We start from the raw sequence: 42,015 nt of genomic DNA on the forward strand, positions 1-42,015 counted from the left end.
CCCTGAATCATACCGGTAGCTATCGGAACAGGGTGACGAAAGGATCTTATGACAGGAAACGGAAAAAAATATTAACTTGATTCTGCAAAAAAAAAGATACACCAAAATTGTCATTTTTGAATAACAGGCGGAAATGAAAATATGAGTTGATAAAATATTGGAAGTTAGAAGCCTGCAGTTTTCAAGTGCAGGCTTCAAAGAAATCCCCATGTGTGCTATATGGAGGATTTAACTTCCTTTGGGAAGCAGTCTTTTCTGCTTTTGTTGTTTCATGGCTTTGGTTACAGCTTCAAAAATATCTTTCTTTAGTCGTTTGTACTGTCTTGAAAAATGCACTACATCGTTCAAAATATTTTTATGTTCCTGCCTGTAAACTTTTCCTTCTTTAGGTTCATCTATATCCTCTACCAGGCGCTGAAGCCTGTTAATATGATCATTTACCCGGGATATCAGTTCGCTTAGATCTTTTCGGGAGAGTTCCAGTTGTTGTATCAGTTCTTTCACTAAAGAGAACAGTTGCGACTCAATGATCGGCATGGTATATTCCTTAAGCATATCTTCAAAAAACCGGTGTTCGTCTCTTATAAAGTTAAGTTCAGATTTCCACTGCAGTGATGAGAAATGCATTTCATCTGGTGTTTTCCATTCAATATACCTGTAATGGTGGGCTTTGTTTTCCATAGCACAGTAAATTAGTAATTGATTAATTTTCTTTACTTGTTTTTCTAAGATTATTCCCTGTATAGGCCATCATCTCCAATTTAAACTTCTCAAATTTCTCATTGAACATCTTAATTCTTTGTCCGAGTTTAATATGTTCATCGTGATAAAAAACTTCGCAGCTTATATCCTCACATTCGCGTATTCCTTCAATGTCGTATCTATGATTGTGCACTTCCCTAACCAGTTCAATATTAGTTTTTTTGTACTCCTGCAGGTCATTGTAGAAAATCTGAAGTTTTTCATACAGGTTGAGCACATTCTTGCGGAAAATATCTGCTGTCAGAAATATGGTAAAGAAAAATATTTCTTCAGAAATAAAAGACAGGCTGTTTTTCCAACTGCTATTTTCCTTTAACAGCCTGTCGATATCCTTTTCATTAGCTGAAAAACTTTTGGAAGTATTTCGGTTCATAATTTCCTGTATTTAAGATATTAAGGTAAAGAATATTTCCTTTTTATTCATGACAAATGTCAGATTAAAACGTTTCTGTTCACTTAAAATCAAAAAGAATTAAGAGTTTTTAGGTTATATTAAAAATTAACTGAAAATAATTTTTTATCATGTGTTGAGAATCAAAAAATGATATACATTTGATCCCTCAAACAATTAATAATTCATTTAAAATGAAAAAATCTTTTTTGACTTTTGCTGCAATCGCATTAGTATTTAGTTTTACTTCCTGTAAAGAAACTACTACTGAAACCACTGAAGAAAGTGCAGTAGAAGTTATCGAGACTCCAGAGACTTCAATTGAAGCTGAGGAAGTTGAGGTTGAAGAAATTGCTGATACTACAAGCACCGGTGGTACTGTAGTAGAAGACATTATCGATACTACTTCTGTAGAATAATTTATTGTTCTTAAGAAACGGCATCTCCGGATGCGGAAAGAGGATCCGTGGCTTAGGCCACGGATTTTTTTATATCTCTACGTTAACCACCTGATTGAGGTGAGGGATTTCAGCTCTCCATCCATACCTGTCCCTGATCTTTACCCTTAGATAATCTGATGCTCCTTTTTCTCCATGGATGAGAAAGATTCGTTGCGGAGAGTTTTTAATTTCATCAAGCCATTCCAGCAAGCCTTCCTGATCTGCATGTGCAGAAAGACTATTAATACTTTTAACGGCAGCCTTTAACCGGTAGTACTTCCCAAATATTTTCACCTCACTTAGTCCTTCCTGGATTTGTCTGCCTCGTGTACCTTCAGCCTGATATCCCGCCAGTAAAATGGTGGTGGAGGGATTTTCAATAAAAAATCTCAAATAGGTCAGAACTCTTCCGCCGGTGACCATTCCGCTTCCGGCAATAACTACCTTTGGCTGCGGATCTTCTATTGTTTTCCAGGTGTCTCTGTAATTTGTGATAATCCTGAACCTTTTTTTCATCTCACGAAATTCTTCATGAGATAATTTATGCCAGGACATGAATCTGCTAAATGTCTTTAGGACCTCATTTCCCATAGGGCTGTCGATATAGACAGGAATGGGAGGGATCTTATTTTCTTTATGTAATTTGTAAATTTCATACATAAGGGTCTGCAGCCTCTCTACTGCGAAACTGGGAATGATGAGGATACCCTGTTGCTCCAGAGTACTTTCAATAGCCTGTTTCAGGATCTTATCTGTTTCCTCCTGGGGATGTAACCTGTCTCCATAGGTGCTTTCAAGAAATAAATAATCAGCTCGTTCTGGCTTTTGTGGTGGCTTGAGCAGGCTGTCATTCTTCTGGCCAATATCACCTGAAAAAATAAAGTTTTTTTTCCCAATTTTCAATTCAATATATGTAGAACCCAGGATATGGCCGTTGGGAATCAATCTATATTTTATCTGCTCACTGAAGGTAATCCATTCCAGGGGCTTCACGGTGCTGAAAAGCTTGAGCGTCTTGGCTACGTCATCTTCATTGTAAAGGGGAAGTGCAGGATCATGTACAGAAAAATGTTCTGAATTAGCTCTTTCAGCATCTTCCTGCTGGATCTTGGCACTATCGGTCAAAATGATCCCGGCAATGGCCAAAGTAGGGGAAGTACCTCTTATTTCTCCTTTAAAACCCTCCTTGACGAGGCGGGGCAATGCTCCTGTGTGATCGAGATGCCCGTGAGTTAGTAATACAAGATCAATCTTAGCCGGGGGAAATGGAAATTTTTGCCAGTTAAGTTCTCTTAGCTCCTTAAGACCCTGGAACATTCCGCAGTCTATTAAAATATTCTTTCCAAAAACCTCAAGCAGAAATTTTGAACCCGTAACCGTTCCTGCGGCACCTAAAAAATGAATTTTAGCTTCTTCACTCATGAGATTTTTTATGAGGATCACATAGCTCCCGCATTTCGAAAAGAATTCGTTTTTTTCGACTTGCTGAAATTTCAAGTTGGTCAAGAAGAAAATTGTCATCGATCAATTCCCTGCATAATACGATATCCCTGCTTAGCAGGAATTGCTTTTCTCTTTGAGAAAGTAAGCCAGATACTGTGATAGGGTATAGACCCAGATGATCAATTCTTTCTTTTAAGCTATTTCCTTTGGGATAATCCCAACTTAAAAGCTTTAAATTCATACAACGACTGTAGGCAAGAGCATCTTCTGTAAACCTTGTATTGGTCACTACCCATCCTTCATGAAATGTAGTATCATCTCCTCCATTTAACCGGTGATAATTCTTAACATCTTCAAATCGGGAATGAATATATAATGGAATTTTGACATTACAGTTTCTGCCCTGTTCACTATGGAATTTACATTCCATTAAATTTTTCTTTCCTTCTTTAATAGCCATTACATCTATTTCATGGGTTACACATGCTCCATGGACAATTTTGCCCACCTCTACTTCATATCCCATATGTTTCATAATAGCTCCTATAAATTTTTCAAAAGGGAACCCTGTAGGTCCCAATTCGAATATTGCCCTTTTTAATTTGTACCTCGAAGCGGTTAGCCCATCCTGTGACTTTAGGAGTTTGTAAGCCCGCTTATAAATTTCTTTAGTGGTCATGTTCTCGTGAAGTTCCTTTCCAAGAGTTTTTAAAATATCCTGGATCACTGGCTCTCCTGCTCCTGACCTTCTAAGGGAGTTTGCCACCTTTTCTTTTGAAAAGATTGACTTCTCTCCCGATGCGGTTATAATTTTCATTTTAAAGGTTTCAGTTCTTCTTTATCTGAGGATGATGTAAAACTAAAACAGGTACTTTTGAAAAATGTGCAAGATTCCGGTATAATGGATTCAGCAGCATATTTTCAATCAGTGAATGTTTCTTATTTACAAAAGCAATAATGTCGCTGCCCCGACTTTCAGAGAAAGAATAGATGCCCATGGGAACACTTAAATATTCCAGATAGTGAAATGAATGTTTTACTTCTGCCAACTTCTCCTGTAGCTGTTTGCGGTTGTAATGCTGATATTGGTTCAAACCACCTTCTTCAGAGATGTGGAGGATTCTGATTGCTGAACCAAATTTCCTTGCAAGGCCAACTAAAAATTCAAGATCTACACTTGTGAGTTCTATTTTGAAACTATTAGCCAGTACTATTTCCTTCGGAGGTTTAAAACCGGCATGTGCAGGAATGGCCAGAATAGGACATTTTTCTATTTCCTCCATTACATTTAAGGTATTACTGCCATACACTACTTCTTTCGCACCGGTACGTCCCTGGGTACCAATAGATATTAAATAAGGCTTTTGCTTTTTTAATTCTTTTTTTATGGCATCAACAAGTAATAAATTATGAGTAGTTGTTTTGAACTGATGTTCTTTTCCGGCTTCTTCCTGAAGTGATTCTTTCAATTCTTCCAGTTCATCCTCCACCTCTTTTTTTGCCTTTTCAAGACTTTGCTGGCCCGGTTGTGCTGCTAACATACTTTTTTCATAATATTCAAATACCTTATAAGCATGTAGGAGTGTAAATTTCACCTTCTCATCCCGAAACATATCGATTGTATAGGAAATCGCATTGAAAGAGTTTTGGGAAAAGTCAGTGGGTAATAGAATATTTTTCATGCTACTTCTTTTTGGGTGAAGGCATTACCAGGAATGGAACTTTCACATTAAAGCCTATTTCATTTACTACAGGCATGAATAAAAGGTTTTCAAAGAATGATCTTTTATTATTTATCATGGCCAGCATATCCACTTCGTTCTCATCCTGGAAATCGAATATTGCCCGTGTTACACTTTTTTCTGTAATACTGTAAAAGTGGTGGGCATTATTTTTAAATGCTCTGCCCAATGCTCTTTTCCTGTTAGTTTGTTCGGGAGAGAGGTCTACTCCGAAATAAACGTGCAGGATGTGAATAGTAGAGGCGTGAAGATCTGCAATTTCCCTCATAACTTTAAGTAATTTGGGAATTTCGGCCTCATAATCTGTAGGGAACAGGATTTGTTTAGGTGCTTTATACTCATATTCCGATGGAATAGCCAATAGAGGACAGCGGGTTTTTTTAATGGCATGTACAGTATGGGTTCCAAAGAGGATTTCCTGGGCTCCCGTAGCTCCTTTTGTGCCCATTACCACCAGGTCAATTTCCTTTTCTGCCACGAGGTCCTTAATTTCATCGGTCAATAAATTAAAAGATGAAATCTTTTTAAAACTATGCTTCTCATTTTTAAAGTTTCTTTTAATCCGGCGCAGGACCCTCTCAAGACCCTGCATGGATTTATTGCTGTAGATCTCAGTAAGTGTGGGTTGAGATGCACTATAAACCAGATACTCGTTATCATATAGAACCGGAGTATAGGTGTTGAGCAGGTAAAACTCACATTCCTCTTTTTCCAATAGCTGTACTGCATATTTTATTGCGTTATAGGCATTTTCTGAAAAGTCTGTTGGTAAGAGAATTTTTTTCATGGCAGAAAGTTTTATGATCTATGGAAATTTTGAAGCACGAGGAAGGGGATTGGTGGATGTAGTCCAATTTTATCAATGGTGGATTTATAAAGGAGGTTTTCAAGGTAACTATGACGGGAATTTACCAGGATGAGCAGGTCTATATCTAATTCTGATATCATTTTTTCCATGGCTTCAGTCTTTTCCAGGAGCTCTTCATGATGGAACTCCACTTTAATCTCATATAACTGATCTAAAATGGCATCCTTATTATCTTTCTGTCTAAAGGTTTCTTTTGGAGACTTGGAAACATAAAGCATATGGACTTCAGCGCAAAAGGATCGTGCAATTCCTCCAACAAGTTTGAGTTCACGTCGTTGATATGGTAATAGGTAATTGGTGGGAAATAAAATGCGGTGTGGATCAGAAAAGTCATAGTTTTCAGGTATACTCAGGACCGGACATTGTACATATTTTATGATTTGCAGCGTATTACTTCCAAAGGTGAGCTTCCTATCGTTGGTAAGTCCGCGGGTGGAGGTTACTATGAGATCTGCATTTTCTTTTTCGGCCAGATCATTTACCTCGTCAATCAGGAGACCAAATGCAGATATTGTATAGTACTTATGTTTTGGATTTGGAAAGAGATCCAGAATGCGGGATTTCAATTTTTCCAGTTCCCGGTCTGCCTTCTTTTTTACGCTTTCCTTATATTCTTCAAGGAATTCTCTGGTAATGGTTGCTTCAGTATTAAAAACCTCATCGGCATAGGCATGTAAGATATAAAGCTCACTTTTTTCATACTTAAATAATTCAGAAGCATATTTCAGAGCATTGAATGCATTCTCTGAAAAATCTGTAGGGATAATTATTTTTCTCATTACCTGGATTTTACTCTTAAATTTAGACGAAAATACCTGAGCAAACAATGATACTTGTCATTTTCTTAAGAAGGAAGAGGGATGAATTTCACCCCTCTTTTCTCACCTTTTTTCTTAGGAAACCTGTATTTGTTTAGCCTTTTTAGGTTGCATATTTTCACGCTTTTTCAGCTTTAATTTTAAAACTCCGTCCTCGTATCTTGCATTTATATCCTTGTCATCATCTACATTTTCGGGTATGCTTATCGATCTGCTAAAGGAGTTGTAGCTGAACTCTTTACTGACATAACCTTCTTTTTCTTCTTCTTTTTTATCCTCTTTTTCTGCCGATACAGTGAGGATACCTTCCTCAAGAGTGATTTTAAAGTCTTCTTTATTTAAACCGGGAGCAGCAAGTTCAACTTCAAACTCTTTATCTTTTTCCTTGATATTCATTGCCGGATTAAGATCGAAATCCCCGTTATTTTCAAATAAATTATTTAGCATTCCCCTGCGATCAAAGAAATCTCTGAAGAATGGATCATTTTGAAAGGCATTACTCAACCTGGGAGTCCTGCGCCTGTTTGCTTTAATCAATGACATAGCTGTAATTTTTTAATTAATTATTGTATTAAATTAAATATCAGCTTTTTATGCTGTCATGATAAATGTCATAAAGCATTTAAATTAAGAATAATTTAATACTCGCGCCTCAGTGAATATTATGAAGTTTCTTTGGATCAAGAATTTTTATATTCCGACCTATGATATCGATAATTCCCTGATTCTTAAGAGCGGATAAACTTCTTATAAAACTTTCTGTAGAAATCCCTGCAACACTTGCCATATCACTTCGGGATATCTTGAGTACGTGTTGGGCACCGGTGTTTGTCTTTTTTACAAACTCAAGAAGGGTACTTGCTGTTTTTTTAAGGACTGAGCCATAGGCCATTTCCAGCAGGTGAGTACGAAGAATATCGAGGTGGGTTGAAAGTAACTCTGCATATTCCAGCATGAGCTCCTGGTTTTGCTCCAGCATATGAACAAATTCTTCATGGGAAATCCTGAAAAGAATACTTCGCTCCAGGGCGGTAGCGTTCTCGGGATAGGTAGAAGAAGATTTAAAACTATAGAATCCTGAAAAATCCCCTTTTTGACCAATACCTGTTATCAATTCCTTGCCATATTCATCAAGTCTGAAGGTTTTAAGCAGTCCAAATTCAAGCAGATATATATTCGAAGCATTACGTCCTTCTAAAAAGATCTCTTCATTTTTTTCGGCTTCAAGTTGTTCCCCATAAGTACGAAAATGCTCTTTAAGGATTTCAAGTTGGATTTCGCTGTATTGCTTTTTGCGGTCCTTTTTATTCGGTAGAAGTTTATCTCTTTTCTCCAGCCGCTTTTCAATAGCAAGGATAAGATCTTCTTCATTAAACGGTTTGGTTATATAATCATCTGCTCCCAGGTTCATTCCTTTACGTACATCACCGGGATTGGATTTTGCAGAAAGAAATATGAAAGGAATGTTACAGGTTTTCCGGTTGTTTTGAAGCCCTTTATAAACATCATATCCATCCAGGTCTGGCATCATAATGTCTGAAACTATAATATCCGGGATTTCATGAAAGGCTTTTTTTAATCCACATTTTCCATCGTAAGAGGAAAGAACTCTATACCCGGAGAGTTCTAATAGCTCTTTGGTGTTCTCAGAAAGTACAAGATCATCTTCGATTAGGAGAACTGTTTTTTCCATAATACTGAGAATAAGGAGGGTACAACTTAATCAATCAGGAATTTCGTCAAGAAGTCCTGCCTCATAAAGATACGTTAGAATTTCATTTTTGGGAAATATTTAGGTCCTAAAGAAGTAGGTTTTTAGTCCTTGGTTGGTTATCTTTAAAAGAGGATTTTTCCCGGACATAAGCCTCCGGAAATATTTAATTATGAAATCACTTACATGCCAATGTTGCGGACTGCCCTTTTCTCCTAAAATGAGAGGGACCAATAGGGATAAAAGCCCAAATTCCGATTATTGTCTGGATTGTTTCAGGGATGGGGAATTTCGGGATCATCATCTTACCATTCAGGATATGGAAAAAAAATTACTCGATATGGCCCGTCACCATGATGAGATAAGCATTGAAGAAGCACACCAGACAATTAAAATCCTGCCTGATCTTAAACGATGGAAGATGACCCATATTTTATAGTATTTTTAACTGCCATCACGTATATCTGCTTTTAACTCCCTTTCCATTCGGATTATTTCTTTTTATCTTTGAAAGGCTCAAAAAAATGAGCGTTCATTAACTAAAACAATTTTATATGAAAGATCTAACAAAATTTCTTGCAGTTCTGGTGACAATCCTTTTGGTTAGCTGTGGTGACGAGAAAAAAGAACAGGAAACAATAACCATAGGGGAAGAGGGCTCCCTGGAGAGAGTCGAAACAAGTGACAATGTTGAGGCTACCGGAAGTAATAACCAAAGCGGAGAAGCAGTGCAACGTTCAGAAGAAGGTGTGGTTCAGGTGAACCTGACCGGAGACGACATGATGAAATTTAACCTTAACGAAATTCGGGTTAAAGCAGGCGAAACCGTGCGACTAACCTTGAAGCATGTAGGGCAGCTTCCTGAAAATGCAATGGGTCATAATTTTGTTCTTTTACAGCAGGGGACAGATGTTGCAAATTTTGCCCAGCAGGCAGCTACGGCCAGTGGTAATGATTATATTCCTGAGGGAACAAATGAAGTCATTGTACATACAGAGATGATTGGAGGTGGAGAGGAGACCTCTATTGAATTTACAGCTCCCGAGGCGGGAACTTATGATTTCATTTGTAGTTTTCCCGGACATTACGTTCAAATGCGTGGAAAATTCATTGTTGAATAATATAATCTGATATTTTAGAAGAAGCTGTCTTACGGGCAGCTTTTTCTTTTTTAATCCATTTGAGTTTCCTCCCTAGCTTTTATTCTTGCCTGTTTTTTAAAGTAACCTCTCAATAAAATATTGTGCTGCAGGGCTTCCATGTTTTCGTCAAATTTCCTGGTAGCTTCTTCGATGTTCTTTAAAGTCGCATCAAGTTGCTCCACTGCACCGGGATTGTTTAAAATATAATCAAGCGCTCCTTCACCCTGCCTTATGTCATAGGAAAACTGCTGCAGGTTTGTTGTAACATCACTTATTTGCAAGGCAGAAATTTCCAGATTGGATATGATCCCCTCAATTTGTCTGGCAGCAATAGTATCGCTAAGCAGTACCCCTGCAACGCTTTCTTTGTAGCTCACTTCATCTAAAATTACATTAACACGGTTTACCATTCGCGAAATTGTGGAGGTGCTCTGTCGCAGCCCCTCTATACTTTGTTTAAAATTATTGGCCATCTCCTCATCCTTTATTAAAACCCCAATGGTGCCTTTTCCCTCATTTATGCTATTGGTGATCTTAAGTAGATCGGCGGTTAAAAGCGCGGCATTTTCATTAGTCGTACTTAAAGTAGTAAGCATATCTGCAGTGGCAATTTTACTAATGGAGGCTATAGTATCTCCGGGTTGTAAAGGTTTTGAAGCAAGACTGTCATTTTCTCCGGGCAGTAGATTAACGATCATGCTGCCTACCAGCCCATCGGAACTTATGGTAGCGAGGGAATTTTTCCGGACGAGTTTCATAGTGCGGTCATCGATCCTCATACTTACTGCTATGCTCGTGTCGTTAAGGATCCTGATGTTCTGCACGGTCCCGACATTAACCCCGGCAAAGCGAACATTATTCCCGCGTTGTAAACCATTTACATCTTTAAAAACCGAGGTAATGACACTGCTGTCCCCGAATAAATTTTGACGGTTTCCTATAAAATATACCGCTGCCACAAAAATGGCTATTCCCAGGATCACAAAGATCCCTAATTTCAGGTTTTGTGGATTTGAATTTTTCATCCTATTTTATTTAAAGAAGGCCTGTATTTTTGGGTCTTCAGAAGTTGATAGTTCTTTAAAAGTTCCTTCTGCATAGTTGGTTCCTTCCAGTAGCAGGATCATCCGGTCTGAGATCACCCGCGCACAGTCTACGTCATGCGTTATGATAAGTGACGAGGTCTTGTATTTCTTCTGAATGTTCTTCATCAATTGAATGATCTCTTTTGCAGTGATGGGATCCAATCCTGTGGTAGGTTCGTCATACAAGATGATCTTTGGTTTAAGTATGAGTGCCCTCGCTAAGGCAATTCTGCGCTGCATCCCTCCCGAAAGTTCTTCGGGCATAAGATCGATTGTTTTCGTGAGCCCTACACTTTCTAATGCTTCAAGTACCAGTTCGTCTGTATTCTCTATGTTCATTCTTTTAGTATGACGGCGCAGGGGAAATTCAAGATTTTCTCTTACCGTCATGGAATCATACAATGCGCTACCCTGGAAAAGAAAACCAATCTCTGCCCGGAGTTCATCCATTTCGGTGCGTTCAAGTCTGGAAATATCCTTACCTAGTACCTCTATTCTTCCACTATCAGGTTCCATTAATCCCACAAGACATTTGATCATTACAGATTTTCCCGAACCTGATTTTCCCATTAAAACCAGGTTCTCATTTTCGAACATTTCAAGATTAAAATTGTTCAACACCACCTCATCTCCAAATTGCTTCTGCAGGTTTTCGATCTTAATTACTGGTTTTCCTTTCTCAAAGGAGGAGTATGTATTTTCATCCTTCATGTTATCCGTAAATAAGTTCGGTTAAAAAAACAGCTATAAAGTCAATAATGAAAAGTAGCATACTGGTATATACTACAGCCGAATTGGCGGCACGACCTACCCCGGCAGTTCCTTTACTGCTGTTATAACCCTTAAAGCATCCCACCAGTCCAATAGCAAAACCAAAGAAAAAGGATTTACCTGTGGCCGGCAGTAGATCCCGAAAGCCAAGGGCATCAAATACCTGATTGAAATACAGAAGGAAAGACACCTGTCCCTTAATATTTTCGACAAGGGCCGAGCCTATGAGAGCAACAAAATCCCCGAATATAATGAGAAGGGGAAGCATAAGCGTGGCGGCCAGGATACGGGTTACCACGAGGAACTTAAAAGGATTGGTGCCCGAGACTTCCATGGCATCAATTTGCTCCGTTACTTTCATGGACCCAAGTTCAGCACCTATGCTGGACCCAATACGTCCTGCACAGATAAGGGCAATGATCACCGGTCCTATTTCTCTTACGATAGAAATGCTTATCATAGAAGGTATCCACGAGGAAGCTCCAAATTCTTCTAAAGTAGGTCGGGATTGTAAGGTAAAAACGAGCCCCAGAATGAATCCTGTAATTCCTACCAGTAAGAGAGATTTATTACCCATTTGATAGCACTGTCGCAAAAACTCTCTGAACTCGAAAGGCCGGCTGAATAACTGTTTAAAAAATCTTCCGGCGAAGCGTGACAGGGAACCTATTTCCGTAAAAAAGGATTTCACATTGGTGGCCATGGGAAAATTTTCAGCCATACTTAAAATTTTCTTTTTAAAGCTACTGGAGATGAATGGAATTAACTATGATATCTCTCAGGTTTGTGCCAGAACACACACACACAATCCCGATCCCATACATTGTAGTTCAAATTTATTTTAAATAAGAGGATAATAGTTATGTAAGTTAAGGATTTTCATATTTGAAAACCACAGGAAAGTGACGTATGTCATTAATAACCAATATTTATAGCAGTAAATTGAAGGAGATTTAAAAAGTTGTTTATGGAAATTACAGATAGAAGTAATTACTCCTTCCTTGATCTCTCTACTGCTGTATGGGACAGGATATTTATGGTTGCTCCTCTTGTTGTAGTTGGTACCCGGGAAGGATTACAATACGACATGGCTCCAAAGCATATGGCTTTTCCTGTTGGGTTTGAAAATTATTTCGGTTTTGTCTGTACTCCCGAACACAGTACCTATCAGAATATCCGAAGAACAGGTGAATTCACTGTAAGTTTTCCACTTCCCGAAGATATAGTACCGGTTTCAATTAGTGCTACATCACGGGAAGAACTTATTTCCAAATACCGGGATGTGGTAAGTAGTCTTCCTGTGGCACGTGCAGAATCTCTGGATGTTCCCGTGCTTCGTGATGCCTATCTCATTTTTGAATGTTCGCTTTTTAAAATAATTGACGGGTTTGGTGAGAACAGCATCATTACCGGAGAGATCACAGCGGCGTATGTAAAAAAAGAATACCGACGGGTTTCAGATAGTGATGCCCAGGAACAGTTGAATGAATATAACCTTCTTGCCTTTATTGCTCCAGACAGGTTTGCGAGAGTAAGTAATACCCACAGGTTTCCTTTTCCTGAAGACTTTAGAAAATGACACTTTCCACACATATGGCCAAAGAGATGCGGAAACAGGTGGAGTCGCAAACAGGACAAATGAAGGAATTTCTCCGGGAGCTGGTCATGATGGAATCTCCCTCCCAAGACCTGCAGGCCCTGGATGGAATAATGAATTTCCTTGAATCAGAATTTAAAAAGCTCAACTATTACACGTTACGGGTACCGGGAAAAGAGACAGGGGGATATTTGTACGCACGGCCGCAAAACCGAAAAAAGAATATTCCCTTACAATTATTAATAGGGCATTGCGATACCGTATGGGAAATTAATAGTATTGAGAGAATGCCCCTTCATGAAGAAAAGGAAAAATTTATGGGACCGGGGATATATGACATGAAAGCCGGGCTTACTCAGATATTTTTTTCTCTGCGGTGTCTGGAAAACATGGAACTTCGCCCGGAGGTGCTGCCGGTGGTATTGATCAATACAGATGAGGAAATAGGGAGCCGGGAATCCACACCTGCTATAGCCCGGTTAGCCGCAATTGCAAATCGGGCCTTTATTCTGGAACCTCCGCTTGGACTGGAGGGGAGATTAAAAACGGCAAGAAAAGGAATTGGTAAATTTACTTTAAAGGTGCAGGGACGGGCGGCTCATGCCGGTCTTGACCCCGAAAAAGGTGTTAATGCCATAGTAGAGTTGTCAAATCAGGTTCAAAAACTTTTTGAAATGAACGATCCCGAAAAGGGAATAACAATTAACGTCGGAAAGATCTCAGGAGGAACTTCAGCCAATGTAGTAGCTTCTGAAAGCAGTGCTGTTGTTGATGTGCGGGTATACAATAAGAAAGATGCTGATTATATTTCTCAAAAAATATTTTCTCTGAAGCCTTTACATAAGGAGGTGAACATGAAAATTGAAGGAGGAATAAGCCGAATTCCCATGGAAAAAACTAAAAGAAATCAGGAACTATGGAGGCGGGCAAAAGCCGGAGGTAAACTGCTCGACCTGGACCTACAGGAGGCTACTGCCGGTGGGGGATCTGATGGTAATACCACCAGCCTCTATACAGCAACTCTTGATGGATTGGGAACAACCGGGGATGGTGCCCATGCACATCACGAATTCATATTCACAGAAAGTCTTGCTGAACGAACATCGCTGCTCACACTACTCCTGATGGAGAAGCCTTTAAATATCTAAACCTGAAGCCATGGATCACAGATACATTTTTACCGCACTAACAAGGACTTCCGATCTTGCAGAGAAGGAATTCCAGATCAAAAAACTGCAAAAGGAGAAGTGGGCTACGGGAGATTATGTTGTCTGCAAAATAATCGATGTGGGTACAAATGAAGCCAAACTTGAGCTGACAAATGGAAGATTGCGTGGAGTGATGGATGGTGATACCCTGGTAGGGGTTCTGGGAATACGTCATGCTACTTTGGAGGCAACAGGTACCTGGAAAGAGGTGGAAGAGGATGGAATGTTACATGTGTTGAGCTGGGGAGGCTTGTTAGGAAAACTTACCTCAAAATCTGTTTTTCTTCCAAAATTCATGGAGATCAAGTACCTGGGTCATGCCTGCAGGGACGGGAAAAAGCTTACGATGGATGACTTTATTAAACCTGTAGCACATACCAAATTTGAAACTCCTGTAATATTGTTTATAGGCACTTCCATGTCTTCAGGTAAAACCACCAGTGCCCGTATAGTGACCAGCATTCTTAAAGCCGCAGGATTTAAAGTTATGGGAGGAAAAATCACCGGCACGGGCAGGCTCAAGGATATTCTGGCAGTAAAGGATGTAGGGGCCGATGCTGTTATTGATTTTGTAGATGCAGGCCTGCCATCTTCAATTTGTCCTCCCGAAGAATATACAGAAAAACTTGAGTATATATTAGACAGAATAAGTGCCGAAGCTCCAGATGTGGCGGTGATTGAAATTGGGGCCTCTCCGTTAGAACCTTATAACGGAGAGATAGCTTATCTGGGAATAAAAGATCAGGTGAAATGTGTGATCCTAAATGCGTCAGATCCTTATGCAGTAATGGGAATTATGGATGCCTTTAATGTAAAGCCGGATATAGTTACCGGGATCTCATCCAATACACTTGGCGGAAGGGAACTGGTAGAAAAACTTTGTGGCGTTCCCGCTTTGAACCTTCTGGATGTAGAAAGCATACCGAGGGTAAAGAGTATTCTTAGACAACGATTAGGAAAAGACATTTAAGCAAATTTTACGGTACCGGTTGAGCCTATTGGAAAACTAATCTGTAAATTAGAGAGAACGTCACATTAAACTAATATACCAGCAATGATCATTACTCTTACAGCCAATCCGGCCATTGACATATATTCAAAAACAGAAAAGTTGGAGCCTAATGAAAAGCTCAGGTGTGAGAAACCACTCATTGACCCCGGTGGTGGTGGAGTTAATGTTTCCCGAGTGATCAAGAGGTTGGGTGGTGAATCTACAGCAGTGTATACCAAAGGAGGACATACAGGCAAATTATTTTCTGACCTGCTAAAGAAAGAAGGAGTAAAAGAGGATCCTGTAAAGGTTGCGAATGACCTGCGACAGAACTTTGCCATAACCGAAATCTCTACCGGGAATCTTTACCGCTTTGGATTTCCTGGAGTTGAACTTCAGGAAGGGGACTATGAATCTTTGCTGGAAAAAGTAGATGAATGTGAAAAAGGTTCCTTTCTCGTCGCCAGCGGAAGCCTTCCACCCGACGCTCCGGCCGATTTCTATGCGCAGGCAGCGGCAAGAGCCAACAAGTGCGGCCTCAAATTTATTCTCGATACCTCCGGAAAATCATATAAAGGAGTGCTGGAAGAAGGTGCTTACCTTTTAAAACCCAATAAAAATGAACTTAAGGATATTACCGGGGAATCAGCAGAAACAAGGGAACAACAAAAAAGTGTACTGCTGAATATCCTGGACAAGTATCCTGTTGAAATTATTGTCCTCTCTTTAGGAGGGGAAGGTGCTTTGCTGGCTACAAAAGGAAAGGTGTTGCATTATCCTGCGCCACAGGTGGAGCATGTGAGTTCTATAGGTGCAGGGGATAGCATGGTTGCAGGGATGGTGTACAGCCTTTCAAAGGGTGAGCCTGTCGAAAAAGCCATTTTATTCGGGCTGGCATGTGGTAGCGCTACTATTAAATCTCCCGGAACAGAATTGCTCCAAAAGAAGGATGTTGAGATGCTTTATCAACAGCTGCTTGAGCAAACCTCGGGAGAGGGAAAAATGATCTGAAACCTAATCTGGTGGAATCCTGAGGTAAACCGTATCTAAATCAGCAACTATGAGCAAAGGCGAAGAGCAGGAGCTTAAAAGCACAGAAGCTTACCGGAAGGAGGTAGAAGAGGTTGCCCATGATCTGAATTCAAGTTTAAAAGACGGCCTTACCAACGAGGAAGCAGATGAAAGATTAAAGCAGTACGGAAGAAATAAATTAAAAGAGTCTGAAGAAAGAAGTATCTGGGATCTTATCCTGTCTCAGGTCAACAATCCCGTGATTTACCTGCTCTTCGCTGCTGCTGCTTTGGCGTTGATTTTTGGTGACATTCCTGAAGGTGTTGCTATTTTCATTGTACTGCTGGTCAACACTGGTATTGGGTTCTGGATGGAGTTCCAGGCCCAAAAATCCATGCAGGCCCTTAAGAAACTGGATAAGATAAGAGCTACTGTGATCAGGAATGCTGAAGAAAAGGAGATCGATGCCGAAGAAATCGTTCCCGGAGACCTCATTAGCATTGAAGCAGGGGACCTTATTCCGGCAGATTCCCGTATAGTGGAGGCTGTCGAACTCACGGTCGATGAATCCCCATTGACAGGCGAATCTGTTCCGGTAGAGAAGACGTCGGAAGTCATAAAGGAGGAATTGCAGGTTGCCGATCGCACAAACACCTTATACAAAGGTACTGCTGTAACGGCAGGTACTGCAACCGCTCTGGTCTTTGCCACCGGAATGGATACGCAGGTGGGAAATATTTCTTCCCTGGTTGAGGAACAGGAGCAGGAAGAAACTCCGCTTAACCAAAAACTCAACAGACTCACCAGGAAACTTATTTACGTGATCCTTGCAATGGCGGCCGCCTTTTTCTTCTTTGGCTGGCTCGCAGGTAAAGAAGTTTATCAACTGGTTCAAACCTCCATTGCCTGGGCCATTGCTGCCATTCCCGAAGGTTTACCCATTGTTGCCAGTATCGCCCTGGCCCGCGGAATGGTACGTTTAGCAAAAAAGAATGTCCTCATCAAAAGCCTCAGTGCTGTAGAAACTTTAGGAGAGACCACAGTGATCTTTACAGATAAGACAGGAACCCTCACCAAAAATGAACTCACCGTGCACAGTTTCTTTTTTCCGCACGATCAGCTACTAAAAGTTGACTGGCATGACAATAAGCCCCAACTGGAAGAGGAACTGCAGCAGACTACTGAAAATAATTTTAAGGAGTTAATAAAAATTGCTGTACTGGCTAATGATGCTTCTCTGGAAGAACCGGAGACGGCCATTTCCGGAGATAATGGTAAAGCCAAAGACCCAAAAGGAAAGGCAAAAGGAGACCCTTTGGAAATTGCGCTGTTGGATTTTGTTAGCAGGTACGATAGGAAATTATTTGATCAACTACAGGAGTTACAGCGGGAACTACACGATCCTTTTGATTCTGAATCTATGGTGATGGGTACCATTTACCGGGAAAATGGGGGTCTCTATGTAGCGGGGAAAGGATCTACAAATGCCATTTTAGAGCGCTCAGAAAAGATCCTTAAAGATGGGGAACCGGTAAAACTAACTCAGGAGGAAAAAGAAAAGTGGAAGAAGAGGAATAATAAAATGGCAGAGGACGGGCTGCGAGTGTTGGGCTTTGCTTACAAAACAACAAAGGATCTGCCAACGGGAGAAGAGGCTGAAGATTTTCTCCATGAGATGATCTTTGTAGGGCTGTTGGGATTTCTTGATCCGCCCCGTAAAGAGGTGAGTGAAGCGATTGAGACCTGTAAAGCTGCAGGTATCAAGGTGGTGATGGTGACCGGTGACCATCCCGGAACTGCCAAAAATGTAGGACGGGAAGTAAATATTCTATCAGAGGAAGACCATGAGGTGCCGGCTCTACACGGCAAAGATCTCAATGAGGAACTCGAGAAAGAGAACAAGGAAAGAGTAACTGATATTTCCATTTTTTCACGTGTAGATCCCGGGCAAAAGCTTAGTCTGATAAAGCATTTTCAGGACCTCGGTGAAATAGTGGGCATGACCGGCGACGGGGTGAATGATGCCCCGGCTCTCAAGAAGGCGAATATCGGAATTGCCATGGGAAAACGGGGCACCCAGGTAGCCCAGGAAGTTGCAGATGTGGTGCTTAAGGATGACTCCTTCGAGTCTATTGTTAAAGCTGTGGAACAGGGACGCATCATTTTCGGAAATATCAGACGCTTTGTGCTTTACCAGCTTTCCTATCACCTTGCAGAAATTATCCTGATCGCACTGATTAGTTTTTCGCTGTTCATTTTGCCGATTCTGCCGCTGCAGCTACTTTTTCTCAATCTGCTTTCCGACGTGTTCCCGGCCCTGGCACTTGGAATAGGAGAAGGAACTCCTAATGTGATGAAGATGCCACCTAAAGATCCTAAAGAGCCTATCATAAGCCGAAGGAACTGGATGCAGATAGTGATATATGGCATTATCATAGCCGCAAGTGTGACAGGAGCCTATTTCTTTTCTCATTTCCATTGGGAGGAAACGGAAGGAATTAATAATAATATCGCCTTTTTAAGCCTTGCCTTTGCCCAGTTTCTGCACGTGTTTAATATGAGAAGTGGAAACGAACCGCTTATAAACAACCAGGTAACCAGAAATAAATATGTGTGGATGGCGATAGCTTTTTGTACCGCAGCTGTATTTGCCGCCTATTTTATTCCCGTAGTAGCCGAAGTTCTCAATCTCCAGCCTTTGCAACCAAGGCACTGGTTTTTGATTGGAGTAGCCGCCATTTTGCCAACCTTTATCATTCAGACTATCAAATTGTTTAAAAAAGATTTTTAAATAGAGAATATGAAATATCTAATTAAAGCAGCAATAACAGACCTTGACGGGGTGATCACGCAAACAGCCGGGCAGCATAAAAAGGCCTGGAAAAAGACCTTTGATGGTTACAACGAGCGCCGAAAGAAGGAGGGGAAAGAGTCCTTTTTACCTTTTACAGATGAAGATTATGCCCGTCATATTGATGGAATTCCGCGATATGATGGGGTGAAGAACTTTTTGGCTTCCCGGGGACTGGATCTTCCTTTTGGCAGTCCCAAAGATCAACCCGACAGAGAATCGGTATGCGGAATTGGAAATCTAAAGAACCTGGTGTTTGGAAAAGTTGTAGCCGAAGAAGGAGTACAGGTAAATCAAAAGAATGTTGAACAATTAAGGGCCTGGAAGGAACAGGGGATAAGGATCGGGCTCATATCCTCCAGCAGGAACTGCAGGAAGATCCTGAGAATAGCAGGGCTTGAAAATGGCCTTTTTGACACTGTAGTTGACGGCAATACTTCAGCGGAAAGAAATTTTCCCGGAAAGCCGGCACCGGATATATTTTTAGAAGCTGCCAAAGAACTACAGGTGAAACCAAAAGAGGCATTGATCATTGAAGATGCCCTGGCGGGAGTGGAAGCTGGAAAAAACGGAAATTTCCGGCTGGTTATAGGAATAGAAAATGCTTCTTCAAAAGAAGAACTTTTGGAACATGGGGCTCAATTTGCCGTGAAAAACCTTCAGGAACTGGAAATAGAATTTAAAAGAGGCCGGGAAGCCGCAGAACTTCCGTCGGCTCTCGAACATTTTTCAGAAATAAGTAAAAAACATCTTCAGAAAAAACCCTTGCTGTTCCTGGACTTCGACGGAACTCTGGCGCCAATAGTAGAACATCATGCAGACGCGGCAATTTCCGAAGAAATGAGGGAGCTGGTAAAGCGTTTAGCAGAGATTTATCCGGTGGCAGTGATAAGCGGTCGGGGAATGGCCGATGTGAAAAAGAGACTTAAGTTACCGGGAATATATTACGCCGGTAGCCATGGGTACGAGATTTCGGGTCCTAATGGCTTTTTCAGGGAAAATGAGGAAGCTCAAAAGGTGCTTCCGTTTTTTAATGAAATCGAACCTTTGATGCGAGAAAAGCTGAAGGAGATCGAAGGGGTAGATTTCGAGAGAAAGAAATTTACACTTGCCATTCACTACCGGCAGGTGAAACCTGAGCAGGAGCAGGAAGTTCGTAAGACCGTAAGTAATGTATTAAAAGATTATTCGGAATTAGCCGGAGCAGGAGGGAAAAAGGTTATTGAGATACGCCCCAATATCGACTGGCATAAAGGTAAAGCAGTGGAATTTCTTAAAAGTGTGATTTCTGAAGAAGAAGAACCTTTTTCCATTTACGTGGGAGATGACGTGACAGATGAAGATGCCTTTCGGGAAGTAGAGCACGGACTTGGAATTCTCGTGGGAGAACATAGTCAGAACACTTATGCAGATTATTCCCTGCAGGACCTTGAAGATGTAAAAATCTTTTTCCGAAAGTTAATAAGTAGAGAAGGCACCTAAAATGGATGACTGGAAAATTAAATATTTAGAATATTCTCCTCAGGAAGAGTCTCTTAGAGAATCACTTTGTACTGTTGGTAACGGATATTTCGCCACCAGGGCTGCTGCAGAAAGCGCATTGCCGGGCAATATTCATTATCCGGGAACTTATCTCGCCGGAGGTTATAACCGGCTTGAAACTACTATTGCCGGACGTGTCATTGAAAATGAAGACCTGGTGAACTGGCCCGACTGGACTTTGTTGAGGTTTAAAGTGGAGGATGGAGACTGGTTTGATATTGATGCTGTTGAAATTCTGGAATTTCAGCAATCCCTAAACCTGAAAGAGGGAATATTAGAGCGAGAAGTGATATTCAGGGATAAGATGGGTTATGAATCCCGACTTATTAGTCGCAGGATAGCGAGTATGGCAGAAATGCATATTGCAGGCATAAAATGGGAGCTGCAGCCCCTCAACTGGTCAGGTCGTTTAACTATTCATTCCGCTTTAAATGCAAAGATAACCAACTCCGGTGTTGACCGTTACAGGGCTCTCAATGGTCAACACCTTATTTCCCTCGAAACAGGAAGTTTTGAAGAAGACGGAATTTTTCTTAAAGTGAGAAGCAGCCAGTCTGAAATTGTTATGGCACAGGCCTGCAGGACTCTGCTGCATTTTGAATTATATGAGCCTGCCTTAGAAAGGAAAAATGTTATAGAACAGGATTATGTCGCCCAGGAACTCATTTTTGAAGCCCGGGAAAATAAGATCATCAGTGTTGAAAAAATTGTAGCGATCTATATCTCCAGGGACATGGCCATGGCCGATCCTTTATATGAGGCAAAGAAGCTGGTAACCAGGAGCTCTGGATTTGATGAAATTTTCCGGTTTCATAAAATGGCCTGGGAGGAGCTATGGGGACAGAGCGATATTACCTTAAAGGCTGACGGGGATAATGATCAACTATTACTAAGGCTGCATATTTTTCACCTTTTTCAGACCTTTAGCCTCAAGACCATTGATGAAGATGTAGGAATCCCGGCCAGGGGATGGCATGGGGAAGCTTATCGCGGACATATCTTCTGGGATGAGCTATTCATCTTTCCTTTCTATAATATCACAATTCCCGAATTAACCCGTGCATTACTTTTGTACCGCTACAGAAGGCTGCGGGAAGCGCGATTTGCAGCCACCAAAGAAGGCCTGAAAGGCGCTATGTTTCCATGGCAAAGCGGAAGCAACGGGCGCGAAGAAACACAGGTATTACACCTTAATCCTGAATCTGGAAACTGGTTGCCAGATAATACACATTTACAACGACATGTAAATGCGGCTATAGCTTATAATGTGTGGCAGTATTTCCAGGTGACAGGAGATCTTCAGTTCCTTTCTTTTTACGGTGCAGAATTACTGCTGGAAATTGCAAAATTTTGGGAGAGCAAGGTAATTTTTAACGACAAAAGAGAGAAGTATGAGATTCATGAGGTCGTTGGTCCGGACGAATATCACACCTCTTATCCCAATTCTTCCGAAGCTGGTCTTCGCAATAACGCATATACCAATATTATGGTAGTTTGGACGCTGAGACATGCTTTATATGCACTCGAGAAACTTAATGATAGAAGAGCCAGGGATCTTCTCAAATTATTGGAGATAAATGAAGAAGAGCTTTCCCGCTGGAAGAATATTTGTAAGAAAATGTTTGTTCCCTTTTTAAAAGACGGTGAAATTATAGAACAATTTGAAGGATTTAGTGATTTAAAGGACCTTGACTGGAACAGGTACCATTCATTATATGGGGAGTCCATGCGACTGGATCGTATTTTAGAGAAGGAAGGAGATGATGTAAAAAATTATAAGGCAGTAAAGCAACCAGATGTATTGATGCTTTTTTATCTATTCTCTTCTGAAGAGCTTGTCGAATTATTTGCACTTATGGGATATGCTTTTGAGCCAAAGGAACAAATTCCTCTAAATATTGATTATTACCGGAAAATAACATCCCATGGTTCAACTCTTAGCAAAGTAGTTTATTCCTGGGTTTATGCCAGGTCGCACAGAGAGGAGTCCTGGAAAGACTTTAAGGAAGCCCTCATTAGTGATTTTTTCGATATTCAGCGAGGTACAACTGCAGAGGGAATACACCTTGGAGCAATGGCCGGAACAGTAGATCTTATTCATCGCTGTTACACCGGTATGGAATTTAAAAAAGAACGGCTGTATTTTAACCCCGGGCTACCTCCCAATGTTCAGGAAATAAATTTTAGATGCAGGTATCGTCGACACTGGCTTGAAATAAAACTCACACAAGACCTGCTTTTCCTTAAAAGTCATGGAGGGTGGCAGGACATTATAAGGATTGTAGTTAATGAAGAAGAATTTACAATGAGGAAAGGGGAGGAGAGAAGTTTTACCTATCGGAAAAAAGAGGTTTAGAGAACTTTTACCCGCCTGTGTCTTACCTGATGAATATCATCGCTGATTATCATGCTTTGGACTAAATTTATCAAAAGCAAATTATGAACAGGAGTTGGTTTTTAGCAGTAACCTTAGTCTTCCTTATTTCCTGTAAGCAACAGCAGGAAAAGATCTATCCCATAGAAACCAGTATCACAGAGTCTGTCTATGCTTCAGTGATTGTGCAGCCCGATAGTCTTTACCAGGCCTTTACCGTGGTAAACGGTATTTTGGATGAGAATCTCGTGGAGGAGGGTGACCTGGTCAATAAAGGTGATGTATTGGTGCAGATCATAAAGACCAATCCCGAAATAGCATCCAAAAATGCCCTTTTAGACCTGCAACTGGCCCGGGAGAACCTGGAAGGTGGCGCAGCGGTTCTTTCCAGTCTTGAGGAGGAAATAAAAGCCGCTAAACTTCAGTATCTCAATGATTCAGTGAATTTCAAAAGGCAGGAGCGGCTCTGGGAGCAGCAAATCGGTTCCCGAACCAATCTTGAAAGCAAAAAACTGGCTTATGATAAATCAAAAACAGCTCTGGAAAGGCTTCAGAATGAATATAATCGAACCAAAAAAGAGTTGGAGACCCGTTATAAACAGGCGCAGAATGCATACAGGGCATCCCAGGTGAATACTACCGACTATTCTGTCACCAGTAAAATAGATGGAAAAGTTTATGCTCTACATAAAAATCCGGGGGAGATTGTAAGTCCGACTCAGCCGTTGGTTACTTTAGGGAGTGCAAACAAATTTGTTATAGAGATGCTGGTAGATGAAGAGGACATTGTAAGGCTGAGAGAAGGGCAGCCTGTTTATCTTAGGCTGGATGCCTATCCGGAGATCATTTTTACTGCTGTAGTTCACAAGATATATCCAAAGAAGGATGAACGGAATCAGACTTTCCTGGTAGAAGCACTTTTTGAGGAGGCGCCCGAAGTTTTATTGCCGGGATTGTCCGGGGAAGCCAATATAGTGGTGGCAAAAAGGGAAAACGCGCTCGTGATTCCGCGCAGTTTTCTAATTGGGAAAAACCGGGTAAGGACAGAGAATGGAATCGTTGAGGTTATTACCGGCCTTCAAAGTATAGATTCCATAGAGATAAAAAACGGAATTACCGCAAAGACAGAATTATTACCACCTGAGGAGTGAAAAAGTACAGAGTAATATTGAGCATTGCCAAAACGCACCTCGTGAGTAAACTGCGGCAAACGCTTATTGCTGCTCTGGGCGTCACCTTTGGTATAGGTTCCTATATTACTCTTGTGAGTTTCATGACCGGTCTTAACCAGATGCTGGACGATCTTATCCTGAATCAAACGCCTCATGTTCATATCTTCAATGAGATCAAGCCGACAGAGGAGCAGCCGGTAACTTTGACCGATGGTGTGGCCGGATCTTTTAACGTAGTTTATTCAGTCAGGCCAAAGCTGTCCCAAAAGAAGATCCATAATGCCAAACCTCTCATGGAATATCTCAATAGAGATGAAAGGGTAAAAGGTGCTATTCCGCAGGTGAAGACACAGGTGTTTTATGTGGCAGGCTCCATTGAATTGGGTGGGAATCTTTCGGGGGTTGAAATTCTAAAAGAGGAAGAGCTTTTCAACCTTGGAGATTATATTGTAAAAGGCAGCGCCAGGGATCTACACAACACATCTAACGGGATCATTCTTGGTGCAGGGGTGGCAGAGAAATTAAGTCTGGAAGTAGGGGATAGGGTTCAGGTAACGACCGTTAAAGGCGATATTTTTCCACTTAAGATCGTTGGGATCTATCAAAGCGGAATTGTTGAAATCGATAATGTGCAAAGTTATACCAACCTTGGTACGGTTCAGCGAATTCTTGGGGAACCGGAAAGTTATATAACTGATATTAATCTAAAATTATTTGATATAGAAGAAGCAATTCCTATTGCTGAAGCTGTGGAGAAGCAGTTTGGATTAACGGCAATCGATGTTCAAACGGCCAATGCCCAGTTTGAAACCGGAACGACAGTTCGAAACCTCATCACTTATGCGGTTTCCATAACCTTACTCGTAGTGGCCGGTTTTGGAATTTATAATATCCTGAATATGTTGATATATGAGAAGATGAACGATATTGCCATTTTAAAAGCTACAGGCTTTTCAGGAAAAGATGTGCAGTTGATCTTTATGAGTCAGGCGCTAATTATAGGCTTTTTGGGAGGTGTTATCGGGCTGCTTCTGGGTTATGGTCTTTCCGTATTAATTAGTAATACTCCCTTTGATACAGAGGCATTGCCAACAGTGGAGACTTATCCGGTGAATTTTGATATGGCCTTCTATGTTATCGGGATCAGCTTTGCTATGCTTTCGACATTTTTTGCCGGATACTTTCCATCGCGGAAGGCCCGAAAGATCGATCCTGTGAGGATCATAACCGGAATTTGATTATGAAGGCAATTCTTGAGGCTAAATATATTGATAAGCATTTTAGAAAACCCGTGGATTTCCATGTTCTGAAGGATATCAATTTTAAGGTGAATCAGGGAGAGTTTGTATCTGTTATGGGGAAATCCGGTTGCGGAAAATCAACTCTCCTGTACATTTTGTCCACTATGGATACCGACTATGAAGGAGAATTGTACTTAAATGATGAGCTGCTCACTGGCAAGCATCCGGATTATCTGGCTTATGTGAGAAACAAGCATATAGGCTTTGTATTCCAGTTTCATTACCTGCTCCCCGAGTTTACAGTACTGGAGAATATTATGCTTCCGGCTCGTAAGCTGGGAGAAAAATCAAATGAAGAAATAAGGACCGATGCCCTTCACAAACTTGAAATTCTGCAGATAGCCGAACTGGCACAGAAAAAAGCATCCCGTATTTCGGGCGGAGAAAAGCAACGGGTGGCTATTGCCAGGGCGCTAATAAATGATCCCGCTATAATTATGGGAGACGAACCAACGGGAAATCTTGACAGCCATAATTCCGAAAATGTCCTTAGAATATTCAGGCAGTTGAGTGATGAGCAGGGTCTTTCGTTGTTGATCGTTACACACGACCATGATTTCGCCCAAAGTACAGACAGGATCATTTCAATGGAAGATGGCAGGATAATTAGTGAGGGCCGGTAATAAAAAAAATCTGATATTCTGGTCATCTAAGTTCCTGGACTTCCGGATATTTCAACTTCAGCAGCAGAATTAAGAAAACCTGAACATATTTCCGGAAGAATAATTTCTATTTTGTATCAAAATTCAGAACAATGAAATGGAAAGGCAGGAGAAAAAGTTCAAATGTTGAAGACCGCAGGGGAAGTTCTAAAGGGAAGATTGCGGCAGGAGGAGGAATAATTGCGCTTATCTTTATCGCCATCCAGTTGTTCACAGGGGGGGATGCCACCGAGATACTTAACCAATTTCAGGAGCAGGCTCCGGCAGGGGAAACAAGAGAACTTACCGCTGAAGAAAAAGAGGTAGGAGAATTCACTAAAGTAGTTCTGGCAGATACAGAAGACGTTTGGCACCAGCTTTTTCAACAAAGCGGAGCCAGATATGAGGAGCCCGGAATGGTGCTCTTCAGTGATGCAGTAAATACTGCCTGTGGAGGTGCTTCTGCTGCAGCGGGACCTTTTTATTGTCCGGCCGATCAGACGATTTACATGGACCTTCGCTTTTTTGAAGAACTCCGCACCCGTTTTGGTGCCGAAGGTGGAGATTTCGCCATAGCTTATGTTATAGCTCATGAGGTAGGTCATCACATCCAGACTATTCTTGGTACTTCAGGAAAAGTCCGGCAACTTCAGCAAAATCTAAATCAGCGGGAGTCAAATGAACTTTCTGTGGCCCTGGAATTGCAGGCAGATTTCTATGCAGGGATCTGGGCGCATTATAACAGGGAATATCTTGAAGGAGGGGATATACAGGAGGCTTTAAGTGCCGCCAGTGCAGTGGGGGATGATGCCATCCAAAGAAGAACATCGGGGAAAGTAGTGCCTGACGCTTTCACCCACGGAACTTCCGAACAGAGAATGGAGTGGTTTATGAAAGGTTATCGCAGCGGAGATCTTTCCCGGGGTGACACTTTTAAACAGCTCGCAAATTAAACAAGGGCAGGGAAACTTACCGCCAGTATCACGATGTTGATTACAGATCCGTACTTTGCATCTTCCCAATTCAGGGTAATTAAGAATTGTGAAAGGAGCGCTCCAATAATGGCCAGGACCGGCCAGTACCCCGATCCCATCAGGAAATACAAATCTGCTATAAAAAGCAGTATAGCACAAAGCAGCCATAAAATACCTTCAGGTTTTCCGATCTTTCGGGATAGCGCCGGTAAAAAGTCATCATAAAATGATTTTACCAGTCCCATTAGATGTAAGATGGCGTGCAATAGCAACAGGAGGGAGATGAATATTTTCATGTGGAAAGGAAAGTCGTCTTTCGGTTTTTACGGGAACGATTATAATTTACAGGATAATTCTTTTCAAATCCCGGTATTATTAGAAGTGGTACCTCAAGTCCCGAAAGACTTTTTAGATAACTGTCATCACTTAATTTTCTTTCCATATTATAATTGCTCACGGGAAGTAATTCCACATCAAACTTTTGCTGCCTTTCTGCCTCTTTGTTTCTTTGATATTCATTGAAGCTGAAAAACTTAACTACAGGACGATATGAGTCGAAAATTCCGAAAAGCTTATCCGCCATCCTTTTTGAAATCTCATCCTTTAGATCTCCTGCTGAAATTTTATGGATTTCAAGAGAAAAGTTATGATTCCCATAGAATCTCTTTAAAGGATTTAATATAGCAGGATTTGCCTCAATATTGGGAGCCAGGAGAAGCAGTACTTTTTTTGGCGGGATAAATAAACCTTTAGGTGGAATTAACAATAAAGGAGCATCAAGCTTTGGGAGTGATTTGTTCAGTCCTACAGTGTCAAAATTATTTACATTATTACTGACAATGATCAGGGAAAGCTGCTTCTCAACCAGGGACACATCTGCATAAGAATTCAAGGCATAGAAGTGAAATTTTTCCTCCGGGAAGAATTTTTTGACTTTTTTTTCCAGGTCTTTTGCTTCATGTTTGGTGGCAAAAATTATACATTCCTCCTTTTCCGGATTAGGTGACAAGCTGCTATCTGCAGAATTCAAACATGAACCTATGCCTTTCAAATAAAAATTGCAATCCCGCCCTTTCATCAAATGAAGGCCGTACAGCACCGCATTACGGGATGATGCCGAAAAATCTGAGGGGATCAGAATATTTTTCATAGCCGGGGAAAATTTGTTCTATAATTTACGAAAAAGAACTTTTAGTAAAAAGGATTTTTATCAGCTTCTTCAGTATTTAAAATTTGGTACCTCCCGGACTTCTCCCGGGGTCATATCTTCCAGTTTTTCATTTCCCACCCGTACCCGTACCAATCGTAATGTAGGAAATCCAACAGCAGCTGTCATTTTTCTGACTTGTCGGAATTTTCCTTCGGTTAAAGTGACCGATATCCAGCTTGTTGGTCCGTGACGGGAATCCCGAATAGGTTTTGAACGGGGAGGGAAAACAGGAGCAGGATCAAGAATAAAAGCCCGGCACGGCTTTGTTTTATAATTTTTTCCGTTGATGCTAATGCTAACGCCTTCTTTTAATTCCTGGATTTCATTTGTGCCAATAATGCCATCAACCTGTACATAGTATTCCTTTTGAACCTTACTCCCGGTGATCTCCGCACTCACTTTGCCATCGGTGGTAAGTAAAAGAAGGCCTTCAGAGTCTTCGTCCAACCTGCCGATGGCCATAGTTTCGGCTGGAAAATTTCCTAATTCGCCGAGCATCTTTTTGTTGCGCCTGGTTCTTTGGCTGGATCTAAACTGACTCAAAAATCCGTATGGCTTAAAAATTTTAAAATGTTTGTGCATGAGAGATTTATTTACCAACTGTCGGTAGAAGTATCCCTTTCAACCGAAATTTTAACATAAAAACCCTAATTTTATACTAAAATCACCAAAAGTGGGTATTGTAAGAAGTAGAGGCTTCCTTTATTTTTACACCATGAAGTTGAAACATTATTATTCAGAAATGAATAGTTTCAATGAAGTAAAAAATCGGGGGTGTAGGGGCCCCGATTTTTTTTTGTCTCTATATGAGGTCAAATGCCTGAGCATATTCGGTAAAATCGTATGTAGTTGAGATACCTAGCTTCTTTTTCAGGTTTTTGCGATGGGTATTGACAGTTTCAACAGAGATGTTCAATTCCTGAGCTATATCTCCAGAACTTTTTCCAAGGGCAACCAACCTTAAAACTTCTTTAGACCGTTTACCCAATGATAGGAACTTGTTTAAATTTTGTCTGAAGAACTCATTTTCGGCAAGCAAACGTTCCGCTTTATGAGGGATGTGTTTCATTTGATCAATGGGAAAGGCAACGGTAACCAGGTGCGTTGGATTTCCATCCTCATCCTGATGAAATATTCTTATAGAACCCATATGCCATACCCATTCTTCCCTAGCTTTAAACTTTACCTGCTGAAAAAATGTAAAGGTTTCATCGGGATCTTTATTCTGTAAAAGCTTGTGCAACTTTTCCATGAAGTCTTCCATGTCTTCATTATTGAAGAAACGTTCATGGTATTTATCATTCATTTCTCCTAATTCCTGCAAACTAACTCCAAGCTGGTCCAGCCCTCTTTGACTCATGTACATTGTTTTGAAATTATCTTCAAGTAGTTCATGAACCACAACTACCCCCGGCATTTTTTCTGCACAAGGGGCGAAATCCTTTAATTTTTCTTCAAACTTCAATCCTAATAAATTTAAACTGTATGAATGTTTTACGGAATTAAAACTAAGAATTTAAAATCATTTCTTCAAGGTGCTGTGGAACTATGGCAAAAATGCCAAAGGAACTTTTTAATAAAAGAATTTTTAAACCAAATCAAAGGCATGAGCATAAAGCGATATGTCATAGAAGGAGGATATCTTTAATTTCTGCTTTATAGCTTTTTTATGTGAATTAACAGTATCAATTGAAATATTAAGGAGATCTGAAATGTCCCGGGGAGTTTTTCCCTCTGCGATTAATTTCAGCACTTCTTTTTCCCTGGCGCTAAGCTTCATAAACTGGTTAAAATGCTGTCTTGCGAATTTGGTTTCAGCTAAAAGTTTCTCTGCCTTATCTGGAATTCTTTCCACATCGTCTATAGGAAAGCTAATGCTAAGAGTATGAGTGGGAACTCCGTCTACAGAATGAAAAATTCGTACAGAAGCTACAAACCATTCACACTTATCTTTATTGGGGAAAAAAACCTGATGAAAAAGAGTGAAAGTTTCATCCTTATTTTCCTCTTTTAAAAGCGGTATTAGCTTTTCAAAAAATTCCGCAGTGAAATCCTGATTAAAAAATTCTTCAAAGTAATTTTCCCCAATGGCTACCAGCTCTTCCAGGCTAAGGCCAAATAATTCAAGGCCATTTTTAGTCATGAAAATAGGGTGGTAATTCTCAATTTGATGAATTACCGCAATTCCCGGCATCCTTTCCAGTTGAGGCTTAAATAATGCTATTTTTTCTTCCAAAGACATTACTCCTGTAAAGATAAGGTTTTCCGCTCTTTTTGGACCAGCTTCTTTACAGGAATCCGGAAGTAAAATGTGAATGTTTACTCCAATAACTTAATAAGTTCTTTTGCAGCTTTTTCTGCCGATGCAGGATTCTGGCCGGTGACCAGCTTACCTGAAACTTTTACTTTTGATGTGAACGGTAAGGCCGCACTGCTGTATTTCGCACCTAAAGTTTTAAGGCGGTCTTCAAGACTAAAAGGGATGTTGTCTCTTAACCCAACCATTTTTTCTTCGGTATTTGAAAAGCCTGTGACCTCCCGGCCCTGTAAAAGTTCAGGTTCTTCTATTGCCGCTGTCAGTAAAGCTGCAGGACCGTGACATATGGCAGCAATGGGTTTATCTTCTTTAAAGAACTCAACAACCAGGCGCGCAGTTTCCTCATCTGTAGCCAGATCACCCATAGGACCGTGTCCCCCGGGGAAGAAAACGGCATCAAAATCATTTGTCTTAACGTCTGAAAGTTTTAGTGTAAATTCAAAATCCTTTTGTGCCTTTTCATCTTTTTTAAAGCGCCGGTTGGAGGAGGTGAGGTTCTCTGTTAGCTGACTTCGGGGATCGATCGGTGGCTTACCTCCTTTAGGACTCGCCAGTGTCACCGTATATCCCTTATCAATAAATTCATAGTATGGATCTGTAAATTCCCCGAGCCATACACCGGTTTTTGAATCTGTATTCACCAGTTCACTATGAGAAGTAAGAATCATCAGGATCTTTTTCATATCGCAGTTGTTTATTATAAAGATCCTTAAAACCCTTTGTATAAGCCAAAATTTTATCTTTTAATTAATACATAAAGCCAATGAAATCTCTAACCAAAAACCTCCAGCGAACTATATCCCTGTCCGTTTCTCGTAAGCCTAATTTGTGTGGCTATTTGCTCTTTTAAAGAGTCCACATGGCTTATCACTCCAATAGTCTTGGAAGATTCTGCCTGTAATTTTTCGAGCGTGTCCAAAGTTTGATCAAGCGTTTCAGGGTCAAGCGTTCCAAATCCTTCATCTATGAAAAGGGAATTAATTTCCACATTTTTGGAAGCGAGATCGCTCAGGGCTAAAGCCATTGATAAACTTAGTATAAAAGTTTCACCGCCAGAGAGCGTTTTGACCGAGCGGCGTTGCCCGCCCATATGCTCATCTATGGCTACCAGGCTATCATCTTCCTCATCTAAAGGTTTGTCTATTCTGTAGCGGTCGCTAAGATCTTTAAGTCTCCTGTTGGCCAGGATGAGCAACTGTGACAAACTCAGGTCCTGTGCAAAGTCATTAAATTTTTTCCCTTTTGAATCCCCAATCAATTCATCCAGTAATTTCCACCGCCGAACAGCCTTTTTGGCACCTGCCAGTTTCTTTTCAATCTCCTCTATTTTGTTTAAACGTTCAATATTATTCCGTTGTTTTCTTCTCAGCTCTTCACTTTCCCCGCGCATTGCCTCAAGTTGCTTTCGAATCGAAGCCATATTTTGCGTTAAAGCTTCTGCAGTTTCTTCCACATCCCTGTGTTTAAGGGCTGTCAACTGCTCCTTCAGCGTTTTTAAGGAGGCTTCAATTTGCCCTTTTTGAGAGGTGATATTTTCCCGCTCTTTCCGAAGTTTTAAATACTCTGTTTCCGGCAGCAGCCTTTGCAGTGCCTCCTTGATTTCATTACAGTCTATGGCCAGAGTTTTCGGTTTTAGTACCTCTTCTGCCGCCTTAAGTTCAGCCGATCTTTTTTGAAGCTTGAAATTAAGTTCTTCCGCAAGTTTGGTTAGACTTTGCTTTTGGTGTTGCAGCCCCGACCATGATCTTTGAAGATCAAGGCAGTCGGTATCAATATTATTGCCGGTGTAAAGGTCATCAAGTTCGGCTTTGATCTGTTTCCCCTGGGCCAGGACTTCCTTTATTTGAGGAATAATTTCAATTCCGCCCGCAATGGCTTTCAATTTTCTTTTCTCCAGCTCAAAACCATCCAGTAACTGCAGCTTTTCTTCCCTGCTGCTGCAAAATTCTTCCCAGTTTTCTCCGGACGGATTCAGTCCCGAAAATTGTTTCTGAAAACCCCCTTTTTGAGCCTCCAGTTCCTGCTGCTTTTCTCTAAGATCTTTTTGAAGTTGAGTCAGTCTTTTTTGATAATGCGCAAGGCTGGTTTCCAAACTCGAATTTTGTCTTTCCAGCTGTTCCAGTTCGTTCTGTGCTGCTGAAATTTCCTCCTGAAGGCTGTCATTTTTGGGAGGAAGCTGCATGGCATAAGGATGTTCCTCTGCCCCGCATAATGGACAGGGTTCCCCGTCGCGCAAGTTGTGACGATGCTGCTCCAAACTTGCTTTCAGAATCTCATTTTCCCGTTGCAGCTGAAGATTTTTAAGCCGCTCCCGTATAGTAGCCGACTCTGCGCCGGCCAGTTTGATTTGCTTCGGAAGCTCTTCAACTTCCGGAAGTATGGTTTTTTCCTCCTGCTTTAATTTTTCTAATACTTCAGAAAGATTTGCTATGCCCGAAGCTTTTTGCTGTGCTCTCCTCCCTGCCTGAAGGTCCTGCCTAAGCCGGATCTTTTCAGTTTCCAAATTGTCCAGGTCCAGATCTTTCAGCTTTACCCTGATTTCTTCCAGGCTGCTTTCTCCTGCAGCCTTCATCTCCTTCAGCTTAAGCTCTTCACTTTCCAGGTCCCCATTGAGCCTGAAAGGCACTTCCCGTACTTCGGTATGAAATCGATCTTTTAAGTTGTCATACCTGCTAAGCTTTTCTGCTCTTTCCTGTTGCAGCTTTCTCACTTTTCCCGAGAATTCCTGAAGACTGGATTCAACAGATGCCGTTTCAGGCTCTGTTTTGAGAAAGCTTTTGATCTTCTCCAGGCAGGAGTTGATCCCCTGCAGATTCTCCTTTTCCTGCCTGGCCTGCACTGTAAGCTCCTGCTTTAGTTCCTCGCAGTTTTTGTCCAGATTTTGCCAGGCTCTCAACTCTTCAGCAAAAACCTGTACCTGCTCATGTTTCCGGATCTTCGCAAGATGTTGATCTTCAAACTCCTTAAGATGTGCAGCAACCTCAATCTGTTGCTTTTCTTTTTCCTGAATTTGCTCTGTCTGCTCTCTTATATTTTTCTTAAGCTGCAGTTGCCGATCCAGCTGTTCCATTTTTTTTTCCAGAGGAGCACAGGCAGCCGATTTTTCTTCTAATTCTTTATTTAGCTGCTCAACCACTTCTTCCTCTAAAAGGTCTTTTTGAAGCACATTTATTTCCCGCTGCCGGTCCTCAATTTCCGTATTTACGCTTCTGAATTTCTGAAAAGCCCGAACACCAATTTGTCTGTAGATCCCTGTGCCCGTGATCTTTTCCAGAAGTTCCCCACGTTCCTCTTTTCTGGCTTTCAGGAACTGAGCGAAATCCCCCTGTGCGAGTAAAACAGATTTGATGAACTGGTTGTAATTAAGTCCGATTAATTCCTCATTTTTGGAAGGAATATCAGACTTTTTGTAGTCCAGAGGTTTTCCGGAGGCAAGGTCGTAGAGATACATCTCGTAATCGCGCAAATTGTTATTGCGGTTGGTAGAGATGCTCCATTCGGAGGCAAAGATACCCGTTTTGGCTTCATAAGTTACCCTGGCAAAGGCTTCTTTCTGATTGCGGGTTAGAAGTGCGCCTTTATTTATGATATCGTTCCTGCTTATTTTTCCCAGCCTTGGGACCATGTTGAAAAGAGCCAGGGAAATTACATCCAGGATGGTGCTCTTTCCGCTGCCGGTGGGGCCGGTAATGGCGAAAAGTGAGCTTACCGTAAAAGGCGCTTTTGAAAAATCTATTTTGTGAGTTCCCTTGAGGGAATTTATATTCTGAAATTCAATTTTTAAGATCTTCATATTCCCGTATTTTCATCCTGCTGTATTTCTTCCAGGAGTTCGTCAAATGCTGCTAAAATTTCTCCCCGGGTTTCTTCGTCATATTCATGCCGGCCTATGAGCTCAAGAAATACCTCTTTAGGTTTGAGATCCTGAAGTTGCTGTTCAGCTGCAAAAACCTGTCCCGCTCCCTTGAGTTGATTTTCAAAATGAGCCCGGTGTTTTACGATCCTGTAGCCTTCTTTTTGAAAATTGGATACCAGTTCATCAAGAGCATATAATTTCATGGCATCATACTGCTCTTCTTTCAGTTCCACTTCTATAAGACTTTCCAGTTGTTTCTGTTCCTGAAGCGTCTCCAGTTTAAAGGTCAATTCTTCAAGATTACCGGTGACTTTAAGGAGAGATCTAAAATGGGGTACAGGAATAGATTCCGGTTCCCAGTTCTTTTCTGTGTCAATGAGGAGCACTCTCTTTTCATCTTTTCTCTCGCTAAAGGACAGGGGCAGGGGAGAGCCGCTGTAAAAGGTTGGAACCCCTGCCGCAACTCTTTGCGGTTTATGAATATGTCCCAGGGCTATATAGCTGAAAGAGTTCCCAAATCTCGATGCTTCAAAGGCAGCCAGATTTCCTATCTGAATTTCCCTTTCGCTTTCTGAAGTCTCGATCCCGGCTGTAAAAAGATGGCCCATGGCAACAGCAGGAAGATCGGGGTATTTCGAAGCGCAAATTTCTGAGGCTTCAAAAAAGGTATTTTCGATCCCTCTTTTCAGGGCTTCCACGCGATCTTCATAAGTATTGTCGTCATCGGCTTTCCGCAAATCTGCATCCCTGAGGAATGGGAGAGCGGCTATAACCGCCTGCGGTTTTCCGTTCTTACCTTTGACGGGAATAATCAGCTCTTCCAAATCCTCGGGTAAGCCTCCAATAATATCAATGTCAAGCTCCTTCAGAATTTCTTTTGGCGCATTAAGCATGGCAGGAGAATCGTGATTTCCGCCGGTTAGGATGATCTTGCAGTCGAAGCGGTTCAATTTTACCAAAGCCCTGTAGTATTGTTTCCGGGCCTCTGATGAAGGATTGGCCAGATCAAAAACATCTCCCGATACTAATAACAGGTCTACTTTTTCTGCTTCAATAATTTTGCAAAGCCAGTCTGTGAAGAGGTCAAAATCTTCAGCGAGCTCTGTTTTATGCAGCTTCTTTCCTATATGCCAGTCGGCCGTATGCAGGATCTTCATGGGGATGGATTTTTGAATTCCGAAGGTAATGGAAACTCAATTTCCTGCAAAGTTAAAAGAGGCTGCGACATAATGTGACGTTAGGGATTAATTTTTAAAATTTCCTCCGGTGCAGATAATCCCGGGAATCGGAATCATTTCCGAAAGCTCAAATTTTCCCGATAGAAATCCTGCAGATCCCTTGTCAAAACTGAAATTATCTGTAATTTTTCCTTTTCAAATCAAATACCTTTAATGGACGATCTAATCACCCGCATCAGGGTACTGGAGAAAGAATCGGAGGCCCTGGAACCTTCAGAAGAGCAACGGAATGACCTGCTGGGACAGGTACGTGAATACACGAATAATTTCATAAACAGCCTTCCTTCGGCTGAATCCTACTCTGCGGAAAAGGCCAAAAAAGAAGCTTTTTTAATAGATGGAAAAAAGATGTCCCTTGAGAAGGTACTGGAAGTTTTTTCTGAAGAGGTCGCTTCCAAAGGAATTAGGGCAGCTTCCGGAGGGCATCTGGGATATATACCGGGAGGGGGAATCTACACTTCAGCCTTGGCCGATTACCTGGCGGCGGTCACTAATGAATATTCGGGAATTAGTTTTGCTTCCCCCGGTGCAGTTGCCATGGAACATGAGCTGCTCAATTGGATGAAAGGCCTGTTCGGATTTCCGGAATCGGCTGTAGGTAATCTCACCTCCGGCGGATCTATTGCCAATATGATAGCACTTACGGCAGCACGTGACCGGCATGGCATCAAAGGTGCAAAAATTGAAAAAAGCGTGGTTTATCTCAGTCCGCAGCTACATCACTGTAATCTAAAGGCCCTGCGGATCATTGGGCTGGAAGATGTGATCATACGCCACCTGGAACTGGACGAAGAGTCAAAGATTATCGCAGCAGATCTTTCAGAAAAGATAAATGAGGATAAAAGATCGGGGTATGAGCCCTTCCTGGTGATTGCTTCAGCCGGAACTACAGATACAGGCGCAATAGACCCCCTGAAGGAGATAGGAGAAATATGCCAGAAAAACGAGCTGTGGTTTCATATTGATGCTGCCTATGGAGGCTTCTTTATACTCACTGAAGAATGCAAACAGCTCTTTGGCGGAATAAGCCTGGCCGATTCCCTGGCCGTAGATCCACACAAGGGGTTGTTCCTGCCTTACGGACTGGGCTCGGTGCTGGTCAAAAACAGGGAGGCGGTGTTACATTCCCACCACTACACTGCTAATTATATGCAGGATGCCATTGATGGTACCGGCGGAGAAGACCCCGCAGATGTCTCCCCCGAACTCACCAAACACTTCAGGGCCCTGCGGCTGTGGCTGCCTTTGCAGTTACACGGAATTGAGCCTTTCAAAATCTGCCTGGAGGAAAAACTTCTCCTTACCCGCTACTTTAGGCATAAAATAAAGGAACTGGGATTTGAGCTGGGACCGGAACCGGATCTAACTGTAACCTACTTTTGGTGGCCTGTACCCGATGGAGATGAGGATGGATTCAACAGAAGACTTCTAAAAGAGATACATAAGGACGGAACTGTATTTCTTAGTTCCACCAACATAAAAGGAAGATTTGTAATTCGGCTGGCAGTGCTTTCTTTCCGAACGAAGTTGGAAACCATTGATAAAACTTTAGAGATGTTAATTAGGTTAAAGAACAAGGTTGCAGCGGAGATGAATTTTGAATAACAGGTCAAAAAATTTCCCAATCAATTAACTGCAGGTATTTCATCGGTAAAGTTGTCTCCTTGAACAGAAAAAGATTTTTCTTATTTTAAAAATCAGTATATTCAACTGATTATCAGTAAGAAAGTAGCCCTACTGCTTCTTATAAGCTATGTCTATGGGCCTAAAATTACTCTTTGTAATCTTCTTCTTTTTCTCCCGGACCTTTGCCCAGGATGCTGATATTGTGTTCAAAAATATCACAATCGATGATGGCTTATCTCAAAACAGTGTTGTAGACATTGCTCAGGATGACATGGGATTCATCTGGTTTGCCACACAGGATGGTTTGAACCGGTATGACGGTAAAGCTTTCAAAATTTTTCCTGAGATCTTTGATGACATCACTTCTCCGAATTATTCCCGGTTAGGAAAATTATTTACCTCAAAAAACAGACTCTGGTTTGTGTCTAAAGGAGGTCAGTTAAAAGTGATGGATCTCTGTACCGAGGATATTTTTCCCATAGAACGCTTGGAGAGTGGATTAAATTTACCGCCGGTTTCCACTGTACTTGAGGATATTGAGGGGAATCTTTGGATTGGAACCCTTGAAGAAGGGGTATTTAAATGGGATGTAGACAGGATCTCTTACCAGCAGTTTTCAGTTAAACAGAATGATCTCTTCACAGTCGCGGGCAGTGAAGTGAGGTCGATCTTTGAAGATAATTCAAGGGATCTTTGGATACTTACTGAGAATGGAGTGACAAATATAAGACCTGAACAAAATAAGAATTACCTCAAGGGAATTAATACAAATGTTATAAGTGAGGACCTTGAAGGCAGGTTGTGGATTGGAACATTTGGGGAGGGATTATTTATTAGAGATCCCGGTGCCCGGGATTTTAAACTGCTGCTTCAGTATGGCGAGGACGATCTACCTGCAGATCTTGTGATAGAAGCTATACACGCTGACCGGGAAGGGAATGTCTGGATAGGGACTTATGGGAACGGGTTGTACCTTCTTCACAAAAATCTTCAGAGAATATTTCATTTTATGCCGGAGAGGAGAAATCCTTTTTCCATAGGTTTTCAGGATATCTTATCAATTAAAGAAGATAAAGAAGGCGCTATATGGATAGGGACTGATGGAGGTGGGATAAGTTATTATAACTCACATTTTCATAATTTCAAGCGCCTTACCGGACGTGATGTTTCCGAAGAAATTTCTATAAGGCAGATAAGGGCTATAGCCACAGACAGGGATGAAAATATTTGGCTGGGAACATCGGGTAAAGGTTTAACGTATCTTTCGGCAGATCTAAGCATTAAAAAGACATTTCATCTTAAGCCTTACCAACCGGGAATCGCAAATTATGATCGTATTGTTTCCTTATACGTGGACCCGGAGGGTGATCTTTGGATTGGAACGCAGGGTAATGGTTTATTGATTAGGGATGTGAAAACAGGGGACGTAAAAAAATGGTTTTTTTCCACGACCAAAACCTCCCCTGAATATATTGCTGATAATACCATCTGGTCTATAATGGAGGCCGGTCCCCAACGTGTTTTTGCCGCGACGAGAAATGCGGGAGTGTTGCTTATCGATAAAAAGGAAGGTTTAATAAAGACTTTCCCTTCTTATAGTAAAGCCCGTCAATCACCTGAGAAGATGAATATTAGAAGTATTACCAGGGTCAATGATTCCATATTGGCCCTTGGAGCCGAAGAAGGTGCCATACATTTACTGAACACCTGCAAAGGGGAATTTCAAAAGCTTAATAACCCTGTTATAGAAGAAAGTCTGGACGATAATTATGGGATCAAAAGCCTGTATTATAAAGATGGTTTGCTATGGGTGGGCACAGCAGGTAGAGGTCTGTTAGTCACGCACCTGAAATCCGGAAAAACAACCTCTTTAACAACCAAACATGGCCTGCCTAATGGAATGATCTACGGAATAATACCTGAAGGAAATAACTCCCTTTGGATGAGTTCAAACAGGGGCGTCTTCCGTCTCAGTTATGAACTGGTGGATAATACAATTAAGGTAGTTCAAATAAAGTCATTCACAGTTGGTGACGGTCTTCAAAGCAATGAATTCAACACCGGAGCATATCATCAATCGGAGGATGGAACCAACTATTTTGGCGGCATTAACGGGTTGAATTTCTTCGATCCCGGGGAAGTAATGTATGCCCGGGAGCAAAGTAAGGTTGTATTGACCGGAGCTATGGTTCATAATAGTCCACTCCAAACAGATTCCTTAATAACCTATAAAACGGGAATAAAGTTGCCTTACAGACAAAACTCGGTTTCTTTTAATTATACGGTTTTAGATTTCCTATCTCCCGAGACCATGAATTATGAGTATAAACTGGAAGGTTATGATGAGCAATGGATCAATGCCGGGAACAGACAATATACGGCCTATACGAATCTACCTCCCGGGGATTATACTTTTATGGTCAAGCCTGCAGAGAATATAGATTCCGAAGCAGCCCCAGCTACTTTAGGGATTTCCATTTCTGCTCCATTCTGGTTGAAATGGTGGTTTTTTATTCTATTCTTTGCGTTGATTTCCGGTGCTCTGTATATCTTCTACAGGTATAGGATCAACCAGCTTCTGGAAGTACAAAGGGTAAAAAACAATATCTCGGCAGATCTACATGATGATATAGGTTCGCGCCTTACCAGTATTCAATTTTTGTCGGCACTTTCCAGGAAGAAATGGATGAATAAAGAAGACACTTCAGATTGTTTAATGGGAATTGATGAAGAGGTACAGGCTTCGGCAGAGGCACTCAACGAAATAGTATGGAATATCAAAATGGATGATGAAAGCCTGGAAGATATAGTTGCAAAAATGAGGCGATACGCCGGGGAGGCGCTTGATCCCTGTGAAATTCTTTACCGGGTCAAGATCGATACAGATTTTTCCAGGAAAAAGATGAAGATGCAAAAGCGCAGGGAGATTTTCCTCATTTATAAAGAGTTACTGAACAATGTACGGAAACATGCCCGGGCCAGTAAGGTGAAAATAAAAATATCCATAATGGAAAACATGTTTTTTCTCTCCGTTCGGGACGACGGACAAGGTTTTGATCCTTCAATGGACACCTCCAGGAACGGGCTCAAAAATGTAGGGGAGAGAGTAATGAAATGGAATGGGAAAATCAGGATTTCATCTGCGCAGGGGCAAGGCAGTGTCGTAAAGATCTGGTTGCCCTTTGACAGGTTAACTTTTTTGAGAAAGGTTTTTGGCACCTTGAAAAAGAGAGCCTGAGTCTCATCCTAAAAGATGATTGTACAGCAGATCACTTAGTACTAAATTTACCTATGGCCACACGTATTGTTATTTTTGAAGATAATGAGAAAGTAAGGAGCTCACTTGTTACACTATTAGGTAATGAAAGTGCTTATGTGGTTACAGGAGCTCATCCCGACGCTTCTGATGTGGGCAGGAGGATTCGGCAGGAAACACCACATGTGGTAATCCTTGACATAGACATGCCCGGGATGAATGGCATAAGTGCGATTCCCCTAATCAAGGAAGTAGATCCGGAAATATCCATCGTAATGTATACACAATTCGAGGATGATGAAAAATTATTCAAAAGCCTCTGCGCAGGTGCCGACGGCTATGTTCTGAAAAAGACTTCTCCCGGAAATCTTTTGGCAGCCATTGAAGAAGTGAGGGCAGGAGGAGCACCTTTATCTCCCGCTGTGGCACGCAAGGTTCTTTTTTCCTTCAGAGACCAAAGGCAGAGCAGTCACGCCAAGTACGAATTAACCGATAGAGAAATTGAAGTTCTTCAGTTGCTCATAAAAGGATACAGCGTAAAACTCATTGCAGCCGAACTCCATATTGCATACGACACCTGTCGTTCTCACCTTAGAAACATCTACCGCAAACTACATGTTAATTGTGGTAAGGAAGCCATTGCGAAGGTCCTGGCAGAGAAGATCGTTCTCTAATGCTTCCGGTAATTAGAATGGTTGAAAAAGCATCTTTTTGAAGATGCTTTTTTTATACCTGCACATATCACCCTAAAAGGGGATTGTGGAGCATCTTCTTTCAAAATATCTTTATCCATACCCTACAGTACAATTTCAAGCCGTCCATCTTACTAACTATTAAATTTTCATGGTATGAAAAATTTCTATGCTTTTTCTGTAGGTCATTTTTGGATTTTATTTTTGGCCGTTTTTTTCCAGGTTTCTGCATTAGCTCAGGCACCCACCACACCATCAAGTAATTTTTCTGTGAGCAATATTGATGGAGATCGTTTCTATATTAACTATACAAAAGGAGATGGGGCACGTCGTATTATTATAGCCAGTACGAATCCTGTTACAGCTGTGCCACAGGATGGAGCTGATTATGTTGCAAACTCCACCTATGGTTTAGGTAATGAGCTAAAGCCTGGGGAATTCGTAATTTTTAATGGCTCCTCTTTTTATTCAAATACAGGCATGTGGGTGTATGGATTAAATCATTCTACTACTTATTATTTCCGGATCTATGAATTCAATGGGACAGATTACAATACTGAATATCTAACGACAGAATTTCTGGAGGGTAGTGGCACTACCTTATCAGGTCCCACTGTGCAGGCGAGTGGTCTCACCTTTTCAAATATAACCGGGACCAGTATGACAATAAGCTGGACTAATGGAGACGGTTCTGCGCGGTTTCTTGTGGGAAGGGCAGGTAGTGCTGTAGAAGCAGAGCCACAGGACCTTACCAACTATAGTGCTTGGAATTATGCATTTGCTTATCCCACTAGTAGTAGTTATAGCATAGGTACATATGATCAAAAAGTATTGTATCAAGGAACAAATTCCTCTGTAACTATTTACAATCTAAATCCTAATGAAACTTATCATTTTGCTTTATTTGAATACAATGGAAATTCCGGCAAGATTTACTTGAGACCCGGAGCAAAGGCAGATGAAATGACAAGTGCATATCCAACAA

38 protein-coding genes are annotated in these 42,015 nt (G+C 41.3%); 18 read left to right on the forward strand and 20 right to left on the reverse strand.

Going from position 1 to position 42,015, the window contains the following annotated elements; genetic code table 11:
* Positions 1–228 precede the first annotated feature (228 nt).
* Together G564_RS0117005 and G564_RS0117010 are read right to left on the reverse strand one after the other, a co-directional pair.
* The gene (locus G564_RS0117005) at positions 229–681 is read right to left on the reverse strand and encodes a hypothetical protein (RefSeq protein ID WP_029038720.1); all 453 of its coding nucleotides are present in this window, start codon (positions 679–681) and stop codon (positions 229–231) included.
* A 22-nt stretch (positions 682–703) separates the two neighbouring features.
* Positions 704–1,135 (reverse strand): hypothetical protein, encoded by a 432-nt coding sequence (locus G564_RS0117010; RefSeq protein ID WP_029038721.1) that lies wholly within the window; start codon positions 1,133–1,135, stop codon positions 704–706.
* A 227-nt stretch (positions 1,136–1,362) separates the two neighbouring features.
* Here G564_RS0117010 and G564_RS0117015 point away from each other — a divergent pair, with 227 nt between their 5' ends.
* Positions 1,363–1,572, forward strand: coding sequence for a hypothetical protein (locus tag G564_RS0117015; protein WP_245583707.1), 210 nt, complete (start codon positions 1,363–1,365; stop codon positions 1,570–1,572).
* 69 nt (positions 1,573–1,641) lie between these two features.
* Here G564_RS0117015 and G564_RS0117020 read toward each other — a convergent pair whose 3' ends face one another.
* The 7 genes from G564_RS0117020 to G564_RS0117050 all read right to left on the reverse strand — a co-directional run bounded on the left by G564_RS0117020 (position 1,642) and on the right by G564_RS0117050 (position 8,157).
* Entirely contained in the window at positions 1,642–3,015 is a 1,374-nt protein-coding gene (locus G564_RS0117020) for an MBL fold metallo-hydrolase RNA specificity domain-containing protein (protein WP_029038723.1), read from the reverse strand.
* Positions 3,008–3,853: a restriction endonuclease gene (locus G564_RS0117025; RefSeq protein WP_029038724.1), complete on the reverse strand. Its 846-nt coding sequence runs from the start codon at positions 3,851–3,853 to the stop codon at positions 3,008–3,010. The genes G564_RS0117020 and G564_RS0117025 overlap by 8 nt, the downstream gene beginning before the upstream one ends.
* Positions 3,854–3,863: 10 nt before the next feature.
* Entirely contained in the window at positions 3,864–4,718 is an 855-nt protein-coding gene (locus tag G564_RS0117030) for a universal stress protein (protein ID WP_029038725.1), read from the reverse strand.
* Between the two features lies 1 nt (position 4,719).
* Positions 4,720–5,565, reverse strand: coding sequence for a universal stress protein (locus G564_RS0117035; RefSeq protein ID WP_029038726.1), 846 nt, complete (start codon positions 5,563–5,565; stop codon positions 4,720–4,722).
* A gap of 11 nt (positions 5,566–5,576) precedes the next feature.
* Complete coding sequence (locus tag G564_RS0117040; RefSeq protein WP_029038727.1) at positions 5,577–6,425, reverse strand: universal stress protein; 849 nt, start codon at positions 6,423–6,425, stop codon at positions 5,577–5,579.
* Positions 6,426–6,539: 114 nt separating this feature from the next.
* On the reverse strand, positions 6,540–7,007 hold the full coding sequence (locus G564_RS0117045) for an Hsp20/alpha crystallin family protein (protein WP_029038728.1): 468 nt from the start codon (positions 7,005–7,007) through the stop codon (positions 6,540–6,542).
* A 109-nt stretch (positions 7,008–7,116) separates the two neighbouring features.
* Complete coding sequence (locus G564_RS0117050; protein WP_029038729.1) at positions 7,117–8,157, reverse strand: response regulator; 1,041 nt, start codon at positions 8,155–8,157, stop codon at positions 7,117–7,119.
* Positions 8,158–8,347: 190 nt separating this feature from the next.
* Here G564_RS0117050 and G564_RS0117055 point away from each other — a divergent pair, with 190 nt between their 5' ends.
* Both G564_RS0117055 and azu read left to right on the forward strand, forming a co-directional pair.
* Positions 8,348–8,614 (forward strand): zinc ribbon domain-containing protein, encoded by a 267-nt coding sequence (locus G564_RS0117055; RefSeq protein ID WP_029038730.1) that lies wholly within the window; start codon positions 8,348–8,350, stop codon positions 8,612–8,614.
* A gap of 115 nt (positions 8,615–8,729) precedes the next feature.
* Positions 8,730–9,296, forward strand: coding sequence for an azurin (gene azu / locus G564_RS0117060; RefSeq protein WP_029038731.1), 567 nt, complete (start codon positions 8,730–8,732; stop codon positions 9,294–9,296).
* 50 nt (positions 9,297–9,346) lie between these two features.
* On the opposite strand, the gene G564_RS0117065 is transcribed toward azu, so the two are convergent.
* From G564_RS0117065 to G564_RS0117075, 3 genes are read right to left on the reverse strand one after another with little or no spacing between them, the layout of a single operon-like run.
* Positions 9,347–10,342, reverse strand: coding sequence for an MlaD family protein (locus tag G564_RS0117065; protein ID WP_029038732.1), 996 nt, complete (start codon positions 10,340–10,342; stop codon positions 9,347–9,349).
* Between the two features lie 6 nt (positions 10,343–10,348).
* Positions 10,349–11,113 carry an ABC transporter ATP-binding protein gene (locus G564_RS0117070; RefSeq protein WP_051205579.1) on the reverse strand — a complete coding sequence of 255 codons (765 nt, stop codon included), beginning with the start codon at positions 11,111–11,113 and terminating at the stop codon, positions 10,349–10,351.
* 1 nt (position 11,114) lies between these two features.
* Entirely contained in the window at positions 11,115–11,894 is a 780-nt protein-coding gene (locus tag G564_RS0117075; RefSeq protein ID WP_029038734.1) for an MlaE family ABC transporter permease, read from the reverse strand.
* 246 nt (positions 11,895–12,140) lie between these two features.
* Between G564_RS0117075 and G564_RS0117080 the strand changes: the two genes are divergently transcribed.
* The 11 genes from G564_RS0117080 to ypfJ all read left to right on the forward strand — a co-directional run bounded on the left by G564_RS0117080 (position 12,141) and on the right by ypfJ (position 26,814).
* Positions 12,141–12,752: a flavin reductase gene (locus G564_RS0117080; RefSeq protein WP_029038735.1), complete on the forward strand. Its 612-nt coding sequence runs from the start codon at positions 12,141–12,143 to the stop codon at positions 12,750–12,752.
* Positions 12,749–13,918 (forward strand): M20 family metallopeptidase, encoded by a 1,170-nt coding sequence (locus G564_RS0117085; RefSeq protein ID WP_029038736.1) that lies wholly within the window; start codon positions 12,749–12,751, stop codon positions 13,916–13,918. Before G564_RS0117080 ends, G564_RS0117085 begins: the two co-directional genes overlap by 4 nt.
* A gap of 10 nt (positions 13,919–13,928) precedes the next feature.
* Complete coding sequence (locus G564_RS0117090) at positions 13,929–14,948, forward strand: DUF1611 domain-containing protein (RefSeq protein WP_029038737.1); 1,020 nt, start codon at positions 13,929–13,931, stop codon at positions 14,946–14,948.
* An 84-nt stretch (positions 14,949–15,032) separates the two neighbouring features.
* A complete protein-coding gene (locus G564_RS19560; RefSeq protein WP_051205581.1) occupies positions 15,033–15,980 on the forward strand; it encodes a 1-phosphofructokinase family hexose kinase in 948 nt (315 codons plus the stop codon).
* A 49-nt stretch (positions 15,981–16,029) separates the two neighbouring features.
* Positions 16,030–18,771, forward strand: a complete 2,742-nt coding sequence (locus G564_RS0117100; protein WP_029038738.1) for a cation-translocating P-type ATPase — start codon at positions 16,030–16,032, stop codon at positions 18,769–18,771.
* 9 nt (positions 18,772–18,780) lie between these two features.
* Positions 18,781–20,313 carry a trehalose-phosphatase gene (gene otsB, locus G564_RS0117105; protein ID WP_037374213.1) on the forward strand — a complete coding sequence of 511 codons (1,533 nt, stop codon included), beginning with the start codon at positions 18,781–18,783 and terminating at the stop codon, positions 20,311–20,313.
* Position 20,314: 1 nt separating this feature from the next.
* On the forward strand, positions 20,315–22,729 hold the full coding sequence (locus G564_RS19565) for a glycoside hydrolase family 65 protein (protein WP_037374216.1): 2,415 nt from the start codon (positions 20,315–20,317) through the stop codon (positions 22,727–22,729).
* Positions 22,730–22,812: 83 nt separating this feature from the next.
* The gene (locus G564_RS0117115) at positions 22,813–23,898 is read left to right on the forward strand and encodes an efflux RND transporter periplasmic adaptor subunit (RefSeq protein WP_029038740.1); all 1,086 of its coding nucleotides are present in this window, start codon (positions 22,813–22,815) and stop codon (positions 23,896–23,898) included.
* A complete protein-coding gene (locus G564_RS0117120) occupies positions 23,895–25,157 on the forward strand; it encodes an ABC transporter permease (protein ID WP_029038741.1) in 1,263 nt (420 codons plus the stop codon). The genes G564_RS0117115 and G564_RS0117120 overlap by 4 nt, the downstream gene beginning before the upstream one ends.
* A gap of 2 nt (positions 25,158–25,159) precedes the next feature.
* Entirely contained in the window at positions 25,160–25,843 is a 684-nt protein-coding gene (locus tag G564_RS0117125; RefSeq protein WP_029038742.1) for an ABC transporter ATP-binding protein, read from the forward strand.
* Positions 25,844–25,974: 131 nt separating this feature from the next.
* Positions 25,975–26,814, forward strand: coding sequence for a KPN_02809 family neutral zinc metallopeptidase (gene ypfJ, locus G564_RS0117130; RefSeq protein ID WP_029038743.1), 840 nt, complete (start codon positions 25,975–25,977; stop codon positions 26,812–26,814).
* On the opposite strand, the gene G564_RS0117135 is transcribed toward ypfJ, so the two are convergent.
* The 8 genes from G564_RS0117135 to G564_RS0117170 form a co-directional block, all read right to left on the reverse strand.
* Positions 26,811–27,131: a hypothetical protein gene (locus G564_RS0117135; protein ID WP_029038744.1), complete on the reverse strand. Its 321-nt coding sequence runs from the start codon at positions 27,129–27,131 to the stop codon at positions 26,811–26,813. The two genes, ypfJ and G564_RS0117135, sit on opposite strands and share 4 nt — an antisense overlap.
* Positions 27,128–27,985, reverse strand: coding sequence for a hypothetical protein (locus G564_RS0117140; protein WP_029038745.1), 858 nt, complete (start codon positions 27,983–27,985; stop codon positions 27,128–27,130). The genes G564_RS0117135 and G564_RS0117140 overlap by 4 nt, the downstream gene beginning before the upstream one ends.
* 69 nt (positions 27,986–28,054) lie before the next feature.
* Positions 28,055–28,627, reverse strand: a complete 573-nt coding sequence (locus tag G564_RS0117145) for a pseudouridine synthase (protein WP_029038746.1) — start codon at positions 28,625–28,627, stop codon at positions 28,055–28,057.
* A gap of 220 nt (positions 28,628–28,847) precedes the next feature.
* Positions 28,848–29,510 carry a LuxR C-terminal-related transcriptional regulator gene (locus G564_RS0117150; RefSeq protein ID WP_029038747.1) on the reverse strand — a complete coding sequence of 221 codons (663 nt, stop codon included), beginning with the start codon at positions 29,508–29,510 and terminating at the stop codon, positions 28,848–28,850.
* 123 nt (positions 29,511–29,633) lie between these two features.
* Positions 29,634–30,287 (reverse strand): helix-turn-helix transcriptional regulator, encoded by a 654-nt coding sequence (locus G564_RS20745; protein ID WP_029038748.1) that lies wholly within the window; start codon positions 30,285–30,287, stop codon positions 29,634–29,636.
* 77 nt (positions 30,288–30,364) lie between these two features.
* Positions 30,365–31,045, reverse strand: coding sequence for a type 1 glutamine amidotransferase domain-containing protein (locus G564_RS0117160; protein WP_211224636.1), 681 nt, complete (start codon positions 31,043–31,045; stop codon positions 30,365–30,367).
* An 89-nt stretch (positions 31,046–31,134) separates the two neighbouring features.
* The gene (locus G564_RS0117165) at positions 31,135–34,155 is read right to left on the reverse strand and encodes an SbcC/MukB-like Walker B domain-containing protein (protein ID WP_029038750.1); all 3,021 of its coding nucleotides are present in this window, start codon (positions 34,153–34,155) and stop codon (positions 31,135–31,137) included.
* Complete coding sequence (locus tag G564_RS0117170) at positions 34,152–35,375, reverse strand: exonuclease SbcCD subunit D C-terminal domain-containing protein (RefSeq protein WP_029038751.1); 1,224 nt, start codon at positions 35,373–35,375, stop codon at positions 34,152–34,154. Before G564_RS0117170 ends, G564_RS0117165 begins: the two co-directional genes overlap by 4 nt.
* Positions 35,376–35,609: 234 nt before the next feature.
* On the opposite strand from G564_RS0117170, the gene G564_RS19570 reads away from it, so the two are divergent.
* From G564_RS19570 to G564_RS0117195, 4 genes are all read left to right on the forward strand, one after another.
* Positions 35,610–37,061, forward strand: a complete 1,452-nt coding sequence (locus G564_RS19570; protein WP_037374220.1) for a pyridoxal phosphate-dependent decarboxylase family protein — start codon at positions 35,610–35,612, stop codon at positions 37,059–37,061.
* Between the two features lie 154 nt (positions 37,062–37,215).
* On the forward strand, positions 37,216–40,320 hold the full coding sequence (locus G564_RS0117185; protein ID WP_029038752.1) for a ligand-binding sensor domain-containing protein: 3,105 nt from the start codon (positions 37,216–37,218) through the stop codon (positions 40,318–40,320).
* A 53-nt stretch (positions 40,321–40,373) separates the two neighbouring features.
* Positions 40,374–41,012, forward strand: a complete 639-nt coding sequence (locus tag G564_RS0117190) for a response regulator (protein ID WP_029038753.1) — start codon at positions 40,374–40,376, stop codon at positions 41,010–41,012.
* A 174-nt stretch (positions 41,013–41,186) separates the two neighbouring features.
* Positions 41,187–42,015, forward strand: an 829-nt coding sequence (locus tag G564_RS0117195) for a hypothetical protein (protein ID WP_029038754.1), incomplete at its 3' end; no start/stop codon positions are given.

It is taken from the genome of Salinimicrobium xinjiangense DSM 19287, assembly GCF_000423585.1.
GTDB classification, from domain to species: Bacteria; Bacteroidota; Bacteroidia; order Flavobacteriales; family Flavobacteriaceae; genus Salinimicrobium; species Salinimicrobium xinjiangense.

Coding starts and splice junctions, on each gene's coding strand:
- G564_RS0117005 (WP_029038720.1), bottom strand. CDS start 681: ATGGAAAACAAAGCCCACCATTACAGGTATATTGAATGGAAAACACCA.
- G564_RS0117010 (WP_029038721.1), bottom strand. CDS start 1,135: ATGAACCGAAATACTTCCAAAAGTTTTTCAGCTAATGAAAAGGATATC.
- G564_RS0117020 (WP_029038723.1), bottom strand. CDS start 3,015: ATGAGTGAAGAAGCTAAAATTCATTTTTTAGGTGCCGCAGGAACGGTT.
- G564_RS0117025 (WP_029038724.1), bottom strand. CDS start 3,853: ATGAAAATTATAACCGCATCGGGAGAGAAGTCAATCTTTTCAAAAGAA.
- G564_RS0117030 (WP_029038725.1), bottom strand. CDS start 4,718: ATGAAAAATATTCTATTACCCACTGACTTTTCCCAAAACTCTTTCAAT.
- G564_RS0117035 (WP_029038726.1), bottom strand. CDS start 5,565: ATGAAAAAAATTCTCTTACCAACAGACTTTTCAGAAAATGCCTATAAC.
- G564_RS0117040 (WP_029038727.1), bottom strand. CDS start 6,425: ATGAGAAAAATAATTATCCCTACAGATTTTTCAGAGAATGCATTCAAT.
- G564_RS0117045 (WP_029038728.1), bottom strand. CDS start 7,007: ATGTCATTGATTAAAGCAAACAGGCGCAGGACTCCCAGGTTGAGTAAT.
- G564_RS0117050 (WP_029038729.1), bottom strand. CDS start 8,157: ATGGAAAAAACAGTTCTCCTAATCGAAGATGATCTTGTACTTTCTGAG.
- G564_RS0117055 (WP_029038730.1), top strand. CDS start 8,348: ATGAAATCACTTACATGCCAATGTTGCGGACTGCCCTTTTCTCCTAAA.
- azu (WP_029038731.1), top strand. CDS start 8,730: ATGAAAGATCTAACAAAATTTCTTGCAGTTCTGGTGACAATCCTTTTG.
- G564_RS0117065 (WP_029038732.1), bottom strand. CDS start 10,342: ATGAAAAATTCAAATCCACAAAACCTGAAATTAGGGATCTTTGTGATC.
- G564_RS0117070 (WP_051205579.1), bottom strand. CDS start 11,113: ATGAAGGATGAAAATACATACTCCTCCTTTGAGAAAGGAAAACCAGTA.
- G564_RS0117075 (WP_029038734.1), bottom strand. CDS start 11,894: ATGGCTGAAAATTTTCCCATGGCCACCAATGTGAAATCCTTTTTTACG.
- G564_RS0117080 (WP_029038735.1), top strand. CDS start 12,141: ATGGAAATTACAGATAGAAGTAATTACTCCTTCCTTGATCTCTCTACT.
- G564_RS0117085 (WP_029038736.1), top strand. CDS start 12,749: ATGACACTTTCCACACATATGGCCAAAGAGATGCGGAAACAGGTGGAG.
- G564_RS0117090 (WP_029038737.1), top strand. CDS start 13,929: ATGGATCACAGATACATTTTTACCGCACTAACAAGGACTTCCGATCTT.
- G564_RS19560 (WP_051205581.1), top strand. CDS start 15,033: ATGATCATTACTCTTACAGCCAATCCGGCCATTGACATATATTCAAAA.
- G564_RS0117100 (WP_029038738.1), top strand. CDS start 16,030: ATGAGCAAAGGCGAAGAGCAGGAGCTTAAAAGCACAGAAGCTTACCGG.
- otsB (WP_037374213.1), top strand. CDS start 18,781: ATGAAATATCTAATTAAAGCAGCAATAACAGACCTTGACGGGGTGATC.
- G564_RS19565 (WP_037374216.1), top strand. CDS start 20,315: ATGGATGACTGGAAAATTAAATATTTAGAATATTCTCCTCAGGAAGAG.
- G564_RS0117115 (WP_029038740.1), top strand. CDS start 22,813: ATGAACAGGAGTTGGTTTTTAGCAGTAACCTTAGTCTTCCTTATTTCC.
- G564_RS0117125 (WP_029038742.1), top strand. CDS start 25,160: ATGAAGGCAATTCTTGAGGCTAAATATATTGATAAGCATTTTAGAAAA.
- ypfJ (WP_029038743.1), top strand. CDS start 25,975: ATGAAATGGAAAGGCAGGAGAAAAAGTTCAAATGTTGAAGACCGCAGG.
- G564_RS0117135 (WP_029038744.1), bottom strand. CDS start 27,131: ATGAAAATATTCATCTCCCTCCTGTTGCTATTGCACGCCATCTTACAT.
- G564_RS0117140 (WP_029038745.1), bottom strand. CDS start 27,985: ATGAAAAATATTCTGATCCCCTCAGATTTTTCGGCATCATCCCGTAAT.
- G564_RS0117145 (WP_029038746.1), bottom strand. CDS start 28,627: ATGCACAAACATTTTAAAATTTTTAAGCCATACGGATTTTTGAGTCAG.
- G564_RS20745 (WP_029038748.1), bottom strand. CDS start 30,287: ATGTCTTTGGAAGAAAAAATAGCATTATTTAAGCCTCAACTGGAAAGG.
- G564_RS0117160 (WP_211224636.1), bottom strand. CDS start 31,045: ATGAAAAAGATCCTGATGATTCTTACTTCTCATAGTGAACTGGTGAAT.
- G564_RS0117165 (WP_029038750.1), bottom strand. CDS start 34,155: ATGAAGATCTTAAAAATTGAATTTCAGAATATAAATTCCCTCAAGGGA.
- G564_RS0117170 (WP_029038751.1), bottom strand. CDS start 35,375: ATGAAGATCCTGCATACGGCCGACTGGCATATAGGAAAGAAGCTGCAT.
- G564_RS19570 (WP_037374220.1), top strand. CDS start 35,610: ATGGACGATCTAATCACCCGCATCAGGGTACTGGAGAAAGAATCGGAG.
- G564_RS0117185 (WP_029038752.1), top strand. CDS start 37,216: ATGGGCCTAAAATTACTCTTTGTAATCTTCTTCTTTTTCTCCCGGACC.
- G564_RS0117190 (WP_029038753.1), top strand. CDS start 40,374: ATGGCCACACGTATTGTTATTTTTGAAGATAATGAGAAAGTAAGGAGC.